A 54,709-nucleotide genomic window follows, 5' to 3' on the forward strand; every position below is an offset into this window, starting at 1 on the left:
GCGACTCCCCCTCCCCCGGCTTCGGCCTGGGGGGGAGGAGGAGGAGGAGGAGAGAGGCCCTAGGCCGGCGGCGTCGAGACGCAGGAAGGCCCGGCAACCATCCGGAGTGGATTGGTTGCCGGGCCTGCTGTTGCCCTGGCGTGCTCCCAGATTGCTCGCCGGGGCGGTGCTGCGCGTGCTCCCAGATTGCTCGCGCTGCGTCTGTGGTGGTGGTTACGAAGTGGCGCGGACTCCGAGGAGGTCGCGGATCTCGTCCTCGGTCGTGGCGACCCCGCCGCCTAGAAGGGTCTCGGCCTCGGAGAGGAGCAGGTCGACGGCGACGCGGATCAAGGTGTTGTCGGTGAACCGCTCCCCCGCTCCCCCGCGGCGCTTGTTGAGCCGGCGGGTCAGGACGGTGAGTCCGTCGAGCTGCTCTTCGGTGAACCGGGCCTCCTTGCGGGTCAGCTGGAGGTAGCGCGGGCCGCCGTCCTCGACGACCGGGGCGGCTTTCGCGGGCTTGGTCTTGGTGGCGGCGGTCTTGGTGGCCGCGGTCTTGGTGGTCGCGGGCTTCGCGGCGCTCTGCTTCTTCGGTGCCGGCGCAGGGTTCGGCTCGGCCGTCTCCACGACGACCGGCGTCTCGACGGGTGCCTCCACGGGTGCGGAGGGGACGCTCTGCAGCGCCGGCGCTGAGCCGGCGTCCTCTGCCGGCGTCTCCTCACGCGGTTCGGACGCCTCGACGGGCTCGGGGGCGGTGCCCTCGAGGTTGGAGATGAGGTTGGTGAGCTTGGGTCGTGCCATCAGTTGACCGCCTTCAGGCTGGAGTCCCTCGTGACGTCAGCTGGGTTGTTGGCCCAGTGGGTCATCAGCTCGAGGGCGACCTTGCGGAAGTCCTCGGCGGCCCGCACGGCTTCGCGGTTGCTGCCGTACTGGGTGACGACCTTGCCCTCGATGGGGGCGTACTTGTGGATCTTGTATTCCTTGATGAAGTTGCGGAAGTGCGGGATGCCCGCGGACTTGAGCAGCTCGGCGGCGTCCTCGGCGTCCTGGAGCTCGCGCGGGGGCACCTTGTTGATCACCACGCGGTAGTCGACGCCTGCGGGAACGACGAGGTCCTTGATGGTGCGGATGAGCGGAGGGATCGCGAGGGGCGCGGGCTCGCTCGGCAGGATGGCGAAGTCGACCTGGCTCAGGACGGTGCTGAGCACGTCCTTGCCGTCGAGCGAGCCTGGGGTGTCGACGACGACGACGTCGTAGTCGGCCAGCCGGCGCAGGTGGGAGAGGTTCTTGGGGTCGGTGTCGTCGGCAACGTCGAAGGGCAGGTTGTCGCCTGCCTGGTCGGCCCAGTAGGCGGCCGACTTCTGGTTGTCGACGTCGACAAGGAGCACGCGGGCGCTCTGCTGAAGTACGGCGGCGAGGTTCATCGCCGTCGTGGTCTTGCCGATGCCGCCCTTCTGGCCGGCTATCGCGACGATCCACATATCGAGGCTCCTGTGAGTTTGGGACTCTGTAAGTCCGGTAGTTCCAAGCGCGACGTCAGCCGCGCTCGAAGTGCGGGGGTCTGTTACTTCGGTACTTCCGGAGTTTGCGGACTTCCGAAGTTTGGTCGTCCGGTTCTTCGGTAGTTCGGGACTACCGATGTTCGTTAGTGCCGGAGTTCCGGAACTCCGGAGGTCCTGTATCTTCCGGATCTTTCGGAGTCCGGGAGGTCCGGACTCCCAAGGTTCGTGACTCCGGTTGTACCGGAGTTCAGGCACTCTGTCTGTCCGACACTCCGAATGTCTGCAAGTTCGGCAGTTCGTAACTTCCAGAGTTTGTGATTCTGTTACTTCGTAACATCGGAAGTTCCGTACTCCGTTACTTCCGATGTTCGGTTCTCTGTTTCTTTGGTAGTTCCGGACTCTGTTAGTTCGGTATCGAGAGGCCATATTCCAGAGGTCCGGAGTCTGTGACTTACAGACTCCGGAAGAGCCTGATTCTGGAGTGAAGATGCCGAGGGTATGTCAGACAGAGTCCGATAGTTCGGGACTTACAGACTTCCGACTCTGAATTGAGAGTTGGTGACTCGTTCGGTCGTCGGGCGTGGTTCGTTGATGCCTGTCGGCGTCGCGAGGGGCGTTCTGAGGCGATCTCAGGCCCCTCGGTGGGCCCTAGGAGCCGCTTGCGGCTCCCAGGGCCTCAGATCGAGGATTTCGGATCAGGCGGTTTCGGCTGAGATTGCGTACTTCTCGACCTCGGAGAGGCCGTATCCGGCGCTGGCGATGAACCGGAGGTAGCGGCCGACGGCGTTCTTGGTGCCGTCGTGACGCCAGGAGTTGTCACGGATGTCGACCTCGTGGGCGGCCAGGACCTGGATCAGGACGGCCATGTAGGCGCGCTGGTCGGTGGCGGACTTGGCGGGGGAGAGGTCGGCGCGGGCGTACCCTTCGGGCTCCTTCTTGCCGAGCCAGGTGGCGGCGAGCCGGTTGGCGTCGCGCTCGTGGAGGATCTCGGCGTCGTGGCAGAGCGCCGTGGCGAGGAACGCTGCGGTGCCCTTCGGCGTGGTCTTGGACTTGGCGAAGGTGGCCAGCCAGTCGCGGCGTACGGGCTGCGTCGCGGCCCAGGCCTTGTTGTTCTCGATCACGAGCTTGCGACTGGCCGCTGCCTTGGCACGCTCCTCCTCGCTCATGTCCGAGGCCTTCACCTTGGTGCTGGTGCTGCTGCCCCAGGAGTAGGAGTCGTGGTGACCGTGCTTGCGCCAGCCGCTGCATCCGAACACCGGGGCAGGCAGCGACATCCTGCGGGCGTCGGCCTTGAGGTCCGCGACCTGGCTGTCGTAGGTGCTCCATGCCTCGTCGTCGGCGTCCTCGTCGGGCTCCTCCGGCAGGACGACCGGGTCACCGTCTCGGTCGACCCACACCTGGGCCTGGCTGAGCCAGGCGACGTGTCCGGGGCAGGTGGCGTGCGTCTCGACCGTGAGGGTGGTGGTGTCCTCGGAGGAGATCTGCAGCCGGGTCAGGGCCTTGGCGCTGTTGTCGTCGTATCCGGGCTGCTCGATGACGGTCACGGACGCGGCGGCGAGGTCGGCGAGGACCTTGGCCTTGGCACGAGCCATGATGCGCTCGTCGCGGGCACGCTGGGCGGCGTGCTCGAACTGGCCGTCGTGGGCGGCGAGCACGAGCGTCTTGACGGTCTCGGCGTCGTCCTCGAACTCGGCCACGGTTGCCGCCTGGTCGAGGGTGAGCGTGTCGTAACGCGCTGCAGCCTTGCGGGCGATCTCCGAGCCGGACACGGCCAGGGCGGTGTCGACGGTGTCGCGCTTGATGCGGGTGCGCTTGGCGATCTGGGCGGGGGAGAGGCCGAAGGCAGCCAGCTGCTCGACGACTCCTACCTCTTCGGAGGTGGTCAGACCGGCGCGGTGGGTGTTCTCGTCGCGCTGGGCGATCACGCGGGCGACCTCGTCGGCGGTCTCGGTGGAGTCGGCTCCGGCGATGTAGACCGGCACGGTCTCGCGCTTGGCCTCGATCGCGGCCAGGGTGCGGCGCTCGCCGAACCGGACCAGCAGGTCACCGGTGGCGGTGGTGACGGCCACGATGGGCTCGAGGACTCCGACCTCGGTGATCGACCGCGTGAGGTCCGCGAAGGCCTCGTCACGGGGGACGGTGCGGATGTTGCGCTCCAGGAGGAGGGTGCTGGGGGCCACGTGCACGGTGGTCCCTGCCTCGTACGCCTCAGGCGTGGCCTGGATCTTGCTGGTGTTCTTCTGAGTGGTGGTCATGACTGACCCTTCCTGCGCCGGGACAGGGTGGGTGGCTTCTGGGTTGCCGACCCTTTTTTCGCCCTCCCCGGGCAAGGAGAAGCAGGACGGCCGGTGGAGCGACGGAGCGCAACCACCGGCACCGGCTGGAGGCCAGGAACATCGGGGAGGAAATAAGCGGAGCTTGCGGAGCGCCGGACCGATGTTCCTGGGTGGAGGCCGGCGCCGTAGGCGCGGTGGTTGCGTGGAGGAGCGCGGCCGTCATGATTGGACGTCCGGGGAGGGAGAAAAAGACAAGGGCTGTGCCGGCGTACGCCGGCTCGATCCCGGCGGAGCCGGGCCGTGGGCCTTTCCCGCTCTTGATCTGGAGCGCAAGCTGGCCGTTCGTCGCCGGTTGATCTCGGTGAGCTAGAGGCTGGGCAGTTACAGGTTCAGCCTGTAAAGTTGAAGGCGTAGCCTCCCCCGGCGCGGGTGTGAGGAAGTGAGCCTGGGATACCGCCGTAGGGCGGGACCCAGGTTTCGCGCTTTTAGAGGTAGACGTCGAGTTCGTCGATGGGTGCCCTGAGACTGCTCTTGTACGAGGGGTCGCCCCGGCGTGCTGCTCCGACAGCGCCGGCGATGACATCGGGGATCCAGAGCATCGGCTCGACGTTCGGGTTGGCGAAGTCGACCCGAAGTGCGCCGGTGAGCGTTCCGCTGCTTCGCATTGCGTCGACCATCTTCAAGTCCTGACGGTTGAGTCGTGCGGTGCGGGTCTCGAACCATGCTTGGGTGATCCCGGTGTGCTCGAGCTCTGGGAGGAGTCGTTCGAGGCACTTGCGGCGCGCTCGCTCTTGCCGGCGGGGATCGATCGGGCTGGCGACGACGATCGTGTGAGCGAGATCGAGCTGGCCGAAGGCCTCCGCGATGCGGGCCTTGGCCTTGGGGAGCTCGTGATGCCAGTGGAGGCGACCGCCGACTCGGCGAACCAGGCCTCGCGCGGTGTCACGGTGCTGGTCGCAGTCGGTGGGGTCGGCTATGGCGGCCGCGATGAGGTAGAAGCCGGCGTCGAGGTGGATCGACTCGTCGACCCAGGCGTGGAGGGTGAAGTCGGCTTGCTCGTTGCTCACCGGGTGATTGTCTCGGATGGCACCGACAGATTCTGGGGTCACGCGGCGAACCTTGGGGCTTGTCGGCGGCTAGTGTCGCGGGGTCACGCGACACCGCATGAGGCTGGCCGGTGTGGTCGAGGTTGAAAAGCTCTCCCGGCGGGGAGCCTGAGCGTGGGAGGATGGAGCGGCAACGGCCTTGTAGGCCCGCGAAGTAGACCCGGCAGCCCTCCGGACGGTGGGCCAGCCGGGTCCGCGCTATTTCCGGCCTGCCTGCCCGGCCTTGGAGTCGTCGGCGCCGTCGATCGCGCCGAGGACTTCGGTGGGGGAGGGGAGCAGGTCGCGTACGTCGTCGGGGAGCGTGTCGTAGGTGTAGCGGGCGATCGCGACAGGTTGGTCGATGGTCTTCAGCGCGTACTCGACCACTCCGTCGTGCTTGTCGGCGCACAGGAGGATGCCGACGGTTTCGGCATGGGTGTCGGTGTCTCGGAGTCGGTCGTCGACGAGGGCGACGTAGAAGCCGAGTTGGCCGGCGTCTCGTGGTGTGAACCTGCCGCTCTTGAGCTCGATGACGACGTAGCGCAGCTGGGTGACGTGGAAGAAGAGCAGGTCGATGTAGAAGTCGTCGCCGTCGACCTCGAAGTGGACCTGGCGGCCTACGAAGGCGAAGCCGCTGCCGAGCTCGGCCAGGGTCTGCTGCATCCGGTCCATGAGGGCCTGCTCGAGGTCGCGCTCGAGCCGGGGCCGAGTCTGGGCGAGGAAGTCGAAGACGTACGGGTCTTTGGTCAGCTCGCGGGCGAGATCGGTCTGGGTGGCGGGGAGCGCCTCGGTGAAGTTCGAGGGAGCCGCGCCGATCCGGCGGTGGAGCTGGCCCATGATCATGTTGAGGAGCACGTTGCGCGACCAGCCCTCCGCGGCGGCCGCGGCGGCGTACCAGTCACGGGTCGGTTGGTCGTCGAGCTTGTCCAGGAGCACGGTGACGTGGCCCCACGGAAGTTCCCCAACAGGTTGTTGGGGAAATGCGTCGCCCGGGTAGGCGCGGGCGAATCTGCGCATGTACTCGAGGCTGCTGCGTGAGAACCCGCGCATGTCAGGGAACTCGTGGCGTAGATCCGCGGCGAGCTGGGTGATGACCCCGGTGCCCCAGCCGTCGCGGGCCTGGCGCTCCAGGATCGTGTGGCCGATCTCCCAGTAGAGGCTGAGGAGCTCGGTGTTGACCTTGCGGACGGCGCTCAGCCGCGCGGATCGGACGCGGTCCTTGAGCCGGGCGAGGACCTCGGCGTATCCGTCGGGAACGGCGGGCGTGCTCACGAGCGTTGCTCCTTCACGTCAGGTGGGTGAGTCTCTCAGACGGCGACGGCACCGAGTTCGCGCTCGAGGAGCTCCAGGAGGCTAGTGGTGTCATCGAACCATCGTGGCGGGGGATCGGCTGGTTGATCGGGTCCTCTGTCGAGGCGTGAGGGAGGGTCAGGGTTCTGGGCTGGCTGCTCGCCGGCGGCGAGCAGCTGCGGGTCGAGGCGGCCGCGAGTGGTGAGCCAGTGGCGCCAGATGGCGCGCTCGGCTCGGTAGCGGGCCATCTGGGCGCGGATGGCGTCGGTGATGCCCCAGGCTTCGGCGAGCTGAGCGAGCGAGGCGTCTCCGAGACACCACCCACCGCCCTGATCTGGGGGAACGCGTTCGGCCAGGCCGTGGGTGGCGAGGGTCTGGAGAGCGTCGTAGGTGCTGGTGACCCCGACGCGGGCGAGCCTGGCGAGCTCGCGCCCGCCGATGGAGGCCTCGCCACGGTGGCGAACCTGCTCGAGAGCGGCGTAGACGAACGCGGCCGGCAGGCCGAGGTCGCGGAAGACGGGTCGGATCGCGTGGATCCGGCCGGCTCGCCACGGCTTCTCCGCACACTTAGCGGCCAGGAGAGGCGGGATGCGGAGTTCGTACGCGTGGGCGTGGACGCCCTTGGCCCGACGGACGATCTGCAGGAGGAGCCGGTCGGAGGGCTGGTCTTCCAGCAGCCGCAGTACCCGGCCGACCGTGCTGTGATCCAGGCCGGTGGCAATCGCGAGGGAGCGGTTGCCGTGCTCGACGACGCGGCTCTGGGTGAGGGCGGCGGCTTCGGCCAGCGCGTAGAGCACCGCGCGTACGCCGAGATGGGTCTCGGGTCCGTGGAGGAAGTCGACGGCAGCCAGCCATTCCCGGACCCATTGGGAGATCGCAGCGGGACGTTGCACTATCGCAGACCCTGGTCGCTGCCCCCGCTGTGTCTTATGCGGGCTTGTGGTGCGTAGGCGAACGGAGTTATCCCGGTGTGATTCGCGACGTCGCTTTTCGAAGGACAGGGCGCGTTGCCAGTCGCGGCTCAGCGCCTTGTGCCGGTGGCCGGCCGAGTAGCGGGCGTAGAAGGAGGCGAGGCCCGGCCAGGTCCCGTCCTCGATGCGGCGGGCGACGTCGACGAGCCGCCAGCCCGCGGCCGCGGACGCCCACAGGACGGCCTGGCGCGCCTCAGACGGGCTGGCGTACCGGGTGGAGTCGTAGTCGCCGGTGCGGGCGACGGCCTGGAAGTTGTCCGAGGGCGCTGCGGTGTATCCGGGCAGCGGGTCGAGCTGGGTCTCGTCGTCGACCAGCTCGATCGGTGATGCGGCCGGAGCCGGCAGCGGGCCGTGGTGACGCTGCAGCTCGGCGGTGAACCGATCCCAGGCCTCAGAGGCGTTGGGGCTCTCCAGGACGGCGACGGCGTGCTCGAGCGTGCAGTCGAGGACCTGGTGACCGCCGCTGCGGTGGACCGAGCCCGGCGGGCGGATGCAGCCCTCGGAGATCCCGGACATGGGCAGCTTGTCGGCACTGGTCAGCCGGTGCTCGAGCATCCGGGAGGCGTCGCGGGCCTCGGTGAACGGGATGCCGCCAGCGACGGGCACGTACAGGTGCCGGCCGCCGCTGGGGGAGTGGTCGGAGAACCACGAGGTCAGTCCAGCGGCCTCCAGGAGCCCGATGAGCGCGACAAAGTCGCGCTCGACGGTGGGCTCGGGGCCTTTGGCGTCGAGGTCGACCACGAACACTGGGGCGCAGCCGTTGTCGTCGTAGAGGAGCACCGCGGCAGGCTGAGACGGCAGGGTGCCGGTGATCGTGCGCTCGTGCTTGCGCCGGTAGTTGCGGCCGTCGCGAGCGACTCGGACGCGACCCCGGGCTGCGAGGCGGGGCGCCAACGTCGCCCACACCTGCTCCGCGCGATTGGGGACGCCCGGTACGCCACTGCCGACACGACGCGCCGGGACTTGTGGCGCATTCAGTGCGCGGCTTGTTAGAGTAGGTAGCACAAAGCCACCTCGATCTCCTCTGGGAAAAGGGAACGGGTTGTCATAAGTCGGAATCCCTGAGTTGGTAGCTCAGTCCGAACTCTTCGAAGGTCCTCTGTTGGTAGCAGACGGGCCTTCGGGCGTTTTCGGGGTCTTGCCCCGATCAAGTCAGCCGGTCATGCGGAGCTCCAACTCCGGGTCGCGGCCCAGTTTGCTGCCCCAGAGGGGCTTTCCGGTGGCGTCGACCTGGTCTTGGTCGATGAGTGCGTCGAGGTACGCGGACACAGAGATCCCGAGTGCATCGGCGGCAGCGTTGGCCTTCTCGCGGGTGGACGTACGGATCGTCCCCTTGATCTGGGCCGTACGGCGATGTTCGCCGTGGCGGCGACCTTTAACAGCTGGCATCGGGCTTCACCTCCGGAATGTCGAGTAGTTCGTTGAACTCAGATCATTCCGGTATCGACGAAAAAACGGCCCAATTTGACGCGGCGTGTCGCCGATCTCGCCCCGCGTTAAAAACGGCGCAAATTCACTCAGGGATGCTGTATCGACGGAGCGCCTCGAGGAGATGGTGCACGCGGTCCTGATCAACCACGTACCGACCAGGCCTCCGGCCACGGGCCGGTGGGTCAGCGATCACCACGCCGGCGTCCAGGAGGAGCCGTGTGTTGGTCGAGACGAGCTGGTTCGGAATGTCGAGCGTCGTGGCGGCGTCCTGCTGGGATCCAGGGGAGGTCCAGTAGTAGCGGATCAGTGCCACCAAGGTCTCCGATCCGAACACCCGCACCGCGATTGTCACGCTCATGGGCGGAGGAGGATCGGGGCGGATGAGGCGGGGCACGACGCCATTGTGCCGCTGCCGACCGACGCCTGCGGCAGGGGCCGATCGGTTGGGGGCTTGCTCTTTCGCGTTTGTCCCGTGTTTAACACGGGACTATGTTAGCGTAGAGCCTGCAGGGGAGGGTGCTTCTACGGCTGACGTAAGAGGTTTTCGCCGAACCTGTCTCAAACGAAACAATTTTTGTTCCTTCATGTTTGAACTCGCGAATCCGGGGAATAACAAAGGGAGACTCACCAAATCTGGGAGGGAACGCATGACCAGCACCAGCTCGGGCTGCGGCCAGGGGCATGGAGAGACATCTGTTTGGCCGAAGGTGTCGGCGCTGCGCTTTACCGTGGCGGGGACGGATCGCGTCGTAGGCCACTCGCAGTCGCTCGGGAGGCGATGAAGATGGCGAATCAGGTGTTCGCCCCAGGCTGGGGTCTCAAGATGGGGATCAGCCATCTCGGCTACGGCCAGCTCCCGTCCGGGCGACCGGGCACCGGCGCCACCGGCGGCCTGTGGTGGCTCGGCGTCGGTGTCCCTGAAGCCCCGGTCGGCCTGGTGAAGGCCACCGTCGGACTTGGCGAGGACGCACAGAGCATCTGGCCGCCCTACGTCGGGCCGCCGAGCGCAGGTCCTCGCGCGACGGTCGTCATCGTTTGCTGGGCGACCGTAGGGGGAGCCGAGGCAGCAATGGCCGCTGCGACGCAGCACGCCCGCCAGGAGCTCTCGACCGACGCCGGCCTGGCCGGCGTCCTCGCCGTCGAGATGCCGGGGAAGCGGCAACCGCGGGACGCACGCCGCCGCCTTGCCCACGTGCAGAGCCTGGTTCCCCGGGTATGGACCCTCCCGTGGGAGCCGACTTGGTCGACTCGGACCTTCGATGGCGAGTGGGCACCCTCGGCGATCGCCGATGAGATCCGCACCGACCTGGAACTGCTGCCGATGGCGTCGACCACGGCCACAGCACCCGGTCCGCAGCTACCTCCGCCGGCCCCGCCGGTGGCGCGCCTCGAGGTGGGCGCCGGAGCCGGCGTCCAGCCGGGCGTTCAGGTCGTACAGATCGACCAGCCGTAGAGACCAGACCAAGTAGAGATCACCACGAAGGGGAAGTGATGTTCACCAGATTCATGTTCGAGGCCACCGAGGCGACAGCCTCGATCCAGACGTACGCCATGGGGCTCCCAAGCGGGACGGCACCCGACATCAGCCCGCGGCGACCTCCCGGGATGGAGAAGTTCGACACCATCGCCGGGTGGGTCTTGGTGCTCGCGATCCTCGCGCTAGTCGTGTTTGTCGTCATCGCCGGCGTCCGGATCGCCGCTGCGTACCGCGACGGCGAGCAGATCCCCGGTGGCGTCAAGGCACTCGGCTGGGCGTGCGTCGGCTGCATCGTGGTCGGCTCCGCCTCCGGCTTCGTCAGCGCTCTCATCTAACCCACCCAGTCTCCGAGAGGACGACAGACAGATGGCTAATCAGCCCGACAGAGATGACACCAAGCAGCGATCCATCTTCGTGACCGCCGCCATCGGTGGCCTGCTGGTCATCGTGATCGTCCTCGCTGCTGCCCTGGTGTTCAGCAACCGGGATGGCGCTCCGACAAGTGATCCCACCGGGGGAGGTGACCCGGCGACCAGCGGCTCACCCGCTTCCACGGCGCCCGCCGTGCCTGAGGGCTTTGTCACGCTGCCAGCGCCAGCGACCTCGGAGAACGGGTATCCGATCGGATACCCGCACAATGACGAAGGCGCCGCTGCGTTCGTGGCCGCGTACGAGGTGTCGCAGGTCGCCCTTCTGGACTATGACAAAGCCGAATCGTGGGCCCCGCTGTACATAGCTCCCACCGCGGAGATGAGCTACTCCGACGTAGCCGAGAACCTCGTCACGCTCCAGCGAAAGAATCTTGGGGTGGAGCTGAATGGGCCTGCGCCAGCGGGACCATCAGCAGCTGCCGAGCTTGAGGGAATCAAGTGGGAGGCAGTGGCGACGGATGTCTACCTCGTCAGCGTATCGATGAGTGTCGAACTCACGAAGGGAGACGGCTCCACCTCTGAAGTGCCCGTAGCCACCGGAGCGGTGGTCTATTGGGAAGGCGACCGCTGGTGGATCGACCTCACCGGCTCCCGGTTGCCCGATCTCGAGGAGTTGGAGGCGCCGCAGTACGCCAAGCCAGGAACGGCGGCCTATACGCAGGCTGGCTGGCAGGTGGTCAAGAACAGCGACTGGAAGGGCTCTCTCCTATGAGGACCCGCTTCCGTGCTCTCTTCGCGGCCATCGTCGTGGCACTCGTCCTGATCGCACCGGGCTGGAGCGATTCCGCGACGGCCGCGGACACCAAGTCGAGCAACCCGATGTGCAACCTCCCCGCGCCGATGCGGCCTCCGAGCTGCCTGATCGAGAGCGGCATCAACAAGGGCAAGGAAGAGGTCAAGGAAGCGGCGGTCGAGATCGCTGGTGACGCAGCGTCGAAGTGGCTGCAGAAACTGGCTGAGGAGTCGCAGGCGACGGCGGGCGCCTTCATGACTGAGACGTTGACGTGGTGGACACGCTATCCGTCGGCCTCACCGACCGAGCGCGGGTCCGCCGAGCCACGGGGGACCGTGGCCTGGATGCAGTCGCACCTCTCCTACCTGACGTCGTTGATCGCCGTATGCGGGGTCGTCGTGGCAGGGGTCATGGTGGCGATGTATCAAGCCCGCGGCCTGGAGATCCTCGCCGGCGGGATGGGCCGGTTCCTCGTCGGCTGGTGGATAGCGATCCCAGGGATGGGGCTGCTGATCGCCGGCGGCGACAGCCTCGGGCGGTGGTTCCTCGACAGCGTCGACAAGCAGGCACTCGGCAAGCAGCTGATCGAAGTCACGACATCGGACGAGGCCCTCGCAGGCAACTTCGCAACGGGTGGCAGCGGAACGATCCTGGCTGCTCTGTTGATCGGGATCGTCGCGACGATCGCTGCCCTGGTCCAGTTGTTTCTGTCGGTGCTCCGTGACGGGCTGGTGCTGATCGTCGCCGGCACCCTCTCCCTCGCCGCCGCGGTGTCGTTCTTCAAATGGGGCAAACCCTGGTTCGACAAGGCACTTGCCTGGGGAATCGCGCTGATCCTCTACAAGCCGATCGCCTGTTTGATCTACGCGGCCGCCCTCGTCCAGTTCGCAGGCGCTGAGGGGCTGCGAGGCGCCCTGTCGGGGCTCGCGCTCCTAGTGGCGTCAGTGCTCGCGCTGCCCGCGCTGCTGCGGCTCACCACGCCCGCGGCCGCCGCCGTCACCAGCGGCGGAGGCGGCATGGGTGGCGCCGGACTCCTCGCATCCGGGATGCGAGCTGGTGGACCGTCCGGGGCGGTGCCGGTGAGTTCGACCCCGTCCTACGCGCGGTCGACCGGCGCCGCGACCGGCCCGGCGACGATGACGCAGGGCCCCGGTCCTAACGGACGAACGCAGTCCTACGAGCCCTCCGGAGCAGCACGGGCGGGGGCGAAGACGGGCACCGGCCCGGCTGCGTCACGTGCCGCAACAGCCACTGGGACGAAGACCGCCGCCGGTGCTGCAGGAGGCCCGCTCGGGGCTGCAGCGGTCGTGGCCGCCGATGCGGGCCGCAAGACCGGTGCGGCGATCAAGCGTGGAGTCCAGCACGGCACCGAAGACGGTGGCGGGGCTGGGCCGTCCGGAGCAACCAAGTAAGCCCACCCCGTTCTCGGGGTACTCGACCTAGGGGATAGACACAGTGACCACGTCGACGGTTAACGAGCGTACGTACGGCAACTTCCAGGCTCCTCCGCGAGCGGGGCTGTGGGGCCAGGGCCTCGTGGCCACCATGCTGGGAGTAGTCGGGATCGGGATCTCGATCCTGGTGCTCGTACTCACCAGCACCTTCCTTGTTCCTTTGATCCTGCTCGGCTTGACTGCCGCGATCACGCTCCCGTTCGTGATACGAGTCAACGGCGACCCAGCGGCGGTACGCCTGCTCGCCGCGATCACGGGCTCTAGAGCGGCTGCGAAGAAGCACAACGCCTACCTCTCAGGGCCTCTCGGGGTCGTGCCTGGCGGCACCCACCGGCTCCCGGGCCTGCTGACAGCGACCGACGCGTTCGAATTCGCCGCGGGCGGGCGCCGCTTCGCGCTGTTGTGGCACACCCGCGCTCACCGCTGGACCGTAGTGATCGCCTGCTACCCCGAGGGACAGGACCTCGTCGACGACGACGTCCTCGATCGCCGCGTGGCCCGCCACGGCTCGTTCCTCGCAGGCTTCGCCACCGACAGGGACGTGGTCGGGATCCAGCAGCTGGTCGAGCTGGTCCCGGACCCGGGCGGCCGAGCGAGAGACGCGATCGTCAAGCAGATCACCCCATCGGCGCCCGAGGCCGCCCAGGCAGCAATGTGGGCCGCCGCCGCGAAGCAGGGCACCGGTCAGACGAGGGTCGGGTCACGGACGTCGGTGACCTGGCGTACGCCGGAGACGATCAAGGCGCGGCCGCGGGAGGAGCGGCCCGAGCTGATGGCGACCTGGGTCGCGGCCAAGCTGAACTCGATCTGCACTGACCTGCAGACCGCGGGGGCTGGGGTGGCGCGGCCGATGGAGCTCCTGGAGCTGGCCGAGGAACTGCACCTCGCCTACGACCCCGCCGCGGCGCGCGATGTGGACGAGCAGCGGATCAGCCGGCACCGGACTACCGAGTGGGAGGACGCAGGCCCCGCCGCGATGATCGAGCGACCGGGGGATCTGCTGCACGACTCAGGTCGGTCTGTTTCGTGGTCGATGGTGAAGGCACCCTCGAGCGATGTCGACCGCAACGCACTCCTGCCGCTGCTGGCAGCCGAATCGGGTGTGCTGCGCAAGCGGCTGTGCATCACCTGGCGGCCTGAGCCAGCCGATAAGGCGCAGGCGAGGGTGAAGCGCTCGATCCGGGCCTCGATCTTCAAGGCCTCCGCCGACAAGATCGGCGACGCCGGTGACGACCTCGACATGTCGGCGCACCGCTCGACGCAGCGGGAGCTGCGCAAGGGCGCGGCGCTGCTGAACTTCTCGATGCACCTGACCATCACGATGCCCGCCGAGGTCGACGAGTCCGCGGTCTCCTCGACGGTGGAAGCGATGGAGGCCTCCGGCCGGCAGGCCGACGTCGCGCTGCGCCGCTGCTGGAGGCACCAACAGGTCGGGTTCACCGCAGCGCTCGGTGTCGGGGTCATCCCGGCCGAGCTCTCGGTGATGCCCCGCGTGATCCGGGAGAACCTCTGATGGCGCGCCGTACGACCCAGCAGGGGAGTGGGCAGCAGTCGACCCGCTCGGAATCGAGCACTCTCGTGGGTGCGCTTCCGGGGATGCACCCCGACCGCGAGGCCGTCGAGGACCGTCACGAGCCGCTGCGCCCTGGCCGCGGCTGGGCTAAGCCAGGCGGCGGTCTAGTGCCGTGGGTCTCCGCACCGGTGGAGTACCACGCCTCCAGCGTGCAGGCGTGCGGCCTATGGCCGCACGTTGTCGGCGCTTCCACCGGTGGCGTCGGTGCGCCGCTGGGGGAGCATCTGCACTCCGGTGAGGCCGTGTTCGGTGACCCGCTCGCGATGTTCCGGGCGGGCATGATCCAGAACCCGGGCTGCGCAGTGCTCGCGCTGACCGGGCGCGGCAAGTCGACGATGATCGCCCTGATGGCCACCGGCGCCCTGGCGCGTGGTGACCAGGTCTTCTTCCCGGCCGACCTGAAGCCCGACTACTCCCAGTTCGTCACCGCGATGGCCGGCCCGCAGGCCGTGACCAAGTTCGGCCGCGGGGCGGGATCGATGAACATGCTGGACCCCGGCGACGCGTTCAAGGCCGCCGACACCTACAAGCACCGCGACCCGCAGCTGGCCGAGAAGCTCCGCGCTGAGGCGATCGGCCGGGCCCAGGACATCACGGTGGCGATGTTCGAGGTCTACCGCCGTGCGCCGCTCGACCAGAACGACGACGAGCTGCTGCGCGAGGCGATCAAGATCGTCCTCTCTGGCTACGAGTCGGGTTCGACCCCGACGTTGCCGGACCTGATCCGGTTGATCCGGACCGGTAACCCGACGCTGCGGGATCTGACCTTGACCGAGACGCAGGAGGCGTACGCGGAGGCGATCCACGATCTCCTCCGCACCATGGTTTCCTTCGACCGAGGTGACTTCGGCGCCGCGTTCGGCCGGGCGTCGACGGCGCACGTGTCGATGGACTACCCGACGATGTCGATCGACGTCTCGGCGGTGCAGGGCGCCTCGGACAAGCTCCTGGCCGGCGTCCTGTACTCGTCCTGGGCACACACCTTCGGGGCGATCGAGGTCCACCACCTCATCGCCGATGCCGGTCATCACCCCCGCCGTCACCAGATGGTGGTGCTCGACGAGCTGTGGTCGGTCATCGGCGCCTCGGCCGGTATGGCCGCTCGCGTCGACGCGCTCACGCGGACGAACCGGACCCAGGCGGTCGCCAACGTGCTGTGCACGCACACCTTCCGTGACCTGGAGGCTGTGCGAGACGAGTCAGCCCGAGAGAAGGCGCGAGGGTTCGTGGAGCGCTCGGGCATGGTCGTGGTCGGCGAGGTCCGCTCCCACGACCTGCAGGCGTTGCGGGACTCGCTCGGCAAGGTCTCCGCACGCGAGGTCGAGGAGATCGAGTCGTGGGGCGAGGGAGAGTCGATCGACCCGGCCACCGGTCGGATGGTCGCCGCCTCGCTGGGCAAGTTCTTGATGAAGTACGGCTCCAAGCCCGGCGTCCCGTTCAGGACCGACCACTCTGCGATCGCGCACCTCATGGACACCTCCTCGAGGTGGCGGGAGCCCGAGAGCAAGCTGCAGGCGACGCGGGTGCCACCGCGCACGACCTCGCCGGCACCGGTGGGTCTGCGCGATGAAGACACGGCGCCCTCGGCTCCGGCGACGGCTTCGGCTGCCGGCGACCCGGCGGCTGCCTCGATCGCCGGCGAGACCGCGCGGGGCACCGCATGAGCCGCCGCGAATCGGTCGAGCACCGGCACCGGACCGGCGACTGGGTGACCTGGGTCGGGCCGCTAGTCGGGTTCGGCGTCCTGACGCTGCTGCTGGCCTACTGGGCCGCAGCGCTGCTCACCGGTGCCGCTCAGGGGCGTACGCCGTTCTCGTTGCCGATCGAGCAGGTCACCGGCTCCATGCCGGCACCGGGTCTGGCGACCTGGATCGTCTTCGCACTGCTCGTGCTGATCCCGGCGACCCTCGTGTGGGTCGCGCTGGTCCGCTGGGGTGGCGGCGTACGACGTGGGCGTTCTCGCCTCGACGACGCCGCCGGCCGGATGGGTCGCGGCAAGGAGGACCTCGAGGAGTTCCTGCCGGCCGGCGCCCGGGCGAAGGCTGAGCGACTTCGTCCCGGAGGCCTCGGGAAGGGCGATGGCGAGGTTGGTCCCGCGATCGGCCGGACCCTGACCGGTCCGCGTCGTGTGATGCTGCGTCAGTCCTGGGAGGACTGCTCCATCGACATCTACGGCCCCCGACGCGGCAAGAGCTCCGCGCGGGCGATCCCTGCCATCCTGGACGCGCCCGGCCCGGTGGTCGCGACGGCGAACAAGGTCGAGCTCTACCCCGAGACCTGGCAGCACCGCGCGACCAAGGGTCGCGTCGACCTCTACGACCCCCAGCACCTGATCGTCAACAAGAACACGCCGGCGGCGTGCTGGTACAACCCGCTGACGCAGGTCGACGGGCCGGTCGCGGCCGCCGAGCTGGCCGAGATCTGGCGCGTCGCCGCAGTAGACCCCGAGGCGCGCACCGACGAGTACTTCTCCCCAGCCGGCAAGGAGCTGGCCGCGAACCTGATGCTCGCGGCCGCGGTCCGCGGCGGCACCCTGATGGACGTCTACAAGTGGCTGCTTGACCCCGAGACCGAGGAGCCCGAGCGCACGCTGGCCGATCACGGGTTCGAGCTGCCGGCCTTCTCCATGCGCGAGCTGCGTACGACAACGGTCAAGCAGCGCGACGGTGTCTACGGTGGTCCTCGGATCTGGCTGAGGCCTCTGGTCGACGCACACACGGCGCGGTGGGTGACCCCGGGCAACGGACGCCAGTTCGACCCGGTCGAGTTCGTCGAAAACCCCAACACGCTCTACCTGCACTCCCAGAAGGGTGCCGGCTCTGCGGCGGCCCTGGTGGGGTCGCTGGTCAAGGGGATCTTCGACGCGGCGAAGGCCAAGGCCGGCACCATGGGTCGACTCGATCCGTCCCTGCTGGCGGTGCTCGACGAGGTGGCCAACGTGTGCCGTCTCCCAGACCTGCCGGAGTACTACTCCCACTTCGGGTCCCGCGGGATCAACATCATGGCGTTTCTCCAGTCCTACAAGCAGGGCCGCAACCTGTGGGGCGAGCACGGCATGGACGCCCTGTGGGGTTCCGCGACCGTCCGCGTCTATGGCGGGGGAGAGGGCGACACTCAGTTCCTGCGGTCACTGGCCGAGCTCATCGGCCGCCACACCGTTATCGATCGCACCCGATCGGTTGGGCAAGGCCCGCGCGGGGTGACGCTCTCGGAGCACCACGCCCGCGAGTTCACCCTCGACGTCGACGACCTCGGCTCCCTGCCGAAGTGGCGCGCCGTCATGTTCACCCAGGCCGGTCGACCGGCCATGTTCGAGCTGGCCCCCTACTTCCGTGACCCCGAGCTTGCACGCGTCGTCACCGCCTCGAAGGAAGCCTTCACCGAGGCGCTGGGGACGCGGACTCTGCCCCACCTGGTCCACAGCCTTGACGGGCTGGCCCCGAAGGAGCTTCCGTGGTGACCGATCCTTTCGGCGTCGACGAGCTGGCCGTCGACGACGTCGCCGACGGCCAGCTCGTCGACCGTGACGCCCCCAGCGAACCGGACACCGGCGCTGCCCCTGCCCCCGCGGAGACCGCAGCGGAGGAGCCTCAGCCGCGGTTCTCCTCGGTGGTCGAGTTCGTCGAGCAGTGGCTCGCCCCGATGCTGCGGCGTCGGGTGAACACCAAGCTCGGCGGTGCCGATGACCTGCACTGGTGCCCCCGCTGGTGGGCGCACGAGGAGGTCGTCGACCGCCTTAGCGCGACCTGGCGCGCGTGGGAGGGTGCCAGGATCGCCCCGGACCCCGGTGCGATGGCGGGCTGGTGGCTCAGCGTGCTCGACCCGATGATGGCCGCGATCACGGACCGCTACACCGGACCGTTCGCCGTGTGCCGCGACGGGCACGCCGACGTGATCGCACCGCTGCCGCTGGAGCCGTACACCGCCGAGGCCGCGGCGCAGATCGCCAACGCCTACGAGACCGCAGACGTGGAGGTCGCCTACGACCCCGAGACCGGCGAGATCCGCAACGAGGAGCAGTCATGATGAGGCCTACGTCGATCCGACGCGCCCTGGCCGGGGCGTTCGCTGTCTCAGCGCTGCTGCTCAGCGGCTGCGGGAGCGACCCCGCGCCGGCACCGTCCCCCTCCGCTGGTGCCTCGTCCGCTCCGGCGACCATGGCGCCGCACGACGAGCTCGAGGCGCCTCCGACCACGGCGTCGGCCGCCGAGCAGGACGCCGTGACGGCGGCCCGCCGGTTTCTGACGACCTGGGCCGCCCCGGATCTGTCCTATGGACAGTGGTGGCCGCGTGTGAAGCCGCTGCTGTCCCCGCAGGGGCAGCAGGACTACGCCGCCGTCGACCCGGCGAACCTTCCTGCGCTCACCTTCACGGGCAAGTCGCGTGTGGAGGCCTCGAGCGTGGCCACCGCGGTCACGGTCTGGCAGCCGACCGACCTGGGCGAGTTCGGGGTTCGGATGTCGCGCACATCCGAGACTGCAGCCTGGCTGGTCGCCGAGGTCACCTTCCCCGAGGGGGTGCACTGATCCATGGCGCAGCTCGGGGCAAAGCCGATCATCGGGGCCGGCACGGCGGGGCTCGTGCTGGTCGTGTTCGTGGTGGTCATGCTGCTGACACCGGCCGGCCAGGAGGCCGCTGCCTGCGGTCCCGGCGTGAACACCGCGTTGGGCACGCTGCCGGCGTCCTCGGCCTCGGGGAAGGTGCGGGTCGCGCAGGCCAACATCCCGCAGCGCTCCGGGATGGGCGGCTACCGCACCTCGATGAGCCGGTTGCTCAGCGTGGAGCCGGACTTCATCACGCTCAACGAGCAGGCCGGCCGCAGCATGGACCAGATCCTGTCGGCGGCGCCGGGGTACGCGGGCTTCCGCTCGGACGACGCCGGTCCCCGGGGCCAGCAGGGCCAAGCGCTCGACACGGCGGTGCTGTGGCGCGCCGACACCTGGGAGCAGGTCTCGGCGGGCCGCGTGCAGGTCGTCGAGGGCGATCGGGTCAGCTACAACGGCGCGGTACGGACCTGGAACCGCTACGCCACCTGGGCGCTGCTGGCCAACGACGCCGGCGAGATGGTCTCGGTCGTCTCGGTTCACCACATGACGAACCCGGCGAAGTACGGGCCCGACCGGCCTCGCCGCGCTCAGCTCTACGGGCAGGGCATGGATGCCTTGGCCGGGCTGATCACGACCCTCGGGGCGAAGGGACCGGTCCTGGTAGGTGGAGACTTCAACGTCTCGGCGAACCAGCGCGAGTCGTGGGCTGCGCCGGCGAAGATGAGCGCGCTCGGTTACAAGAGCTACGCGAAGGCGGTCGACTTCGTCTTCTACCCGGCCGCTCAGGGTGCGACCTCGACCAGGTCGTGGTCCGGCCCGATGATCTCGGACCACCCCTGGATCGCGGCCGAGATCGACCTCGCCGAGCCCGGCGAGCAGCCGAGCGCCGCGCCCGCGGCCGACACCGCCGCGGGCCTGCCGAAGGTCTCGGGGCTCGATGGTGAGCAGCTGCGCAACGCGGCCGCGATCATCGCTGCCGCCCAGGCCAAGAACGTCTACGCCGGCTATCCCGACGGACTGCCGGCACGCGCCTGGGCGATCGGGGTGATGACCGCGATCGGTGAGTCCGGGCTGCGGGTCCTCGACTACGGTGACGCGGTCGGCCCGGACAGCCGCGGGCTGTTCCAGCAGCGCGGCAACGGATCGTGGGGTTCCTACAACGATCGGATGGATCCGACGACGTCGGCGACGAACTTCTTCAAGGCGATGGTCAAGGTCGACCAGTGGGAGACGATGACCCCGACCCAGGTCGCGCACAGCACGCAGCGCAACGCCGACCCCAACCACTACACGAAGTACTGGGACCAGGCCGTGGCGGTCACCGCCGCGCTGAAGGGGTCCTCGGTCGTCGCAGCACTCGGTACCCTGAACTCGCCGATGTGCACCGAACCGGTGATGGGATTGGCTGGCGACGGAACCTACGTCTACCCCGTCCCGGCGTCGTTGATCGGCTCCGACCGTCGCAACTACGGGCAGTCTGGCTCCAACTGGGCACACGTCCACACCGGCACCGACTTCTCGGTCGCCTGCGGCACCCCGGTCTACGCCGTCAACGCCGGCCGAGTGATCCACAAGCCGACCTCGTGGGGTGGCCCCAACATGATCGGCGTCACCGATGGCCAGGTCACCACCTGGTATGCGCACATGCAGGCCGCCGACGTCGGCAATGGACAGAGCGTCGCGGCTGGCCAGCAGATCGGGCGCGTCGGCTCGGAGGGCAACTCCACCGGCTGCCACCTGCACCTGGAGGTCCGTACCCCGGCATCCAGCCCCGGCGTCATCGACGGGGCCCAGAATCCGACCACCTGGCTCGCCAAGAACGCCGGCTCCAACGCCGCCTGACCAACGTCCCCCGCACTCGGAGAGGTAATCCCGATGACCAGCACCACCGCACAGCCCGCAGCACCGGCGCAGCAGCGATCGCGCGGCCTCATCCTCTTCGGCGCCGTCTCGGTCGCGCTCATCTCGACCGCGGCGGCCTACCAGGCGATGGTCGGATTCGGCCTCGACGTGCTCGCGATGGGCACCATCACCGCCTTCGCCTTCGCGGGCGTCTTCGAGCTCTCGCTCGTCACCGTCGCGCTGATGGCTCGCGAGGCCAGCCAGCACGGCCGCCCCGCAGGCACCTTGCTGACCCTCACGTGGATCATGTCTCTGGCGTCCGGGTTCTTCGCCGGCTGGCACGAGATCCACCTCGGTCACCCCGTCGCGGCCGCCGCGTTCCGGTTCATCGTGCCGCTCCTCGCCGCGCTGATGTGGCACCTGGCCCTCATCGGCGATCGGCACCTCGCCAGCGGCCGCACCTTCGCGCAGCTCCGCGCCGACGCCCGCCTGGCCGTGATGTTCCGCGCTACCCGCATCGCTGAGCGGGCCTACCACCGGCACCAGCTCGCCAACACCACGCGCACCAGTCGGCAACTCGAGCGCGCCCAGGCCCGCCAGGACCGCGCCGAGGATCGAGTCCTCGACACCGTGCCGCCGGCCGACGTCCGCGCCGCCGTCACCGAGTGGCGCGCCGCCGTCGTCGACGTCGCCGACGCCACCACCGACATCCGCCTCCACGAGAGCCGGCGCCTGATCGCGCTGCGCGCGCCCCGCGACCTGGCCCACAACACCGGGACCGTGCACGTCGAGCAGCTCTTCCCTGCGGCCGAGGCCCCGACGATCGCCGGGGAGCTCAACGGTGCCGAGGGCGACCACGAGCCCGCAGAAACCGAAGTCGAGCGGGCACAGTCCGCCCAGGCCTCCACCCGACCGCACCTGGTCACGGTGAAGGTGCCCGCTGAGGGGACGAGCAAGGCCACCTCGACCGCGGCCACGGCACCGACCCAGCGCGCCCGCAGCGCCAGAGCAGCCACGGTCCGACAGCGGGTCGCCGAGCTCCGCGAGGAGGACCCGGAGCTGACGAACAAGGACATCGCCAAGCGACTGGCCATGAGCGAGCGGACTCTGTACCGCTTCCTCGGTGACCGCGCGAACTGAGCGTGCTCACACCAACGGGAAACTCGGGAGGAACCACGATGGGTAAAGGTGCCAGGAACAGGGCACGTCGCCAGGCGGCCGCCACAGCACGTGGAGCGATGGTCCGCGACCGCCGCACCGTGAACCTGTGGCCCGGTCTCGTCGACGGGGTCACTCTCAGCACTCAGACTCGCGTGCGGCTCGCGCGCCCCGAGGATGAGCCGGCGCTGCGCCGCTACATCATGGAGGCGACCGAGGACCCCGAGGTCGCCGATCCGGCCAAGACGATCCCGATCGCCTGCCCCTCGATCACCGCGGGGATGCGTGAGGGCAAGGACGGCTTCATCACGGGTCTCGCGCAGGAGTGGACTCAGGTCGGAACCGGGACGGGTGATGGCCGGATCGTCGCGGGCTTCTCCCTGGTGGCCGTCGACGACGACGATGACGATGACGTCCTCGGTTCGGTGACGGTGTGCCCGCCCTACAGCTTCTTGAGCAATATCCTCGACGGGTTCCCCCTCGAGGAGCAGAGGAAGCTCGTGTTGCAGGCTCAACTGGGGATCTCGAAGATCGTCGCGGTGGCCGTGCGCGAGGATCTCCGTGGCGAGGGGATCGGCGCCGACCTGGTCAGCACCGCACTGCAGGTCATCCGGCGCTGCAACCTCGGCATGATCACCTTCGGCAGCTGCGAACCGAGCCGAGCAGCGTTCTACCGCCGCCTCGGGTTCGCGATCGCATCGGTCGCGCAGCCCATCGACCTGTATATGGCCCTCGGGATCCACGCCATGGTGTCCACCCCCGACCACCACATCTTCAGCATGCGACAGGAGCCGCGATGACCAAGGACATCCACCGCGCCGAGGACGCCGACGATCTCACCGAGGTGACCGGAGCCGATCTGCTCAAACCGCTCAAGGAGCTCGAGCCGACAGACGATCTGATGGATGCTCTGAGCCAAGCAGGTCGGATCACCGACGTCAGCGTGCTCGACCTGGCGCGGTGCCGCGCCGAGCTGGCTGACGCCGGCCTGGTGGTGCCGGACTTGAACGCCCTCGCGAATGAGCTGGCCGAGGGCCGCGAGCTGCGCGGTACGACGGCGTCAGTAGGCGCCGTCACCGCCGTCCTGACCCTCGCAGCGGCCCTCCTCCTGGGCGTCGTGTGGTCAGGGGCCGAGCTCATTGATCTGGACTTCCTCGACAGCCTCGCCTCCGGCACGACCGTCGTCATCGCCACCCTGGCCGCGATGGCGGCCGCCTTGGGTGTCTGGTGCGTCAAGGTCGCCGAGGTCAGCGTCAGCGACCTCTTCACTCACCAGACGACGCTCCCAGCCCTGACCAGCCATCGCCGCGCGCTGGGCATCATCACGGGGTGCGTGAGCCAGGAGCCACTCTCCTGGGAAGGGCGGCCCCTGCTGCAACGGGCGAGCGCTGCGGCGTCGTCGATCGCCCGCAGTGAGGTCTGGTCCTCGGAGATGTTCGACACGCATCGCGTACGGGTCGACCTGGTCGAGGAGGTCCGACTGGTCGCTGAGCGTGTCCGGGTGCTGACCTCGGGCACGAGCGGCGGCAACGTCACCAGCGCGGAGATGCGCAAGGCCCTTCTCGATTCGACCACGGCACGGCTGGCCGCGCTCCAGCAGTACCGCGACCAGGTGATGGCCGTGCAGCGAGCGGCCGACCGACTCCACCGGGCAGAGCTCGAAGAGATCGGCTCGGACAGGTTGGTCGACTGGCTCGCCAAGACGGGCGCCGACGAAGGTCAGGTCGCTGAGCTGAACAGCATGGCGGCTGAGTCACGCGCGGCCGCCCAGGCGATCGCCGACACGCTCGCCGCGATGCAGCCCACGTCAGCCATCTTGACGCATCGGCGCACCGATGAGAGCGGCACCTAGGAAGACACACAACGGCACTTGGATGGGGCCCCGCGAGCGTCTCTCGCGGGGCCCATCGGCTTCCAGGGCCCGGCTGCATCGTGCAGGGTTGCGTCTGGTCGAGGCGTGGCGGGCGCGGGCGACCAGGTCGTATCCCTCGGACCTGGCCGCCGCAGCGCGGCCGGTGCGGCTGACGTTGTTGGCGGCGTTGTGTTGGACCCGGCAGGCTGAGATCACTGATGCGCTGGTCGATCAGCTGCTCGCGCCGATCTTGAAGATCAACACCCGCGCAGACCCGAAGGTCGAGCGTGAGCTGACCGAGGATCTGCGCCGGGTGCGAGGCAAGGAGGGCATCTCGTCCGGGTGCTCGCCCAAGCGGCGGTCGAGCACCCGGACGAGATGGTGCGTACGGCGTCGTTCCCGGTGGTCGGCGAGGGCACCCTGCGCGACCTGGTGCGTGAGGCCAAGGCCAACCAGCGGGCCTTCCCAGGCCCGTGTCCGTACGGTGCTGCACTCCGGCTACGCCCACCACTACCGGCGGATGCTGCCCCGCTGCTCGCGGCGCTGGAATTCCAGTGCAACAACACCGTCTACCGGCCCGTCATGGACGCCCTCGATCTGCTGGCCCGTTACGACGGCGTCGACGGGAAGCACCGCTTCTACGCCCCAGCCGACCAGCCGCCAATCGACGGGGTGGTCCCGGCCGCGTGGCGCGAAGCGGTGGTCGACGAGCAGGGCCGCATGGAGCGGGTCCCCTACGAGCTGTGCGTGTTGGTCGCGCTGCGTGACGCGGTCCGCCGCCGCGAGGTATACGTCGCCGGCGGCCTGCGGTGGCGCAACCCCGAAGACGACCTGCGCGGCGTCGGCGCCTTGTTCTCGGACGAGCATCCCGCCATCAACGCGTGGAGCAACATCGGCACAAGCGGCGCGGTGGCCTTCCGGAAGAATCCGATTCCCTCGATCTTTCGCATCGATGATCAGGTCTCAATCGTGGTTGGACCAGCCGCGCTGCTCAACTGGCGGGCTGGATGTCGGTCGAGTCCAGCGCTCGGCGGAGCGCCTTGGCCAGTGTGATGCCGTCACCGGTCGCCCAGAAGTGGGCGTAGAACAACCGGGGTTCCTCGGTGAAGGAGTGGTTGTGGACCTCGACGAGGGCGATGCCACCTTCGCGGAGCGCACGGATGACCTGCTGTACCTCCGGTGCGGTCATGGCGAAGTCGCCGTTGACCGCTGCGCGACCGCCGCCGAGGGGCTGGAAGTTGATCGCAGTGGTGAGTCCGAGCGTCGGGGGCAGGACGTGACCCTCTGCGGTCATGGTCTCGGCGCGGGCGACGCTGAACTTGTAGATCCCGCCATCGGCGGTGCCCGTGCGGCCTATCGCCTTGTCAATGCCGGCAGTGTCGAGGTCGACCGGCGGCTGCGGCGCGGGCTGCGCGGGTGCAGGGATCCCGGTGGCACCCAGCGCCGCCTTGAGCCCGCGGGCGAGCTCGGCGGGGTCATCGCCCATGGCGTGGATGTGGGTCCACCAGATCGCCGGGTTCTGCCGCAGGAGGTGCTTGTGTACTGCGGTCTGCTCGATCCCGTGGGCTTGCAGCGCGTCGGTGACCTTGGGCAGTTCGGTCTCGGTGACCACCAGGTCGCCCATGAGCATGACGCCGTCGCGGTACTTGGCGAAGGCGGCGTAACCGCCCAGCGACAGGCCGGGCTTGATTGCCACGCCGTGCGAGGTGACGTGCAGGTCGGTGCGAGGCAGGCCGATCCGGTAGACGGTGTTGTTGTCGCCGAACGTCCCGGTCCGCCCCAGCGCGTCGGTTACAGGCTTCCAGTCCGCGTCCGTTGTGGGAATCGGCTCGTGGCGCCCGTGACCCGGACTGGAGTGGGTCGCTGCCGCCGGTTCAACTGTGTCTGTGGACGTCCCGCAAGCTGCGAGCCCGACCAGCAGCAGTGCTGCCAGCGGTATGGCTCCCCGACGAACCGTGCGGGCGATCATGAACGACATGGTGCTTTCCTTCCCGAGGGACTCCAACGGAGCCAGAGTATTTTTTAGGTTGCACAACTTCTCCATCGTCGTACCCCGGATGTCCACCGCTGATCAGAGCCCGTTCGTGAAGGCGTAGGTACTGGGTACATCGGGTGTCTGGTCCGCCGGGCGGCGGCCGGCCGAGGGGTCGCTGGGAAGGTCCCAACGGGTGGATGCGGTCAGCGCAGCGGGTGTTGGGGCCGCACCGCCATCAGCGCTGTCTTGTCCGTTATCCGCGTAGGACCCGCAGCCGCTCGTCAGGGCCAGCGCGAGGACGCCGGCGCCGAGGGAACTGAGCCGTCGGTGAGGTGTTGAGCGGGTCATGATTCAGTCTCCGCCCTCAGGCGCTGGCCGCAGTGGGTGTAGAGCGCGTCGTAGATGTAGGACGCGCGCCCCAGGAGCACCTGGTCGTCGGCCTCGACGAAGGGCCCGGCCGCTCCGAGTGCGGCCAGGGCGGCGCCGAACGGGTGGGTGTCGACGTCAGTGCTGACGTCGGCGGCGTGCACGATATGGGCCATCGTCGTCAGTGCCGGGTCGGTCAGGCCATAGGCGTCGATGAGCGTTTCGAAGGTGCACCACTCGCCACCGGCGGGGTTCGGCTGGTGGGTGTATGTCGCGCCGGGGGCGTCGAAGCTGATTGCACCGATCTCCTGTGCCGTGGCAAGGACATCCGCTGCGGGGACGTAGATGATCTCGGCCTCGGGGTCGATGAATCTGCGGATCAGCCACGGGCAGGCGATCCGGTCGGTCTTGGGGCGTTCACGGGTGATCCACTTCATCGAGTTCTCCTAGAAGACGGACTAGAAGACGGACTGGACACCGAAGACGCCAAGCCCGATCAGGGCACACAGGCCGATGGTTCGCATCGACTTCCAGTTGCGAGCGAACATCAGGTAGCAGGCCAGCGCGGTGATCGCGAACGCCACCGGATCCCACGACGACACCACCGGCAGGTCGAAGTGGAGCGGGCCAGCGTCGACGGAGCGAGACCGGTCGAAGAGCGTGTGCAGCGCGAAGTAGACGGCGAGGTTCCCGATCACGCCGACGACGGCGGCCGTGATTCCGGTCAGGGCGCCCGCGATGCTCTTGTTGCCCCGCAGCCGCTCGACGTACGGCGCCCCGAGGATCACGAACAGGAAGCAGGGCACGAACGTCACCCAGGTCACCAGCAGCGAGGCGAGCACCGCGGCGACCCAGGGGTTGAGGTCGCCGGGGTGGCGGTAGGCGCCGACAAAGGCGACGAACTGGACGACCATGATCAGCGGCCCTGGCGTGGTCTCGGCGAGCGCGAGGCCCCGGACCATCTCCCCCGGCGCGAGCCAGTGGTAGACGGAGACGGCCTGCTGGGCGACGTAGGCGAGCACGGCGTACGCGCCGCCGAAGGTGACCACCGCGGCGCCGGAGAAGAACAGCCCCTGGTCGACGAAGACGGGGGTCGAGCGCACGAACAGGGCGAAGAGTGCCACCGGAACGAACCACAGCGTGAGCCCGATCGCCAGAACTGCGAAGGACTTGCGCTTCGAGGGCAACTCGTGGTGCAGGTGGTCGTCGGAGATCAGCGGCGCGGGCCCGTCGTCGGCCGGCCCGTGGCTGCCGCCTTCGGCGAACTCCTTGATGCGTCGGGACAGCAGCCAGCCGAGGAACCCGGATGCGAAGACCACGGCCGGAAAGGGAACGCCGAACAGCGTGAGCGCGATGAAAGACCCGACGGCCAGCGCGATCAGTGCGGGATGGGTCAGGGACCGCTTGCCGACGCGGTGGACGGCCTGGGCGACAATGGCGATGACCGAGGGGGCGACTCCCGCGAAGAGGGCGGTGACGGTCCCGGAGTTACCGAAGGCGACGTAGATCGTCGAGAGCACCAATAGAGCCAGCATGCCAGGCAGGACGAACAGTCCGCCCGCGATCAGCCCCCCGCGGGTGCCGTTGAGCAGCCACCCGACGTAGGTGGCGAGTTGCTGGGCCTCGGGGCCGGGGAGCAGGGTGCAGAAGTTCAGGGCGTGCAGAAACCGCTTCTGGCCGATCCATCGCTTCTCGTCGACCAGGGTGTGCTGCATGACGGCGATCTGGCCGGCAGGTCCGCCAAAGGTCTGCAAGGAGATCCCAAACCAGGCCTTCGTGGCCTCGCCGAGCGGGATGACGTCGTCGGGGCGGGTCTTCAGGAGAGTCAAGGGGTGTCCGTTCCGGTGAGTAGGGACCGTCGGAGGTGGTCGTGGACGGCGTCGAAGATCGGGGCGGTGAGCTCAAGGACTTCGGGGTCGGCATGGGCTATCGAGAGGGCACGGAGGATCAGGTCGAAGCCGGGGGGCTTCGGGGGCGTCGTAGACGTCGTCTTCGATGTCGGCCTCGTGCACGATCGCGGCGATCCGCCACAGCACCGGGTCGGCCAGGTCGTAGCGGCGCAGGATCGTCTCGAACGAGCAGTCGTTGCCGTGATGGCCGAGGTCGATGCCGCGCATGTCGAACGGCGTGGAGTCGTCGGGTACGTCGTCGGGGTCGGTGACGAACACGAATTCGGCGTCAGGGTCGATGTGGCGGCGGATCAGCCAGGCACAGGCGGCCCGGTCGATGTGCACTCCGGCGCGGGTGGCCCATTTCATCGGACCACGTCCTTCCAGTTCTGGTCGGCACTGTCGGAACCGACAAGCGTGGATGCGAGCACTGCGAGCGCCTGGCGGGCCTGCTCGCGTTGGGCGGGTCGGAAGAAGTCGCGCCGGCGGATGCGGTTGTTCTCCGCGCGGAGGCGCCGCAGGATGCGGGCGCGCTCGACGCCGGTCGCGGTGAGTGCACCGGTCGCCTGGTCGATCAGTGCGTCGTATTCCGCGGCGCGCGCTTCGTTCATCGATCGTGCCAGCTCGCGCTCCTGCGCTCTGGTGGTGGGTCGTGCGAGCCAGACCCCGGCAGATCCTCCGGCGCGGATCGCCTCGTCCGCGGCCCACTCGAGTTGCTCTCGGGTGCGGGCGTCGGCGGGCAGCGCGACCAGGCCGTCGGCGAGTTGGGCGACGCCAAGCCGCTTGAGCTTGCGCCACAACGCCAGTCGCGGTGCGGACCCCATTGTAACCACGGTTACATCGGCGTGGAACTGGGGTACCGTGCCAGCGAGCGATCTCGTCGGAGTGCACCGAGGCCGAGGCCCAGCGTCCCGCGGTGCGCTCGGAGTCCCCGGCGCGGGTGTAGCGAGCGAGCATGTCGCTGCTGGTCCACCTGGCGAAGGACCCTTCTCCAAGGCCGCGCTCCCGAGCCCGATGAGCAGGTGGGACTTGCCGGTGCCGGAGTCCCCGATCAGGCAGAGCGGCTGGCCCTTGCGGACCCGCTCGCCGGTAGCGAGGGCGAAGATGATGGCGGGGTTGACGTTGGGGTTTGCCTCGAAGTCGAAGACTGCGATGAACTTCTGCCGCGACCTCGAACCTCGACCTCGAACCTCGACCTCGGGCGTCGACATCGGTCACGGACCCGACCGGACTGGGTTCAGATTGAGGGACTGAGCTGTGCTGTGAAGCGATGACTCGACGGCACGGTCATCCCATCTTGTCCACTGGCCGGGCACGGCCCGGGTCAGCGTGCCCCGCCACTCGGCCACATAGCACTGAGGGAACCATCGTTTGAGCAGGTCCAGCATGATCGGTACGGCAGTGGATGCCCCCGGGGAGGCTCCCACCAGTCCAGCGACGGTGCCGTCTGCGCCCACGACAAGCTCGGTGCCTTGCTGTAGAACGCCGATCCGGTGCTTGTTCGGAGTGACGAGCTGAGCTCGCTGTCCCGCGGGAACGAGGTCCCACTCGCTGGGGTCAACATCTGGGTAGAATCGTCGAAGCTGGTCGAACTTGGTGCGAGGACGAGCGAGAAGTTCCCCGATCAAGTACCCGACCAGCGACAGGTTCTGAACAAGCGCCGCGGCGATCACGTGCAGGTTGTGCCAGCGCAGCGTGCGGAAGACGTCGCTCAAACGGCCGTGCTTGAGCAGTTTCGTGCTGAACGTCGCGTACGGGCCGAACATGAGGTAGCCCTTGCCGTCGACGATGCGCTTGTCCAGATGTGGCACTGACATGGGCGGTGCACCCACTCGGGCCTGGCTGTAGACCTTGCCGTCGTGCTGACCTACGACCGCAGGAGTCTCGGAGCGTAGAAAGGCCGCCCCGACCGGGAGGACCGCGTAGCCTCGAACTTCTGGGACCTTGGCCTTCTGGAGCAGGTTGAGCGCGTATCCCCCAGCACCGATGAAGACCCGTCGGCTTCGCATCGTCCACGGTTTGCCCCCGCGAATGCCGCCGACGAGCCATCGCCCGTCGGCCTCGCGGGTCAATGTGCGTACGTCGTGGCCCATCCTGACTTCTCCGCCGGCTTGATCGATGATCTGCACCATGGCCCGCGTCAACGCACCGAAGTCGACGTCGGTGCCGTCAGCGACGCGAGTGGCCGCGATGCGATCGCCTGGCTCCCTGCCCGCCATCAACAACGGTGCCCAGGCAGCAATGGTCGCCGGATCCTCGCTGAACTCCATGCGCGAGAAGAGCGGATTCTTGGTGAGGGTCTCGAACCGCTGGCGCAGGTAGGTGACATCGTGCTCGCCGAAGACCACGTTCATGTGCGGTGTCGAGTGGATGAATAAGTCCGGGTCGAGCAGTCCAAGGTCTGCGAGGTAGGCCCACCACTCCCGCGTCACCAAGAACTGCTGAGCGATGGTCGTCGGCTTCGTGTCGTCTGTGGCCTCAGGCATGTAGTTCAGCTCGCAGTAGCCGCTGTGGCCGGTCCCAGCGTTGTTCCACGGACCGCTGCTCTCGGTCGCCAGAGCGTCAGCCCTCTCGACCAGGATCACTTTCCAATCAGGTTCAAGCACCGCGAGCATGGAGCCCAGCGTTGCTGACATGATTCCGCCTCCCACAAGCACGATGTCGGCGTCGATGTCGGCGTCGATCGCCTCTTGCCCCGCTGCCGCTCGGTTGAGTTCGTGTGTCATCTGGCGTCCTCCTGGACGTTGCCTGCAACCGTCCTCGTGGACGCGTGTTTCCAGCCTGACTCTCCAACCATCGTTCCGTCCAATGAACTTTTTCCGTCATACAATCCAGTTATGCATCAATGGTCAGAGCGGCTCGCTCCCCACCTGGCAGCCTTGGTCGCGTTGGCCGAATACGACGGCCACATGACCCGAGCAGCCGAAGCGCTCGGTGTCCCTCAGTCGTCGATGAGTCGCCGCGTCCACGCACTGGAGCAGGCACTGCGAGTGCCCCTGCTGATCCACGACGGCAGGATCGTCCGGCTCACCCCCGCAGCCCAGGACCTCGCACGCGCCGCACTTGACCCTCTGCGTCAACTCGACCTGGCTGTCGGGGTCATCACAGGCGAAGCAGACCCCGACCATGGCACCGTCAGCCTCGGCTCTCCCCTCACCATGGGATCAGTACTCATTGCCGACCTGCTCGCCGCTTTCAGGCGACGCCACCCCGGCATCCGAGTGGCGCTGAAACAGGCCCACGGCGCTGAGCTCTCGACCGACCTGCTCGCGGGACGCCTCGACCTGGCGATCGCGATCCCGCCACCCCAGCGCCTTCGACACCAGATCATCGGAACACAGCAGATCTATGCGGTACTCCCAGTCGAACACCGCTTCGCCGATCGCACCAGCGTCCAGATCCACGATCTGAAAGACGAGGTCTTCATCGCCAACCCGGCTAGCTACAACCTTCGCCAACTCACCGAAGCATGGTGCCAAGAGGCAGGATTCGTCCCCACCATCACCCTCGAAGTCACCGAGTTCACCACCGTACGAGCACTCATCAGCCGCGGCCTCGGCATCGGCCTGCTTCCCCGCGACGAACAGCTCCCCGAAGGCGCCGTAGAGCGCCCATTAGCCGGGAACCGGTACCAACGAGACATCGCTCTCGCTTGGGGCGCGACGGTCGAAACCCCCGTCACACGGCAGCTCTCGACCTTCCTGCTGAACGAGTTCACGCCGCGCCGCTGAGCCAGCCCGGCACGATAACCGTTCCGGAGCAGACGATGACTTCGAACTCGTCCCAGCCACCGATCAACCTCCCTGGTCACGAGTACGTACGCACCTAGCGCCGGGCGTAGCACCACAGTCGCCCGCGAACGGTGGCACCAGCAGCGCCTCGAGCAGTGCTCCTCACGCAGTTCGACCGGGCATACCTCGGCGGCCAGCCAGTCGGCAAGCGTGTCCTCGTCGCCCTCGCTGAACTCGCGGAACCCGAACGCACCACGGATCTGGACCCGATGGCGCTTGAACGCCCGACCCTGCCAGTCGTAGTCAGCGAGCAGGTCGGGCTCAACCGCCAGCTGCTGCGCGACGTACGCCACGGCCGGAGGCGGCAGCTCCTCAGCCGAACGCGGAAACGTGCCTCTAACTCGAAGAACTTCAGCAGCAGGGCGAACCCGAGCCGTGTCGCCCCGGACTTGTTGCCGACAAGGAGCCAGTCCTCGTCGACCAAGGTCCACGAACCAGCCAGATCCTCGGCCGACCACTCGGTGCGCACAACGACGAACCGTAGGCACATCTGACGACGACACGCCAGAACCTGCGACCGCTACTTGTCACTCGGCGACAGCTTCGGGAGTACCGGGCTTTGAGGGGCACTCGGGGAGCAGCGGGCCGCGTGGCGAAGCCCTCGTGCTCGGTGGCCCGAGCTACGTGCTCCCCGAGGAGCTTGGGTGGGTCTTGAGTTGTCTGGGGTTGCGGGTGAGGCGGGGCTTCCGCCCCACCCGCAGTCGGCCTTCCCCGAGCCACGTGACCTGTTCCAGGCCGCATAGGTACGGCCGGTGGCAAGGCCAGCGCAGCTGGGCATCGCTTCCCTTGCCGCCGGCCCGGCGCGGCCTAAGGTCGATGAGCGGCCCGGGGACGGCCGACTGCGGGGGAGGAGCCGCAGCGTCGTGCGCTCCCACAGTTACTAGGCCGAGCCCGTTCCTCGGCTCGCATCTGCGGAGTCGTCAGTCAGTAGCCCACGGGAGCTGCAGGACGGCGACGCCGATCCACACGGTGGCCGCCCCGATGCTCGCGAGCACCGTCGCCGAGGGCAGCAGCAGCCGAGGATGCCCGAACTCGTGCCCCGCCCATTCCTGGGCGTACGTCATCCACCAAAGGAGCCCCGCACCAACGGTGCACACCATCGCGCAGATCACGAGCACGCTCATTGCCAGGGTCATCATCATTGATCGCGCTCCGATTCCTTGTCGGAATTGCGCCGCCGCCGGCCGCTGCGGGTCCGGTCGGCAGCGTTGCGGTCGTAGGCAGCGACCTGGTCCGGGGTGAGGGCGTCGTGGAGCTGGTCGCTGACCTTCACAGCGTAGGACTCCGCGGCGAGGCCGCCCGGGATCCCGGAGGCCGTCCCCGGCGACGGTGTCGTATCGAGGGTTGCGCGTAGGCCGTCCCGTGCAGTCCGACCTGGTGGCCGTGGAGCGTCTTCCCACTGTCGGGCCCTGGCCGCCTCGACGACCGAGGGGGGTCGCGGGATCTCGGTGAGCGCACGAGCGGCGCCGGCCGCCTGGCCGCGTCCGCGGCTCGAGGCGAGGGGGAAACCGCCGCGGCCTTGGAGCTGGGTGTCAGGGCGGTCGACCTCCTGGTTGGCGCGACGGCCGACCTGATGGCCAACCTCGTGGGCGGCCGCGATCAGGGCGCGCTGCTCGGCTGCAGCCAGGGTGATGTCGCTGGAGGTGGCCTTGGCTACGACAGCCAGGCCACGTACGATCTCGCTTTGCTGGGCGACGACGTCGCGGCTCGCCGCAGCGGCAGCCTTGGGGTCGGTGTCGACCATGGTCCGCATCGCGTTGTACAGCTTGCCGAGTGAGTCACGGTGGTTGTCGAACTGGTAACCCTCCCCGGCTGGCCCGGCCAGTCGCTCGACGTGTTCGAGGGCCTCGATCCATGAGGCGGCCAAGGGCCGCAGAAGGCGTACCCCCATCTGGGGCTCCTGGTCGGCCGCGGCCGAGCTCAGTCTGATCGGGGCTACGAGCCGGCTCAGCTGCTGCATCGCCGGCGCGATGTCGTGGACGCCGCGCACCAGCCGGACCTTTGGCCCTGCTGGTCCAGTCGGAAGGGAGTCGTCGACGGACTCGAAGGGCTGGGCGCGCAGGGTGTCGGCGGCCTCGCTGGTGGTCTGCCAGCGTGCGACCCGCACGGTGTGCCCTGCGATGAGGCGCGCCGTGAGGGCGTCCTGACGGGCGGCGCCCGGGCTGTGGGGATCGGTGGCCTGGAGGCCAGATCGGCGCAGCCCCTCATCGAGCACGACGACGGCCTCGGCAGCGGTGGCCGTGTCGGCCAGGACTGGCCACAGCGTTGCCGGCTGGTAGAACCAGTCCTGCTCACCGGTGGTGAGGACGTGGTTCGCGGCCGCGAGCTCGATGGCGGCCTGCCTCCACAGCTCCAGCTCTTCGTCGACACGGGCGCTCTCGCCTGGCGAGCTCTGCTCGCCGGCGGCCGGTCTCAGGACGTCGAGCGGGCTCTGCCGCTCTTCTCGGGGCAGCCGGCCGCGTTCCTCGATCACGCCCATGAGCAGCGGCAGGGTCTCATGGCCCAGATTGGAGACTTTCACCCTTGCTGCTGTCGTGGGTTGCGTGCCAGGAGTCGCCCAGAGCCGGATGCGGTCCGAGAGCGCGTCGAGGACGGCTTCTCTGCGCTGCAGCAGCAGTCGCCGCTGGGCGTCGGTGCCGAAGTCGTGGCTATCTCTCCCTGAGTGGCGACGTGCGCTCATGTGGCTGAGCAGCTCGTGGAGCGCCGCGGCCGCGGCCTCCTGGTGCTCTCCGTAGGTCCCGAGCATGCGACGAAGATCCTGCCTAGGCGCTCACGCCGGCGGCGGGGTGGTCACCGAAGACGGCGCGAGCCTCCTCCGCGAGGACCAGTGCGCGAAGCGCCCGCAACCGATGTGGCAGGTCGAGCGCGTCGAGCCCGACCGTCCGCAGGTGGTCGACCAGCTGGTCGAGCAGTTCGCCGGCCTCCTCACGGGTGGTCGGCTCGTCGATGGCGATCTCGCGGGCGGGAGGCGCGGCGCCGAAGTCGTCGAGCTCACCCCAGGCCTGCCCCAGCAGGGTCTGGGCCCTCAGCCCGATCAGCTCCAGTGGCAGAGCGGCGAGGATCGCATCAGCCGACGTCCGGGCGGCGCTGGTCGCGAGATGGGCTTGGAGATCGGCCTCGAGGTCGGGCTCGTTGCTGGGAGCGTTCATGTGCACCATCGTGCGCTGTTCTCCCCGCTGGATCGAGGCCAATCTTCGAACCTGTGGATAACTCAGTCGCGAACGATGCCTGTGGACAGTAACTGGCCCGTCTCGGTCACGGCGGATTCAGCGTTCGTCAGCGGGTACGTGCCTGCCCGCGCTGCTGGTCCCGGTTCTTCTGATGGATCAGGTTCTTCTTCGAGGTCTGGCGCCCGCCGGATGCCTGCCACGCCGACAGCTGGCGCTCGACCGGCTGCGGGTGTGACTCATCGGCCAGCCGTGAGGCATGAGCTGGCTCGCCCGCGCCCTCGGCGGCCGGCTCGGCGTGCTCGGCCTCGGCCGGGCTCTGGACCGACTCCTCGGCCTGCTCCCGCTCGTCGACCGCGGCCGCCCGGGCCTCCTCGGCGAGCTCCTGGTGCCGCTCCTGCTCATCCGTGCTCGCCTCAGGATCGGTTGAGCGTGCCTCTTCGTCCCGGGCACGCTCCTCGTGGGTCTCCGCGTCCTCGCGGTGAGCAGCGCGCTCGCCGAGATCCTCGGCGTAGCCGGCCTCGAGCGCAGCCTTGTTGGCCTCGCTGATCCGGCTGGTGTCCGGCACGTCGATGCCCCGGGCGCGCAGCTGCTCCTCGATCTGGGCGGCCGCCTGCGCGGCCCGTGGGTCCAGCTCGCGGTGAGCGACTGCGGATGCGTACCCGTCGATCCAGTCGGGGCCCGCCTTGGCGGCCGCCGCCCACGCGCCGGCGGCGAGCTCCGCCTCGGCCTGGAGCTGACGGCGGACCTGCTCGGTGCGGGTCTCGGACTCGGCCTGGGCCGTGGCCAGTGCGCGAGCTCGGCGGATCGCGATCTGCTCGGCCGCGGCGAGCGCGACCTGCAGCGCGGCGGCTGTCTTGCCGCCCATCTCCCTGGTGACCTCTTCCATGGATCTTTCCCCCTGAATCGTGTTGGTCGGGTGATCTCTACTGCTCTATGCGGCTCTCTATGCCGCAGTTGCTCCGGGTGGCTGGCGGCATCGTGAAACGACCCCGCTATCGCTCGTGACCGCGTTCGCCGTCGCGCTGTCGCTGGCCTGGGCGCGGTGGCGTCTTCGGGACGCCCGTACCCGTGTTCCCTCGCGCGGCCTGCTCCTTCTGCCAGGCGAGCTGCTCCGCGATCGTCGGCGGCCGCTGCGGCGCCGAGCCGCTCTGCGTGTTCGCCTGTTCGGCCGGTCGTTGCGCCTCGGCCACCGCAACCAGGCCGCGGGACTCGCCGTCGCGGTAGGCAGACAGGAGCTGGTCGGCGGCCGCTTGGGCGCGTCGGGCGTGCTGCAGTCGACCCGCCTGCTCGTGCGCCGCCTGGATGGCCATCGCGGTGCGCCCCAGCTGGGCGATCAAGATGAACACCGCGGCGTAGCCACCCCGCGACGCCAGGTAGGCACCACCGATGGCTCGTGCCGCGGTGGCGAAGGGCGCCGGCCCAATCAGGGACTGCTTCAGCGCGGGCTGCCCGGCACCCATCTGGTGCTGCGCCGAGGCCGCGAGCGACCGGCTGGCCCGGTGCAGCGGACCCCGCCCATCCGGCTCGAGCCGGTCCGCGAGCACCGAGAGAGTGCCGGCTGCATCCGACGCGATCCGTGACCACGTCGCGGCGTCGCCGGCGGGTACCTGCTCGAGGTTCTTGCGAGTGCCGGCGATCACCTTGGCGCTCGAGCGCCACAGCTCAGCCTCCACCGCCTCATCCGGGGTGGCTGCTTCCGCGTCACGGCCGAGCGACTTCGTCGACCGGGCAGGCGCACCCGCCTCGGAGGCATCCTGAGCGCTTCGCCAGGCGGCCGCGTTCTCCGCGGCCTGGTCCTCGGTGGGCTGTTCCCACCGCTTCCGCAGCTGCACCAGGGACAGGTCTTTGGCGACGTTGCGACCAGAGATCCGCACCAGGGTGCCGTCGGTCTCGGCCGGGCCCAGCGCCACCGAGTAGCCCTTGGCCTCGGTCCTGGCCCCGCGACCCCAGTTCGGGAAGACCAGCACGCCCGCGTCACCAAGGGCCTCGACGAACTCAGCCTCGTTCGTGGCTTGGGCCCCCGCCGAGCGCAGCAGGCTTTCGAGGCGCTCACGGGTCGGCGCGTACGACGCTGCCGACCGGGCCGCGGGGATCTCGATCCCGGGCTCGCGTGGCTCAGCCTGACCTCGGGTGGCCGTCTCCTCGGCCGCGCGCCCGGCTCGCTCGTACTCACCGCGCGACAGCCCGCGGGTGCCCGCCCCGCGGCCCGTGCGGTACAGGTCGAACTCGTCCTCGAACCGCTCGGCGATCGCGCGCAGTCGCTTCCCGGGACCGACACCCTTCGAGGTCCACAGCTCACCCTCGTTGACCCGGGTGCCGTCCTCCCGGGTCAACGTCAGCATCAGGTGCACGTGGTTGTCCGAGTGCCGAACCAGCGCCCACGGCACCCCCGCCTTGTCGGGGGTCTCGGCCAGGCCGAGCTCGGCCAGCGAGGCACGGGCGACCTTGTGCCACTCCTCATCGGAGAGCAGCCGGTCGGAGCCTCGCTCACCCTCCACGCCCTTGTCGACGGCCATCACCAGGTGCATCACGTCGCCCTTGTTGCGACGGTGGCCTGCCAGCCGACGAGGTGCGTCGAGCTCCTGGCCGAGCTGGTAGAGCTCGGCCTTCGACAGCTGCTCACCGGTCTTCCAGGACTCATCCCAAGCAGCCACGAGGTGCGAGTTCTCGTGGGCGTGGGTGAAGCCCTTCTCGTCGAACGCGTAGTAGACGAGGCCCTGGATCCGCGACCCTCGCGGGGCCTCCTTGATGATCACTCGCCGGCCCTCTCGGGGGCGGCCGCCGGCGACTCCTCGACGGGGTCGGTGTGCTCGTCCTTCGGGCGTCGCGGGTCGAGCAGATTCGCCACCTGAACGGCTCGACGGATCAGCTGCAGGGTCTCGGCCAGGACCTGCTCGGTCTCCGCGTGCAGGTGTCGCTCGCTGTGGGTGTAGTGGGTCAGCTGGTTCAGGTTGCGGGCGACACCACGGGCCTGACGGACTACTGCCAGCAGCTCTGCCGCGGCCGCGTTCCGCCACTCCAGTGACACTGCCATCGACACGCCCCTGCCACCTGACACCGCACCCGCGCCGCCGGCGCGGGGTGCCATGTCAGGGGCCTCCTCTGCCATCCCGACAACCGCCAGGTACGACGCCGCTGTCAGGCCGGCCGCGTCGGCGCGCCGACCGATCTCGCCAGCCTCTGCCTCGGTCAGACGGACCAAGACTTGGACCGGGCGGCCGCCCGGGACGCGCTCACGACGATGCATCGGCGGCCTCCTTCCTGACGTCTCTCAGGCCTAGCGCAGCGTTGAATCCTGAGACCCATGGTCTCAGGCCGCGGCGACAGCCGCAAGGATCAGATATCTGTTCCTCTACTTGCTCACGGAGTGCCTTGAGACGCGCAGCGTTCGGTTCGCCGCAGAGCTGGTTCGCGACGGACTGCCGGCACCCTTCGGGCGCCGACAACGATGGCCCGCTCCGCGGGCCGCCCTTGCGGGCGCGGGAACGGGGGAGGGCTGCCCCCGGCGAGACATCATCCGGACCCGACAGACTGCGTCAAGGGCTGCGCCCCGCGACCCCGAAACTTCTGACACGCGCTCGCTCGCGCTCGCTTATTTCGCGTCAGAACTTTCGTGCCCGCGCCCTTCGGGTTGACGCACTCCGCCGCGCCCTGGTCCTAGCCGGTATCGGGGGCAGCGGGGAGGTGTGCGACAGCTCCGAGATGGCAGAGGTCCGTCACCGACAGGTGGCAGACGATCGGCCCCGAAACGGAGCCGAGGGAAGACCCGAGATCCGGGTCGGACCGAGCCATCGAACCGACACCCCGGAGGAACCATGACCGTCCTGCTGTTCGCTCTGACCGCCATCGGAGTCGGCGGACTCCTGCTCATCGAGAGCACCCCGAACCAGCGCAGCTACGACTGGGGCTGGCTCATCCTGATCATCGGGATCGGCGGATTCGGGCTCTGGTTCCTGGATGGGCTCGTCGGGGTGTCACTGACCATCTAGCCGGTCAGTAAGGACGCTCTTGATGCGCCGATCGCCGGCGCTCCTCGATCGCTTCGGCCAGGTCGCGATGGGCCTGCTCGCGTCCGAACTTCTCGAGCTTCTGCAGGCGCACGTACGCGGCCGTGACTCCGTCGCGGTAGCCGCGCTGCTCCGGCGAGCCGGGCGTCAGGCCGGCGTCGTACCTGAGGACGTCTGGGCCGCTGATGGTGCCCAGGTGCTTCATGCCGAGGTCGTACGCCGTCCGATACGCGTCAGTCGCCGTGGAGTGCGGCGGGTACGGCGTCGGCGGGTAGCGGCGTTCGCGGTGGTGCGGGTATGGCAAGGGGTCGCCTCCAGTAGTTGGATCGACCCCTAGGCGACCGAGTCTACGCTTCGAGGCCTCGGGGATCACCGAGGCTTGTCACGGCCGCCGCGCCGGCGCGCGTGAGCTCGCTGCGGAGGTGCTCGTCTTTGGCGAACGCCAGGACGCCGACGCCGGCGGCCGCGCCGGCCCGTACGTCGCTGGTGGTGTCGCCGAGGAACAGCGCCTCGCCAGGGTCGACCCGGAGCGAGCGCAGCGCTTGCTGCACCAGGAACGGATCCGGCTTCAGCCGGCCGACATCGTCGGGGCGACGACACGAGAGCACGGCGACGTGTCGGGTCCAGCCGTGGCGCTCGAGGAAGGCGATGACCGCCTGGTCGGAGTTGTTGCTCACGACCGCGGCCGGCATGCGTCGGCGGCTGATGAGCTCGAAGAGGTTCGTGGCGTGGACGCTCGGGGCACAGGTGCGAGCCGCGGCGACCTCGGCCCGGGTGCAGGCCTCTTCGACCTCAGCGACCTGCTCGGGATGGTGCTCGAGGACGTGCCGCAGGACTGCCAGGTGGTCGGTGGTCGTGGCGATCGCCGGCGGAAGGTCCAGCTGGCCGATGACTTCGCGAGCCGCGTCCGCGGCGCGCGCGTTGACCGGCGTCGGCATCAGCCGAGCAAGGGGCCCGTCGAAGTCGAGCAGGAGCGCCTCGGCGTCGGCGAGGAGCTTGGCCGCGGTGGTCACTGGTGCGCGGCAGATGGCGCGCCTGTCTCCCGAACTCGGCGAGCTCCTTCGCCGTGCGCACGATCCTCAGGTCGTCGGTGTCGTAGTGACCTCTGTTCCTCGGTCGCGACCGTGGTCCAGATGCTGTCGAACCAGCGCCGAGTCTGGTCGACGAACTGCGTATCGGCGGCCTCTGGGTCGCCGTCATCAGTGTGCTGGAACATCGCGGCATCCTTGCCCATCGGGTCGAGGATGGCAACGGTCTCACCGTCGATGCGTACGTCGTGAGCGACCACGGGGTAGAAGCCGAAGAAGACGTCGGTGCCGTTGATGATGAACGCCTTGACAAGGGTGCCGTGCCATGGAGGCGGGTCTCGATGCTCGCCTCGGGGATGAGCTCGAGGTCGGCGAGCTCCAGGACGCTCTCGTGCAGCGCGCCGGCGTAGCGAGCGCTGATGTCGGCCATCCGGGCACGGACCGCGGCTGAGTCCTCGGGCCGGTTGTTGGCGAGCACGGGAAGCGACAGCGGCCGGCTCATGTCCGAGAGCAGCAGCCGGATCTGCAGCGACTTCGGCGTCAGCCGGCCGGCGCGGACCTTGTCCAGCGGTTCGGCGAGCACGCCGTACAACGTCTCCGACGTGTAGCCCACGAAGTCGATGGTGACGTGCTCGGCCTCGAAGGCCGCCTCGATGTGCGGCCGCAGGCCGACGGGTCGCTCGGTACGTACGCGAGCGAACACGCCGCTGCCCTGGCGCGAGACGGTGAGGCCCTCGTCCTTCAAGACTCGCAGCGCCTGCTGGATGGTCATCCGAGCAACGCCGTAGGTCTGGCTCAGCTCGTGCTGGCTCGGCAGCTTCTCGCCCGGCCCGATCTTGCGGGTCAGGATCGCGGCGCGCAGCGCCGAGGCGATCTGCTGATACGGCGGTCGAGGGTCGTCGGGGTCAAGGCTCACCGCACCAGCGTAACAACTTGCCTAGGTTGAATAGACCAATCGTTATTGACTTGGCTAGCCAGGCTAGGCAAGATGAAGTAAGGACAACCGGATAGCCCGAGTTCGAGGTGTAGACCCATGAGAGTTCTGAGCACCAACCAGCGCACTTCTGATGTCACGGCGGCCAGCTGATGTGGGCCGCAGACGCCGGCGCGGCACTCCGCGCGCGCCGCCAGGAGCAGACGGAGTCGGCGAGGCGAGCGCGGGCTGCGCTTGCGCTCACGCTGGCGAACCAGCTCGATCGTGGCGCCGCTCCCGAGGAGCTGGTCCTCGACGAGTATCGGACCGTCACCCGCGAGCACCGCGAGGTGGCCAGCAAGAGCCACGACTACAGCGTGGCTTCCGATGGTCACGAGGATGAGCGCGACGGTGTCGTCGACCTGGCGCTGCAGGGAGGTGCCCGATGACGCCGCGGCGTGGTCGACCTGGTCGGCCGCGACACATCGCGTACGGCGGCGACGCACCGCCCCGGGAGCAGATCCTCCACGCTGCAGCGCGGCTGTTTGTCGGGCGTGGCTTCGCGGCCACCTCGACGCGCGAGATCGCGGACGCTGTCGGGATCCGGCAGGCCTCGCTCTACTACCACTTCGCGAACAAGGACGAGATCCTCGCCGAGCTGCTGGAGCGGTCGGTGCGACCTACGGTCGACAAGATCGACAAGATCGAGCAGCTGGTCCCACCCGAGACCCACGAGACGGCGCTCTACCTCCTCGCCCTGGTCGACGTACGCACCCTGGCCACCGCGCCCAACAACATCGGCGTGCTCTCCCGCCTCCCCGACGTCACCAGCAGCGCGGCCTTCGAGCAGTTCCGCAACGACCGGTCCGAACTCGTCGATGCCTACGGTCGCCTTGGCGCCTCGATCGCGCGAGCCACGATCGTCGACCTCGTCGGTCGACGCAGCCTGGGCGAGATGCTCGTCCAGGTCGTCGACACCGTAATCAACGTGCGTTGCGCTGGCGAGCCCGCCGGCCCCCGGATGGCCGAGGCGGTGGCGACCACCTGCCTTCGGATGTGCGGCAGCGACGACCAGCAGATCATGGCCGCCTCGTCGGCCGCGACGCAGTTGCTCGAGGCCTTCCATGACGAGCCGCTGCACTGAGCGGGCCGGGACCGAACAGACGTACGATCTACTCGTGGCTTCCGAATCCGACCTGGTGACGCTCTACGCCAAGGCACGACCTAAGCCCGTCGACGGCGTCGACGACGGCCAGCGCCAGGAGATCACCGTTACCCGCGCGACCTACGCCGAAGCGCGCGAGGCCGTGGACGCCCGGGTCCCCGAAGGCTGGCAACTGCTCGGGCTCAGCACCTGGCCCTGCTAGAGCCGGGGTGCAAACGGACGTACAGCGTGAGACGATTTTCGCGAGTCGCACTCGGGTACGTCCGCATCCTTGGGGGATCGATCTTGGAACCGTTTGAGAACGTCGAGCAGCTGCACAGCGAAGTCGTCGAGATGATCGACGTCGTCACGAAGCTCCGGCAGGACGTGGAAGACCTGGTCGCGTTCCTGACCCACCTCGCCGACCAGCTCGACGGACTGTCGCCGGCGATGGATGTCGCCGTTGGCGAGTTGCGAGCTGCGATCCATCTCGCGCCCAGCGATGAGTTCGTGCCCGCGGCCCAGGCCGCGATCGCCTCGGTCCAAGCGGTGACACCGACGATCGTCACTCCTCTTGCCAAGCGCCGTGCGCGGCTGCGGAAGCTCGCCGCGCTCCATATCCGCGGCAGCCGCTGCACCTGCTGCGGAGAGATGCGAGTGGACTTGCTCCACCTCGTCGACCCCTACGACGACTGCAAGCTGGTGCCCTACCGCGAGGTTATCGAGGACGGTGATGACATCGTCTTGGTCCGCTGCAAGACGTGCATCTCCCTCGGCCGCGGCACCCTGGACTGCCCGTGCCAGACGATGAAGACGGTCTACGAAGAGCGACCTAACATCGAGGACGCGACGAGGCGCATCATCTCGGCACCCGACGGGTTCTACGGGAAGCAGCTCGCGCGGCAGCGGCGAGCGGCACACGGAGCATGACGGCCCGGAACTCCCGAACGTGTCCCCAGGGGCAAAGTACGGGGTCGAGAAGGATCGGACCAGGATTGAAACGCTAACTGAGGCTGGCCGGGCCTCTGGTCAGCAGCAGCGCCCTCCCTGCTGCGGGCCGGGCGCAGGCCCTTCGGTGCCTGCCTGTGGCGCCGTGAGTGGTCCGCAGGGCGTTCTCGGCGGCGGTGGCGGCTTCGCAGCTGCCAGGGCCGCGGCCATTGGGAGGGCCGTGCGGCGGATCTGGGTGACCTTCATCGGTTCTGGTCGTCCTTCGTGTCGGCGTCGTCGTTCCGGGTCGGCAGGGTGGGCGGAGCGGGCGGGCAGCAGTCGTGGTCGTCGGAGCGGCGGTGTCGTTTGGCGCTCGTGATCACGACGAGGACCAGCACCGCAATCCCGACGCCGACCACCCACGGGTTGCGGATGAAGCCGCCGAGGCCCGCGATGGCGCCACCGGCGATCAGGAGGGGCAAGAGCGCGCAGCAGGCGATCATAAGGATCGCGGCGCCCACACCCAGGAGCACGCCGCCGCCTCCAGACCGGTGGCCACGGTTGTCTTTCATCGGTGTTTCGGTCCTGTCCAATGGCGATTGGTGTCAGCAGTCGCAGGCGGGGGAGCCGGTGTTGTTGACGGACTCGGCCTGAGCTCGGTCATGGAAGCTCGCGTTGAGAGCGATGCCGATCTGGTATGCCTCAGCGACGGAGACGATCTCGGCGCCCGGGTGGCCAGCCAGCCAGTCGGCGGCGTCCTCAGGAGAGGTGAAGTAATGCACCTGGTTGCAGAACATGGAGCGGATCGAGGTGATCTGGCGGGGGTTGACCAGGGACACCACCGCGGTTGCTGGCTCGACCACGGTGGTGCCGGCGGTCGGGTCGATGGTGACTCGGATCGTCTCGCCGCTGACGGGCGAAACCGACTCGACGCGAGCCGGTCGCCCGATGAGGGCGGGGAAGATCAGGGTGTCCAGGGCACACCAGGTGTAGAGCTCCTCACCGGCCACGGTGAACCGGTGGCGGGTCGGGCGCAGGGTGAGGCCCTGACCGACGATGTGGCCCTGGTCGTCGTACTCGGTGTCCGGCACGGCGCCCAGGCCACTGCGTACGTCGCCAACGGTTCGGCCCGATGCGGTGGCGAGCTGCTCGACGGTGACGGGGTTGCCGTCGACGAGCAGCCGCAGCAGCGGGATCAACAGGCCGGCGTCGAGGCCGGTTTCCTCGGTATTGGCCAGCCGGTCAGTCAGGTCGATGCTGAGGTTCGACATTGCAATTCCTTCACTTCTCGTAAGTGGGTGGCGTGGGCTGTCTGGTGCGCGGGGTCAGGCGCAGCAGGACAGCTTCGAGACGTCGGTGGTGAAGGCCTTGGCGACGATCCGGATGCCTTCGGCCATGGTCAGGTACGGGGCCCACGAGTCGGCGACCTCTGTGATGGTCTTACCGAGCACGTGGACGCCGGCCGCAGCGAGCTCGCCGCCGTCCTTAGCGACCGCGGTGAGGCCGAGGATCTCGCCGGTATCGGCGTTGGCGACCATCTTGATGAACCCACGAGTGTCGCGATTGACCAGCGCCCGGGGCACGTAGCCCAGCGGCAGGACCCGGCAGTCGCAGCGGATCCCGGCCCCGAGCACCTGGGCCTCGGTCATCCCGACTGCGCCGATCGCGGGGCTGGTGAACGTCACCCGCGGTAGGCGGGTGTAGTCCACCGACCGTTCGGCGCTGGCGAAAGCGTTTTCGGCCACCATCGTGCCGTGGTAGGCCGCGACGTAGACGAACTCGGGGTGCCCGGTGACATCTCCGGCAGCCCAGATCCGCGGGTTGGAGGACTGCAACTGGTCGGTGACCACGATCTCCCCTGACTCGCCGGTCTTCAGCTCCACCGCCTCGAGGTTGAGCCCGTCGGTGACCGGACGGCGGCCCAGCGCCACCAGAACCTGGTCGGCGCTGAACTCCTGCACGCCCCCGGACACGGTCGCGGTCACGACTACCTGGCCGGTCGAGTCATCGCGTGTGACCTTCGTTGGCTGGGCCCGGCGCACAACCCGGATCCCCTCGTCAGCGAAGACCTCGGCCAGTGCCTTGGAGACCTCCGGTTCCTCCTTCGATGCCAGCCGGGACCGCACCAGGAGAGTCACCTTCGACCCCAGACGGGCGAACAGCTGGGCCTGCTCGAGGGCCACGTACCCGCCGCCGAGTACCAGCAGCGACTCCGGCACCTCGGTCAGCTCCATCGCCGTGGTGGAGGTCAGGTAGCCGACCTCCTCCAGATCCTCTATCGGCGGGGTCCACGGCTTCGCGCCGGTGGCGACCAGGTAGTGGGCGGCCTCGATGACCTCGACGCTGCCGTCGGCTGCGGTGACCTGAAGCAGCGGCGCCTCCGGGGTCCCAGTGAACGAGGCTTCGCCCTGCGCGACGCGCCACCCGTAAGCGTCGGCGACGTCGACGTACTTCTCATCGCGCAGCGCCTCGACCAGGTCCTGCTTGCCGCCGATCAGCGCCGGCATGTCTACCGCGGAGGCGGTGGCAGCGATGCCCGGGAACCGGGTACCCGCGTCCGTTGCGACGTGGCGTGCTTCGGCGGCAGCGATCAGGGCCTTCGACGGCACGCACCCGGTGTTCACACACGTGCCGCCGAACGTGCCGCGCTCGACCATCACCACCGACTTGCCCAGCCCGCTCGCGCGGATCGCTGCGGCGAACGCTGCGCCACCTGACCCGATCACTGCAAGGTCGTACGTCGGACTCATCGCGATACCTCTCCGGTTGGTTGGGAAATTCATCTGATGCGGCAATACTGGACCTTCCAGTACAGGGGAAGGTCAAGAGCGACCTGCGACACATGGGAGAACGGGATGCGGATCGGGGAGCTCGCCGAGAAGACCGGCACCACCACCAAGACCCTTCGGTTCTACGAAGACCAGAGCCTGCTGCCGCCGACCGAACGCACCCCGACCGGCTACCGCGACTACACGTCCGGGGCCGTTGCCCGTATCGACTTCATCCACCGCGGCCAGGCGGCCGGGCTCACACTGGCCCAGATCCGGCAGATCCTCGACATCCGCGACCACGGCCAGGCCCCCTGCGGCCACGTCCGTGACCTGCTCGACGCACGCCTTGCAGACATCGAAAAACAGATCGCCCAGCTGACCGCGCTGCACGACAACCTCGCCACCCTTCGCGACGAAGCCTCAGACCCCGAGCCCGACACCTGCACCGCCGACCAGGTCTGCCGCTACCTGTAGGCCCGGAGCTCCACGGCTGGCGGCGAACGACTGGGCCTCAGATCGACGCAGAAGATCGACGCTGAGTGAATTTCGAGGCGACCAGGGTCGTCCCGAAATGCTTGTCAGTTCGCTGGGAGCGGTTCCGAGGCGGTTTCAGGCGGCTCGGAGTGGTTCTGGGTCTCATGCTCAGTGGTGACGCGGTGCACGACGGCGAGGCTGATTCCGGTGCCTCTGGCGATGGTCCGCAGGCTCTGGGCCTTCGGCGCGGCGGGCGATGATCGCGCGGTGTTTGTCGTCGTCGACGACGGTTGGTCGGCCGCCGACGCGTCCTCGGCGGCGTGCAGCGTCAAGGCCTTTCTTGGTCTTGCGGGAGATGTTGCGGCGTCGGTCCTCAGCCAGGGCGAGGGCGGGGCCGGCGCAACCATCGGTGGGGTTTCATCACAGGACCAGCTGATGAAAGCCCCTGCGAGAACTGCGGCCTAATCCAGTTCTACGATCACGATCGTTGGTACCGGAGTGACGTCAGGCGAGCGATGGTCAACGTCATCGAGTGGCGTTCGCCGGGAGGCAGGACTCTCCGAATCCGGCCGGTTAGCAGCGTGAACGCTCCTCGGTACGATCCCGCAGCTCCTACCGTCGACGAGGCCTTTCCGGAGCTCGAGGTAGGCGGCGTGCCCGAGTGCCCCAAGGAGCAGGGGCACTGGGACTGAACGGTCCTGCGTGAAGATCCGCGTACGTCGCGACGGCGCGCCCAGGGACCAGACCGCCCTTTCGGTGGTCATCTCAGTCGGCGAGGAAGGCCGCCAGGGTGTAAGCCGGGTGCCTGTCGAGGTTGTGTCGGCCCCGGTCGTAGCGCCGGGTGGTGCGCGGGTCGGCATGGCCGGCCGCGTCTTGGACGTCCTCGAGCGGGACGCCGGCCTCGCGGGCGAGGGTCACGAAGGTGTGCCGCAGGCTGTGCGGGGAGATCCGGTCGGCGTGCTCGATCCCGGCCGCCCTCGCGATCCGCCGGATCAGCCGGAAGGCCCCGGGCTGGTCGAGCCGGTTGCCGCTCTTGGTGGTGAACACCGGGCCGGGCCCCCGGTCTCCGACGTAGGCGTCGACGACCGCTGCGGTCGCCGGCGCGAGCACGACGTCGCGACGCGCGCCGCCCTTGCGGGTGATGCTGAGCGTACGGTGACCGCGGACCGACCCCAGATCCTCGACGTCGGCGTTGAGCGCCTCGGAGATCCGCAGACCGTCGTGCAGCAGGAGGGCCACCAGCGCGAGTGCGCGCGAGGAGTGCTCCCCGGCCTCAGCCAGGAGCGCCTTGGCCTCGACGCGGTCCAGACCCAAGGTCGGCGAGTCGGCCGGCATGCCGGGCCGCTTCACGTGCTCGAGCGGGGAACTAGCGAGCACTCCCTCGGCGACGGCGTACTTGTAGAAGCCGGCGAGGGTCGAGAGCCGGCGCGCGATCGTCGCCGGTGCCGCACTGGTCTCCAGGTGCTGGCGGTAGCCGTCGACGGCGGCTCGGTTCGCGTCGAGCGGGTCGATGCCGAGGCTGGCGCACCAGCTGAACCAGTCGATCAGATCGAGCCCGTACGCCCGGCGGGTGTGCCCGGAGTAGCTCAGCAGGAAGCGCTGGCTCAGCGCTCCCGCGCGCTGCTCGCGCGGGAGCTGCCACAGCGGCTCAAGGAACGTCGCGCGTACGTCGTCGAGCGTGGCCTCGACGATCTCGCCGGCGACCGGCTCGACCTCCGCCTCGGGGACGTTCGCGGCCGTCACGGCCTCCGCCTCACGGTCGCCCTGGTCGATGTCCTCGTTCATGGCCGCACCTCCGTGCCCGCGGCGAGGATCTCCAGGAGCACGTCGACGTGACACGGCAGGTCGGGCTCGCAGTAGCAGGCCAGGTCGTAGCCGGCGAGCTCCTCACGGGCCTGGTCGACGAGCTCGGGGTGCTCGGACAGGTGGTCGCGGTAGGCCGCGACCGCGGCCGCGTTGGCCTCGGGCGATCGGTGGCCGCTGGTCGGCCGGTACGGGTTGGCCCACCGGCTTGTGCCGGCGACGCTCTTCGCGCCTGCGGGGAGCTGCCCACCGCGTCGACGAGACTGCTGCAGTCGCTTGCCGGCCACCTCGGAACCCCTCTCGGTCGCGCCAGATCAGTCACCAAATCATGACATGATAATGACACTTATCATGTCATCCGCGAACGTCGAGGTCACCACGACCGGGAACAGATGTTCTGGTTGAAGTAGCCGCGCCGGTGGACTACTGGTGTTGGGGCCGCGGGTTCCCGGCGCCAGACAGACCCCGCTCACGAGCTCGGCACTCACACATCCTCGGCGTGCACCTGCTCGGTCACGGGATCCGCGCCGGCGCGGATAAGGAGCTGCGCGGCCGCGGCGTGGTGGCTGGTAGGGCTCGGTGGCGATCTCGAGCAGCTCGGCGATCGCGGCGGCGATCTCGTCTTCGGTGAGCTCGGGGTGGGCGCGGGCGTGACGTTGGGCGGTTGGCCCTACAGCCTTTCTCGAGGACGGTAGATGCCACGCAGCGACCCCACGGACAAGATGATCGTACGCGCCGGCGATGGTCTGGGAGCAGGTGTTCTGGTTGAAGTAGCCGCGCCGGGTGGACCACCCGGGCGGCGGGTTCTCGCTGCTCAGCCAGACCCCGCTCATGGTCTTAAGCCATTGCGTTTTGCCTGATGACAGGGCGGTACGACGTGCCACGGGTTGACACGAAGTCGGCGTGCCACCAGGCAAAACGCATCAAACCCCGCGGCACCTGATGCGCATACGCGTGAGATGAAAGACCATGGTCCAAATGCGAGACGCGGTCATGAGCTGCAACTCATGACCGCAAATGTCTCGCAGGCTCCAGCCCTTCACGAGGTAGGAACTGTGATGACAAACAATGATAAGCACGTCGGCCGGTCTGGCAGCCCAGAGTGCCGCAGAGAGGACCGCGCGGGCCGAATCCGTACAGGCTTGGCCTTCGCGAACTTCGTGGTCGGGGTGGGTCGTTTGGTCCTGGCGCTGACCCACTTCTGGCACGACAGCTGAGCGGGCGGTCCGGCCGCACTCAGCACTGCGACGATGAACTGGCGGGCGCCATGGAGTCTGTCGGGAGTCATGACCGTCAGGCGCCACCCGCGCGGCCAGCACGCCCGGTCGTGAGCCCCGTACAGGTGCGCTCGACGATGAAGTAGCCGCGCTGGTTGGGCTACCGGTGTGGGGGCTGTGGGTTCCCGATGCCAGACAGACCCTGCTCACGGTCTCGGCGCTCACACACGTCCTCGGCGTACGCCTGCACGGTCTTGGGATCCGCGCCGGCGCGGATCAGGAGTTGCGCGGCTGCGCGGCCGTCCCAGCCGGAGACGTCGCTGTGAAGCCAGCCTCCGAGGAGGCCGCCGGCGGCGTGCTCGAGCGGGTCGAGGCGTAGCCGGCGACGTCGGCCAGGTCGGCCGCGCCGCGGTGGCTGGTAGGGCTCGGTGGCGATCCCGAGCAGCTCGGCGATCGCGGTGGCGATCTGGTCTTCGGTGAGCTCGCGGCCGGCACGGGCATGACGTTGGGCGGTGCCGGTCAGCCGAGCGGCGGTGATGCCGTCCGTTCGTGAGAGCTCGGGACGCGGGCGCGGTGTGGTCATTGGGCTTCCTCCAGGCCCTACAGCCCTCTCAAGGACGGTAGGAGCCAGCGCAGCGACCCCACGGGCAAGTTTACTTCTCGGGCAGCGTCCAGATCGGGTCGTAGTCCGGGTGGTCGCTATCCCTCATCGCTGCTTTGCGGAACACGTCGATGGCCGCCGAGATCGCGGCATTGGTCCCGTCCCACTTGGTCTTGGCGTACGCGGTCTGGAGGTACCGCAGGTCGGAGGTCGCGAACTGGCGAGCTTGGAGATCCATGCCCTTCCGCTGGGTGCGCTCGACGGCGCGGGCGCGGGCGAAGGCGTAGATCTCCTCCATGAGGTCCGGATCAGCAGGCATGTCCGGCTCAGTTCGCCCGATCGTCGGGGTCGCCCCTGAACCCGATGCTCCAGCCAGCTACAGCGCCGATCCGGCCACGCCACCACGGCATCGTCGTTCCGCGGTTGCCTTTCGAGTCGCAGAACACTGCGTCACGCAGGTGAACGCAGCGCGTGTTCACCCACTCGTCGGGATGTTCGTCCTCGTCGCGCGCGGCCTCGTGCTCCTCCACCATCGAATCGAAGTATCCCGCCAACGCGTCGCCGATAGGCGAATCAGGGTTCGCAGCTCGCATTGTCTCTGCGACCCCTGCTGCGTACGTCCTCAGCGAGACAAGACTCCCCGTCACGATGCCGCCGCCCACGTGAAGAGTGAACGGGACCTCCAGGCCGGGGCTCTTGTTGATCGCCGCGACCAACTGCCGCAGCTGGTGATCGCCGTTGTCCGGAGGCAGAAACTCGATCTCGTCGGCCTCTGCCGGCTCCTCGACCTGGTCGGCCGCCGGCTCCTCGAGTTGACCAGCCTCTGCGATCTCATCGAACTCGTCAGCTGCTTCCAGCCCTGTCAGATTCGTCATACCCCGCACCCTATTGACGAGCACCGACAGTTTTGGCCGGCTCCTTGGGGGTCCAGTTGCCAAGTCGGCCCAGCCCACTCGAACACCAGCGGCCGCTGGGTGCGGGGAACGCAGGATCTGTCAGTCGGCGAACAGCGGCAAAAGGATCTCGGCGACCTCGGACATGTTGCATTTTGTGGCGAGCAGCTCGAGCAGCTCCGCTGGCGAGCGTGGAGGGTTCTTCAGCCGCGTAGAGATCGCCAGGACCGCCCGGGCGCCGGCCTCAGGGTGGGCGGCGACCGTGTTTGCGGCGAAGTCATGGGCAGACAGGACGTCGACAGCGGCCTCAGCCAGCACCGACGAAGTCTCCATCCCAGCTCGCTGGTCGCTGGTCACGATGACGTCGGCCTTGCCGATGATCGCTGCATGGACGACGTGCCCGTCGTCGGGGTCGGCGATGTCGTAGTGGTACTCGCGCGTCTTCGGGGCCTCGATCGTCGAGCCAGGGAAGTAGCGCGTCATCTGCTCGAGCAGGTGCTGGCGGTACTTCGCGCTCTCCTCTGGGTCACGGCCCTTTGCCTGGTCGAGGCGCTCCAGGACGTAGTCGAGCTCGGTGATGATGCCGCTCCCCCACAGCGGCGAGTAGGCACCCTCGGTGGCCAACTGGAGCAGGAAATCGCGCTGCATGCTGGGGATGAGCACACAGGTATCGAGAACAGCGCGGAACACCGGTCGAGTGTCGCAGACACCTGCGACACTCGACCGGGCTTTCAGTGGTTCTTACGCGCCTCGTTGAGGAGATCGTCGACGTCGACCAGGTCCTCGTCGACCTCGTAGGCGGCCGAGGACTCAGCAATGAATTCGTTGCGCTGCTTGTAGAGCAGGTCCTTGTAGGCCAGGACGTCGGCGAGCCGCAGCTTGCGGCGGTTCACCCCGGGGACGTGTGCCGGGATCTCGCCCGACTTGATGAGCTTGACCACGGTGGGTCGGCTCAGGCCGAGGAGCTCGGCTGCCTGCTGGGTGGTGAGCTCCTGGTCGAGCGCAAGGATCTGAACCGACTTCCGCTCGGCCAGCGCGCCGATGAGGTCCTTGAACATCTCGTAGATGCCCTCAGTCAGCTCGACTCGGTCGTGCTCATCGGCGCCGCAGAGGAAGTAGGTCGGCTCCGGCTTCTTCCCGTGCCGAGACTCGTGGGCCTTGATGAAACTAAGAACCTCGGCGCTCTGCTCGGCAAGCTCCTCGCTCGGGAGGGCGTTCTCGTGCGCAACTGCGGTCATCTTGTTCACCTCTGACTCAACGGGGAAGAGAGCTAGGAACTAAACGAGAACCTTCTCCCAAACGTTCTCGCGTACCTTCTCGTAGAAGTAGAGGCTAGGCTAATTGCGAAACTTACGAAACCCAAGTTCCGAAACTTACGAAAAAGTAACTACTCTTCGTCGCTAAGGGTTGGGACCAAGGTCCCGGCTTCTATCGAACCCCTTCCCTGCCCGTAAGGAGTAGCTCTCGATGACCGACGACACGCTCAAGCTCTACGTAACGCTCGGGCATCCTGGCGACGGCTCGCTCAACCTCCGCATGTCTCCGTCGATCGCCGATGAGGTGCGAGCGCTGCTCGACGAGCACGATCTCGCTCACGGCGAGCTGCTGGAGTTCTCCTCGGGGCCGCAGTTGGCCATTGAGGCGGTCGTGGCCCTGGGCGCGGGCGGTGGGCTCGCGGCGCTCGCATCGGTCATTAACACCATGATCAAGCGCCACGACTCGAAGCGTTTCGTCATCGAGCGAGACGGCGAGAGGATCGAGGCCTCCGGCTACTCAGAGGAGGCTGTTGACCGGCTCCTGGAGAAGCGTGCGCAAGAGCAGGCAGACCAGGACAAGGAGTGGGAGCGAATCAAGGCCGAGCTGCCTGCTCCGGAAACTCCTCGGGACCACCAGTAGCCCGTCTCACGCGCGGGTGCCACCACCCGCGCGTACGCGCGGGTGGTGCTCCTTCAGTAGTCGACCGCGATCAGCCGGGTGGCCGCCTCGAGGTGGTCGGTGCGTGGACCGGTGTAGACCATGGTGGTGTTGACGTCGTTGTGGCCCATCAGCGTGGCCACCGTGGGGAGGTCGACGCCCTTGTCGACCAGGCCGCGGCCGAAGGTGTGCCGCAGGGTGTGCGGGCTCAGTTCGACGCCGGCCGCGGTGCCGACCTTGGTCACGACGTCGCGGATCGAGCGCTCGGCGAGGCGCTCGCCGCGGCGGGAGACGAACAGCGGGCCGGCGTCGTCGGGCATGCCGAGCTGGTCGCGCCGGTGGGCGCACCAGGCCGCGAGCGCGCGCAGCGCCGACGACGGGCCGGCGAGCGGGATGCTGCGCGGCTTCTCGCCCTTCCCCAGACGGACATGGACGATGCCCTTGCGCTCGCCGAACGGGACGTCGTCGACGTCGAGCTCGACAGCCTCGGAGATGCGTACGCCGGAGGCGTGGAGCAGGTTGACCAGGGCGTGGTCGCGGATCCCGCGGCGCTCGGCCGCGCGCAGCACGTCGCGCACCTGGTCCTCCTCGAGCGACTGCGGCGCCGGCCGGCGGCTCGGGGCCGCGGAACGTACGTCAGGGCGCGGCATCCCGAACCACAGGTAGAGGTTCGCGATGCCGGTCATCGCCGCGTCGACCGACTTCGGCGCCAGCCGGCGCTGGGTGAGCAGGTAGCGGCGGTAGTCGCGCACCGCGTGGGTGGCCGCGATCGGGTCGGCCACCACCTGGTCGTAGTCGTGCTTGAGCTGAAACGGCAGCCAGTCGACGAACCCAGTGACCGCCTGGCCGTAGCTGCGCCGGGTGTGCTCCGAGATCGGCAGGCGCTCCAGGTGGGCGGCGTACGCACTGGGGAGCTTCTGCAGCGTGGGCCGGCTGGAGGTCGCGGTCACTGCTCGTCCTCAGCGGCGAGAGGCTGCACCGCGGCTGGCCCATCGACGGCTTCGCGGAGTCGAGCCAGTAGCTCGTGCCCGAACACGGTGACGCCGTAGCGATACGGAAGCTGGGCGTGGTCCATGTGCGTGACTCGCCATGCGAGGTTCTTCAGCGGCTCTCCGTCGGTCCGGATAATCCCGTGGCGTTCAAGGGTCGCCACGATGGCCGAGATCGAAGATCCGTAGCCCGGGTTGGCCTCGAGGAAGTCGACGACGGACACCGCCCTCTTCGGACCGTGTGGACCAGCCTCGCCGGCGAGGTAGTCGAGCACACGGATGTGCGCTACCTCGAGGTCACCGAAGGCGAGTGCGAGCATCGTGGCGGTGTCGACCTTGGCGTCGTCGTTGGACAGTCCCTCTGCCAGCACCTTGCCCAACGCAACAACCTTCGCCGGCATCGTCGAGTTCGCACCAGCACGTAGGGCGGTCGCCACCAGGAACTCCTTCGACGGATTGTCGGCCAGGTCTGCAAGCTGGTCTGGATCCACCTGGCGTCTGTCGGCCGCGATGCTCAGAACCGCGCCGGCCTTCGCGAACTGCGTCTTGGTGTGGTGACTGAGGATCGCATTCAGCGCCTCGGTCGCGACCGGGGTGACGAACAGCGCCACAGCTGAGGCCGTAGCCGGATCGAGACCAGCCCCGAGAGCCATGGAGGCCGTTCCGGCGAAAACACCGCTTGCTGCCCTGTCGACCCAGGTGAGCTCACCGGTCAGGCTGCAGTTCTCCAGGTCGCCTTGGTGGGCGGTCATGGCGGTTCCCCTCTGCGATCGACGGCGGATCGCACTATCGGCGGTAGGTCGCCGGCGACGCTACCGCTGAGCACCGACAGTCTCGGGCCGCTCTATCGGCGGTCCCGGCGGGGTGGTTCCGCCGATAGAGGTAACTATCGGCGGAAGCGGCCCTGGGGACGTGATGATTCAGACCGCTCTGCGGAGCCGCCGCTCAGGTGTCGTCGGAATGGCGCCACACCTTGGTAGCCGAGACGAGCAAGATGAGGGCCAGTGCCCCGATCAGGGCAGGTCCAGCGACGTACTGCAGCAGCACACCGCCGGCCACGGCACCGGCGACGGAGCCTGCTCCCATGAGGGCCACGAACCGCAGGTTCGGCCGGAGCACGGTGAACCCACCATCGCGGCTGTAGCGCGTGAAGGCAACGAGCATGGTGGGGAGCGACACCAGCAGCGAGAGACTGCCGGCGAGCCTGATGTCGGCTCCGAAGAGCAGGACGATGGTGGG

General features: G+C 68.4%; 59 protein-coding genes and 3 pseudogenes (1 of these 62 cut by a window edge). 24 read left to right on the forward strand and 38 right to left on the reverse strand.

What is annotated here, in order from left to right:
* Positions 1-213: 213 nt before the first annotated feature.
* The 8 genes from ACZ6WN_RS29515 to ACZ6WN_RS29550 form a co-directional block, all read right to left on the reverse strand.
* Positions 214-777, reverse strand: coding sequence for a hypothetical protein (locus ACZ6WN_RS29515; protein WP_218861832.1), 564 nt, complete (start codon positions 775-777; stop codon positions 214-216).
* On the reverse strand, positions 777-1,457 hold the full coding sequence (locus ACZ6WN_RS29520) for a nucleotide-binding protein (protein WP_179661779.1): 681 nt from the start codon (positions 1,455-1,457) through the stop codon (positions 777-779). Before ACZ6WN_RS29520 ends, ACZ6WN_RS29515 begins: the two co-directional genes overlap by 1 nt.
* Before the next feature lie 716 nt (positions 1,458-2,173).
* The gene (locus ACZ6WN_RS29525; protein ID WP_179661780.1) at positions 2,174-3,733 is read right to left on the reverse strand and encodes a ParB/RepB/Spo0J family partition protein; all 1,560 of its coding nucleotides are present in this window, start codon (positions 3,731-3,733) and stop codon (positions 2,174-2,176) included.
* Between the two features lie 506 nt (positions 3,734-4,239).
* Positions 4,240-4,821, reverse strand: a complete 582-nt coding sequence (locus ACZ6WN_RS29530) for a Rossmann-fold NAD(P)-binding domain-containing protein (protein WP_179661781.1) — start codon at positions 4,819-4,821, stop codon at positions 4,240-4,242.
* 237 nt (positions 4,822-5,058) lie between these two features.
* On the reverse strand, positions 5,059-6,111 hold the full coding sequence (locus ACZ6WN_RS29535) for a PDDEXK nuclease domain-containing protein (RefSeq protein WP_465869859.1): 1,053 nt from the start codon (positions 6,109-6,111) through the stop codon (positions 5,059-5,061).
* A 35-nt stretch (positions 6,112-6,146) separates the two neighbouring features.
* Positions 6,147-7,994, reverse strand: coding sequence for a MarR family transcriptional regulator (locus ACZ6WN_RS29540; protein ID WP_179661782.1), 1,848 nt, complete (start codon positions 7,992-7,994; stop codon positions 6,147-6,149).
* Positions 7,995-8,252: 258 nt separating this feature from the next.
* Entirely contained in the window at positions 8,253-8,489 is a 237-nt protein-coding gene (locus ACZ6WN_RS29545; RefSeq protein WP_179661783.1) for a hypothetical protein, read from the reverse strand.
* A gap of 124 nt (positions 8,490-8,613) precedes the next feature.
* The gene (locus ACZ6WN_RS29550; RefSeq protein WP_465869861.1) at positions 8,614-8,925 is read right to left on the reverse strand and encodes a hypothetical protein; all 312 of its coding nucleotides are present in this window, start codon (positions 8,923-8,925) and stop codon (positions 8,614-8,616) included.
* A 390-nt stretch (positions 8,926-9,315) separates the two neighbouring features.
* Between ACZ6WN_RS29550 and ACZ6WN_RS29555 the strand changes: the two genes are divergently transcribed.
* The 14 genes from ACZ6WN_RS29555 (at position 9,316) to ACZ6WN_RS29620 (ending at position 24,651) form a co-directional block, all read left to right on the forward strand.
* Complete coding sequence (locus tag ACZ6WN_RS29555; RefSeq protein ID WP_179661785.1) at positions 9,316-9,984, forward strand: hypothetical protein; 669 nt, start codon at positions 9,316-9,318, stop codon at positions 9,982-9,984.
* Between the two features lie 38 nt (positions 9,985-10,022).
* Positions 10,023-10,343: a hypothetical protein gene (locus ACZ6WN_RS29560; protein ID WP_179661786.1), complete on the forward strand. Its 321-nt coding sequence runs from the start codon at positions 10,023-10,025 to the stop codon at positions 10,341-10,343.
* A gap of 31 nt (positions 10,344-10,374) precedes the next feature.
* A complete protein-coding gene (locus ACZ6WN_RS29565) occupies positions 10,375-11,151 on the forward strand; it encodes a hypothetical protein (RefSeq protein WP_179661787.1) in 777 nt (258 codons plus the stop codon).
* 35 nt (positions 11,152-11,186) lie between these two features.
* Positions 11,187-12,584, forward strand: a complete 1,398-nt coding sequence (locus ACZ6WN_RS29570; RefSeq protein WP_465869863.1) for a hypothetical protein — start codon at positions 11,187-11,189, stop codon at positions 12,582-12,584.
* Between the two features lie 43 nt (positions 12,585-12,627).
* Complete coding sequence (locus ACZ6WN_RS29575) at positions 12,628-14,139, forward strand: SCO6880 family protein (protein ID WP_179661789.1); 1,512 nt, start codon at positions 12,628-12,630, stop codon at positions 14,137-14,139.
* 65 nt (positions 14,140-14,204) lie between these two features.
* Positions 14,205-15,863, forward strand: coding sequence for a hypothetical protein (locus ACZ6WN_RS29580; RefSeq protein WP_465869864.1), 1,659 nt, complete (start codon positions 14,205-14,207; stop codon positions 15,861-15,863).
* Complete coding sequence (locus ACZ6WN_RS29585) at positions 15,860-17,659, forward strand: type IV secretory system conjugative DNA transfer family protein (protein WP_179661791.1); 1,800 nt, start codon at positions 15,860-15,862, stop codon at positions 17,657-17,659. The genes ACZ6WN_RS29580 and ACZ6WN_RS29585 overlap by 4 nt, the downstream gene beginning before the upstream one ends.
* Entirely contained in the window at positions 17,653-18,225 is a 573-nt protein-coding gene (locus ACZ6WN_RS29590; protein ID WP_465869865.1) for a DUF4913 domain-containing protein, read from the forward strand. Before ACZ6WN_RS29585 ends, ACZ6WN_RS29590 begins: the two co-directional genes overlap by 7 nt.
* Entirely contained in the window at positions 18,222-18,725 is a 504-nt protein-coding gene (locus ACZ6WN_RS29595) for a hypothetical protein (RefSeq protein ID WP_465869866.1), read from the forward strand. The genes ACZ6WN_RS29590 and ACZ6WN_RS29595 overlap by 4 nt, the downstream gene beginning before the upstream one ends.
* Before the next feature lie 3 nt (positions 18,726-18,728).
* Positions 18,729-20,588: a peptidoglycan DD-metalloendopeptidase family protein gene (locus ACZ6WN_RS29600; protein ID WP_179661794.1), complete on the forward strand. Its 1,860-nt coding sequence runs from the start codon at positions 18,729-18,731 to the stop codon at positions 20,586-20,588.
* 33 nt (positions 20,589-20,621) lie between these two features.
* On the forward strand, positions 20,622-21,728 hold the full coding sequence (locus ACZ6WN_RS29605; RefSeq protein ID WP_179661795.1) for a DUF2637 domain-containing protein: 1,107 nt from the start codon (positions 20,622-20,624) through the stop codon (positions 21,726-21,728).
* Positions 21,729-21,826: 98 nt separating this feature from the next.
* The gene (locus ACZ6WN_RS29610) at positions 21,827-22,546 is read left to right on the forward strand and encodes a GNAT family N-acetyltransferase (protein WP_179661796.1); all 720 of its coding nucleotides are present in this window, start codon (positions 21,827-21,829) and stop codon (positions 22,544-22,546) included.
* Entirely contained in the window at positions 22,543-23,598 is a 1,056-nt protein-coding gene (locus ACZ6WN_RS29615; RefSeq protein WP_179661797.1) for a hypothetical protein, read from the forward strand. Before ACZ6WN_RS29610 ends, ACZ6WN_RS29615 begins: the two co-directional genes overlap by 4 nt.
* Before the next feature lie 342 nt (positions 23,599-23,940).
* Positions 23,941-24,651: a hypothetical protein gene (locus tag ACZ6WN_RS29620; protein WP_218861833.1), complete on the forward strand. Its 711-nt coding sequence runs from the start codon at positions 23,941-23,943 to the stop codon at positions 24,649-24,651.
* Here the strand turns inward: ACZ6WN_RS29620 and ACZ6WN_RS29625 are convergent.
* From ACZ6WN_RS29625 to mqo, 7 genes and pseudogenes are all read right to left on the reverse strand, one after another.
* Positions 24,590-25,567: a DUF1259 domain-containing protein gene (locus tag ACZ6WN_RS29625; RefSeq protein WP_179661834.1), complete on the reverse strand. Its 978-nt coding sequence runs from the start codon at positions 25,565-25,567 to the stop codon at positions 24,590-24,592. The genes ACZ6WN_RS29620 and ACZ6WN_RS29625 overlap by 62 nt on opposite strands.
* 350 nt (positions 25,568-25,917) lie before the next feature.
* Complete coding sequence (locus ACZ6WN_RS29630) at positions 25,918-26,376, reverse strand: chromate resistance protein ChrB domain-containing protein (RefSeq protein WP_179661798.1); 459 nt, start codon at positions 26,374-26,376, stop codon at positions 25,918-25,920.
* Positions 26,377-26,397: 21 nt separating this feature from the next.
* Complete coding sequence (gene chrA, locus ACZ6WN_RS29635; RefSeq protein WP_179661799.1) at positions 26,398-27,768, reverse strand: chromate efflux transporter; 1,371 nt, start codon at positions 27,766-27,768, stop codon at positions 26,398-26,400.
* A gap of 72 nt (positions 27,769-27,840) precedes the next feature.
* The gene (locus ACZ6WN_RS29640) at positions 27,841-28,197 is read right to left on the reverse strand and encodes a chromate resistance protein ChrB domain-containing protein (protein ID WP_246322215.1); all 357 of its coding nucleotides are present in this window, start codon (positions 28,195-28,197) and stop codon (positions 27,841-27,843) included.
* The gene (locus ACZ6WN_RS29645) at positions 28,194-28,652 is read right to left on the reverse strand and encodes a Chromate resistance protein ChrB (RefSeq protein ID WP_465869894.1); all 459 of its coding nucleotides are present in this window, start codon (positions 28,650-28,652) and stop codon (positions 28,194-28,196) included. The genes ACZ6WN_RS29640 and ACZ6WN_RS29645 overlap by 4 nt, the downstream gene beginning before the upstream one ends.
* 171 nt (positions 28,653-28,823) lie before the next feature.
* Positions 28,824-29,039, reverse strand: a pseudogene (locus tag ACZ6WN_RS29650) (ATP-binding protein); the annotation flags it as partial.
* A gap of 3 nt (positions 29,040-29,042) precedes the next feature.
* Positions 29,043-30,554 (reverse strand): malate dehydrogenase (quinone), encoded by a 1,512-nt coding sequence (gene mqo / locus ACZ6WN_RS29655; protein WP_179661800.1) that lies wholly within the window; start codon positions 30,552-30,554, stop codon positions 29,043-29,045.
* Positions 30,555-30,665: 111 nt separating this feature from the next.
* Between mqo and ACZ6WN_RS29660 the strand changes: the two genes are divergently transcribed.
* A complete protein-coding gene (locus ACZ6WN_RS29660) occupies positions 30,666-31,559 on the forward strand; it encodes a LysR family transcriptional regulator (RefSeq protein ID WP_179661836.1) in 894 nt (297 codons plus the stop codon).
* Between the two features lie 245 nt (positions 31,560-31,804).
* Here ACZ6WN_RS29660 and ACZ6WN_RS29665 read toward each other — a convergent pair.
* The 7 genes and pseudogenes from ACZ6WN_RS29665 to ACZ6WN_RS29695 form a co-directional block, all read right to left on the reverse strand.
* Positions 31,805-32,122: pseudogene (locus ACZ6WN_RS29665) on the reverse strand (DUF4158 domain-containing protein); the annotation flags it as partial.
* Between the two features lie 417 nt (positions 32,123-32,539).
* Positions 32,540-32,743, reverse strand: coding sequence for a hypothetical protein (locus ACZ6WN_RS29670; RefSeq protein ID WP_465869869.1), 204 nt, complete (start codon positions 32,741-32,743; stop codon positions 32,540-32,542).
* 14 nt (positions 32,744-32,757) lie between these two features.
* Positions 32,758-34,365: a hypothetical protein gene (locus tag ACZ6WN_RS29675; protein ID WP_179661802.1), complete on the reverse strand. Its 1,608-nt coding sequence runs from the start codon at positions 34,363-34,365 to the stop codon at positions 32,758-32,760.
* Positions 34,366-34,381: 16 nt separating this feature from the next.
* Positions 34,382-34,768, reverse strand: coding sequence for a hypothetical protein (locus tag ACZ6WN_RS29680; protein ID WP_179661803.1), 387 nt, complete (start codon positions 34,766-34,768; stop codon positions 34,382-34,384).
* A 127-nt stretch (positions 34,769-34,895) separates the two neighbouring features.
* Complete coding sequence (locus tag ACZ6WN_RS29685; protein WP_465869872.1) at positions 34,896-35,675, reverse strand: hypothetical protein; 780 nt, start codon at positions 35,673-35,675, stop codon at positions 34,896-34,898.
* Positions 35,676-35,781: 106 nt separating this feature from the next.
* Entirely contained in the window at positions 35,782-37,545 is a 1,764-nt protein-coding gene (locus ACZ6WN_RS29690; RefSeq protein WP_179661805.1) for a hypothetical protein, read from the reverse strand.
* Positions 37,542-37,823 (reverse strand): MobC domain-containing protein, encoded by a 282-nt coding sequence (locus tag ACZ6WN_RS29695; protein WP_465869874.1) that lies wholly within the window; start codon positions 37,821-37,823, stop codon positions 37,542-37,544. Before ACZ6WN_RS29695 ends, ACZ6WN_RS29690 begins: the two co-directional genes overlap by 4 nt.
* A gap of 781 nt (positions 37,824-38,604) precedes the next feature.
* On the opposite strand from ACZ6WN_RS29695, the gene ACZ6WN_RS29700 reads away from it, so the two are divergent.
* A complete protein-coding gene (locus ACZ6WN_RS29700; protein WP_179661807.1) occupies positions 38,605-38,778 on the forward strand; it encodes a hypothetical protein in 174 nt (57 codons plus the stop codon).
* 4 nt (positions 38,779-38,782) lie between these two features.
* Here ACZ6WN_RS29700 and ACZ6WN_RS29705 read toward each other — a convergent pair whose 3' ends face one another.
* Both ACZ6WN_RS29705 and ACZ6WN_RS29710 read right to left on the reverse strand, forming a co-directional pair.
* On the reverse strand, positions 38,783-39,100 hold the full coding sequence (locus ACZ6WN_RS29705; RefSeq protein WP_179661808.1) for a hypothetical protein: 318 nt from the start codon (positions 39,098-39,100) through the stop codon (positions 38,783-38,785).
* Between the two features lie 43 nt (positions 39,101-39,143).
* Positions 39,144-39,809 carry an HAD family hydrolase gene (locus ACZ6WN_RS29710; protein WP_179661809.1) on the reverse strand — a complete coding sequence of 222 codons (666 nt, stop codon included), beginning with the start codon at positions 39,807-39,809 and terminating at the stop codon, positions 39,144-39,146.
* A gap of 340 nt (positions 39,810-40,149) precedes the next feature.
* Here ACZ6WN_RS29710 and ACZ6WN_RS29715 point away from each other — a divergent pair, with 340 nt between their 5' ends.
* A complete protein-coding gene (locus tag ACZ6WN_RS29715) occupies positions 40,150-40,275 on the forward strand; it encodes a hypothetical protein (RefSeq protein ID WP_465869896.1) in 126 nt (41 codons plus the stop codon).
* A 306-nt stretch (positions 40,276-40,581) separates the two neighbouring features.
* On the opposite strand, the pseudogene ACZ6WN_RS29720 reads toward ACZ6WN_RS29715, so the two are convergent.
* Positions 40,582-40,740 (reverse strand): annotated as a pseudogene (locus ACZ6WN_RS29720) (GntR family transcriptional regulator); the annotation flags it as partial.
* A 170-nt stretch (positions 40,741-40,910) separates the two neighbouring features.
* Here ACZ6WN_RS29720 and ACZ6WN_RS29725 point away from each other — a divergent pair.
* The 4 genes from ACZ6WN_RS29725 (at position 40,911) to ACZ6WN_RS29740 (ending at position 42,811) form a co-directional block, all read left to right on the forward strand.
* Positions 40,911-41,186 (forward strand): hypothetical protein, encoded by a 276-nt coding sequence (locus tag ACZ6WN_RS29725; protein WP_179661810.1) that lies wholly within the window; start codon positions 40,911-40,913, stop codon positions 41,184-41,186.
* Positions 41,183-41,881, forward strand: coding sequence for a TetR/AcrR family transcriptional regulator (locus ACZ6WN_RS29730; protein WP_179661811.1), 699 nt, complete (start codon positions 41,183-41,185; stop codon positions 41,879-41,881). The genes ACZ6WN_RS29725 and ACZ6WN_RS29730 overlap by 4 nt, the downstream gene beginning before the upstream one ends.
* Positions 41,882-41,915: 34 nt before the next feature.
* Positions 41,916-42,104 carry a hypothetical protein gene (locus tag ACZ6WN_RS29735; RefSeq protein WP_179661812.1) on the forward strand — a complete coding sequence of 63 codons (189 nt, stop codon included), beginning with the start codon at positions 41,916-41,918 and terminating at the stop codon, positions 42,102-42,104.
* A gap of 83 nt (positions 42,105-42,187) precedes the next feature.
* Entirely contained in the window at positions 42,188-42,811 is a 624-nt protein-coding gene (locus ACZ6WN_RS29740; protein WP_179661813.1) for a hypothetical protein, read from the forward strand.
* A gap of 260 nt (positions 42,812-43,071) precedes the next feature.
* On the opposite strand, the gene ACZ6WN_RS29745 is transcribed toward ACZ6WN_RS29740, so the two are convergent.
* The 3 genes from ACZ6WN_RS29745 to merA form a co-directional block, all read right to left on the reverse strand.
* A complete protein-coding gene (locus tag ACZ6WN_RS29745) occupies positions 43,072-43,341 on the reverse strand; it encodes a hypothetical protein (RefSeq protein ID WP_465869878.1) in 270 nt (89 codons plus the stop codon).
* A 72-nt stretch (positions 43,342-43,413) separates the two neighbouring features.
* Positions 43,414-44,079: an organomercurial lyase MerB gene (merB, locus tag ACZ6WN_RS29750; RefSeq protein WP_179661815.1), complete on the reverse strand. Its 666-nt coding sequence runs from the start codon at positions 44,077-44,079 to the stop codon at positions 43,414-43,416.
* A gap of 54 nt (positions 44,080-44,133) precedes the next feature.
* Positions 44,134-45,558 carry a mercury(II) reductase gene (gene merA, locus ACZ6WN_RS29755; RefSeq protein WP_179661816.1) on the reverse strand — a complete coding sequence of 475 codons (1,425 nt, stop codon included), beginning with the start codon at positions 45,556-45,558 and terminating at the stop codon, positions 44,134-44,136.
* A 105-nt stretch (positions 45,559-45,663) separates the two neighbouring features.
* On the opposite strand from merA, the gene ACZ6WN_RS29760 reads away from it, so the two are divergent.
* Together ACZ6WN_RS29760 and ACZ6WN_RS29765 are read left to right on the forward strand one after the other, a co-directional pair.
* Positions 45,664-46,053, forward strand: a complete 390-nt coding sequence (locus tag ACZ6WN_RS29760; protein WP_179661817.1) for a heavy metal-responsive transcriptional regulator — start codon at positions 45,664-45,666, stop codon at positions 46,051-46,053.
* A 207-nt stretch (positions 46,054-46,260) separates the two neighbouring features.
* Complete coding sequence (locus tag ACZ6WN_RS29765) at positions 46,261-46,518, forward strand: hypothetical protein (RefSeq protein ID WP_465869880.1); 258 nt, start codon at positions 46,261-46,263, stop codon at positions 46,516-46,518.
* A gap of 300 nt (positions 46,519-46,818) precedes the next feature.
* Here the strand turns inward: ACZ6WN_RS29765 and ACZ6WN_RS29770 are convergent, their stop codons facing one another.
* From ACZ6WN_RS29770 to ACZ6WN_RS29800, 7 genes are all read right to left on the reverse strand, one after another.
* Complete coding sequence (locus ACZ6WN_RS29770; RefSeq protein ID WP_179661818.1) at positions 46,819-47,838, reverse strand: tyrosine-type recombinase/integrase; 1,020 nt, start codon at positions 47,836-47,838, stop codon at positions 46,819-46,821.
* Positions 47,835-48,143 (reverse strand): DUF4326 domain-containing protein, encoded by a 309-nt coding sequence (locus tag ACZ6WN_RS29775; protein WP_179661819.1) that lies wholly within the window; start codon positions 48,141-48,143, stop codon positions 47,835-47,837. The genes ACZ6WN_RS29770 and ACZ6WN_RS29775 overlap by 4 nt, the downstream gene beginning before the upstream one ends.
* A 1,090-nt stretch (positions 48,144-49,233) precedes the next feature.
* Complete coding sequence (locus ACZ6WN_RS29780; protein WP_179661820.1) at positions 49,234-49,656, reverse strand: hypothetical protein; 423 nt, start codon at positions 49,654-49,656, stop codon at positions 49,234-49,236.
* Positions 49,657-49,726: 70 nt separating this feature from the next.
* Positions 49,727-49,993 (reverse strand): hypothetical protein, encoded by a 267-nt coding sequence (locus ACZ6WN_RS29785; RefSeq protein ID WP_179661821.1) that lies wholly within the window; start codon positions 49,991-49,993, stop codon positions 49,727-49,729.
* 7 nt (positions 49,994-50,000) lie between these two features.
* On the reverse strand, positions 50,001-50,549 hold the full coding sequence (locus ACZ6WN_RS29790) for a hypothetical protein (RefSeq protein ID WP_465869882.1): 549 nt from the start codon (positions 50,547-50,549) through the stop codon (positions 50,001-50,003).
* A 120-nt stretch (positions 50,550-50,669) separates the two neighbouring features.
* Positions 50,670-51,257, reverse strand: coding sequence for a PIN domain-containing protein (locus ACZ6WN_RS29795; protein WP_179661823.1), 588 nt, complete (start codon positions 51,255-51,257; stop codon positions 50,670-50,672).
* Positions 51,258-51,298: 41 nt separating this feature from the next.
* Complete coding sequence (locus tag ACZ6WN_RS29800; protein WP_465869883.1) at positions 51,299-51,805, reverse strand: excisionase family DNA-binding protein; 507 nt, start codon at positions 51,803-51,805, stop codon at positions 51,299-51,301.
* A gap of 229 nt (positions 51,806-52,034) precedes the next feature.
* Here ACZ6WN_RS29800 and ACZ6WN_RS29805 point away from each other — a divergent pair, with 229 nt between their 5' ends.
* Positions 52,035-52,463 (forward strand): hypothetical protein, encoded by a 429-nt coding sequence (locus ACZ6WN_RS29805; protein ID WP_179661825.1) that lies wholly within the window; start codon positions 52,035-52,037, stop codon positions 52,461-52,463.
* A 53-nt stretch (positions 52,464-52,516) separates the two neighbouring features.
* On the opposite strand, the gene ACZ6WN_RS29810 is transcribed toward ACZ6WN_RS29805, so the two are convergent.
* The 3 genes from ACZ6WN_RS29810 to ACZ6WN_RS29820 all read right to left on the reverse strand — a co-directional run.
* A complete protein-coding gene (locus ACZ6WN_RS29810) occupies positions 52,517-53,431 on the reverse strand; it encodes a tyrosine-type recombinase/integrase (RefSeq protein WP_465869885.1) in 915 nt (304 codons plus the stop codon).
* Positions 53,428-54,222, reverse strand: coding sequence for a hypothetical protein (locus tag ACZ6WN_RS29815; protein WP_179661828.1), 795 nt, complete (start codon positions 54,220-54,222; stop codon positions 53,428-53,430). Before ACZ6WN_RS29815 ends, ACZ6WN_RS29810 begins: the two co-directional genes overlap by 4 nt.
* Before the next feature lie 193 nt (positions 54,223-54,415).
* Positions 54,416-54,709 carry the end of a sulfite exporter TauE/SafE family protein gene (locus ACZ6WN_RS29820; protein ID WP_179661829.1) on the reverse strand. Its footprint extends 537 nt past the window's final position, so only the last 294 of its 831 coding nucleotides appear in the window; the start codon falls outside the window, past its right edge — the gene reads right to left on this strand; it ends in the stop codon at positions 54,416-54,418.

The sequence above is a fragment of the Nocardioides sp. NPDC054178 genome (assembly GCF_055585005.1).

What these genes read in the sequence shown, in the direction of transcription:
- ACZ6WN_RS29515 (WP_218861832.1), bottom strand. Translation starts at nt 777, where the DNA reads ATGGCACGACCCAAGCTCACCAACCTCATCTCCAACCTCGAGGGCACC.
- ACZ6WN_RS29520 (WP_179661779.1), bottom strand. Translation starts at nt 1,457, where the DNA reads ATGTGGATCGTCGCGATAGCCGGCCAGAAGGGCGGCATCGGCAAGACC.
- ACZ6WN_RS29525 (WP_179661780.1), bottom strand. Translation starts at nt 3,733, where the DNA reads ATGACCACCACTCAGAAGAACACCAGCAAGATCCAGGCCACGCCTGAG.
- ACZ6WN_RS29545 (WP_179661783.1), bottom strand. Translation starts at nt 8,489, where the DNA reads ATGCCAGCTGTTAAAGGTCGCCGCCACGGCGAACATCGCCGTACGGCC.
- ACZ6WN_RS29555 (WP_179661785.1), top strand. Translation starts at nt 9,316, where the DNA reads ATGGCGAATCAGGTGTTCGCCCCAGGCTGGGGTCTCAAGATGGGGATC.
- ACZ6WN_RS29560 (WP_179661786.1), top strand. Translation starts at nt 10,023, where the DNA reads ATGTTCACCAGATTCATGTTCGAGGCCACCGAGGCGACAGCCTCGATC.
- ACZ6WN_RS29565 (WP_179661787.1), top strand. Translation starts at nt 10,375, where the DNA reads ATGGCTAATCAGCCCGACAGAGATGACACCAAGCAGCGATCCATCTTC.
- ACZ6WN_RS29585 (WP_179661791.1), top strand. Translation starts at nt 15,860, where the DNA reads ATGAGCCGCCGCGAATCGGTCGAGCACCGGCACCGGACCGGCGACTGG.
- ACZ6WN_RS29595 (WP_465869866.1), top strand. Translation starts at nt 18,222, where the DNA reads ATGATGAGGCCTACGTCGATCCGACGCGCCCTGGCCGGGGCGTTCGCT.
- ACZ6WN_RS29600 (WP_179661794.1), top strand. Translation starts at nt 18,729, where the DNA reads ATGGCGCAGCTCGGGGCAAAGCCGATCATCGGGGCCGGCACGGCGGGG.
- ACZ6WN_RS29605 (WP_179661795.1), top strand. Translation starts at nt 20,622, where the DNA reads ATGACCAGCACCACCGCACAGCCCGCAGCACCGGCGCAGCAGCGATCG.
- ACZ6WN_RS29610 (WP_179661796.1), top strand. Translation starts at nt 21,827, where the DNA reads ATGGTCCGCGACCGCCGCACCGTGAACCTGTGGCCCGGTCTCGTCGAC.
- ACZ6WN_RS29615 (WP_179661797.1), top strand. Translation starts at nt 22,543, where the DNA reads ATGACCAAGGACATCCACCGCGCCGAGGACGCCGACGATCTCACCGAG.
- ACZ6WN_RS29625 (WP_179661834.1), bottom strand. Translation starts at nt 25,567, where the DNA reads ATGATCGCCCGCACGGTTCGTCGGGGAGCCATACCGCTGGCAGCACTG.
- ACZ6WN_RS29630 (WP_179661798.1), bottom strand. Translation starts at nt 26,376, where the DNA reads ATGAAGTGGATCACCCGTGAACGCCCCAAGACCGACCGGATCGCCTGC.
- ACZ6WN_RS29640 (WP_246322215.1), bottom strand. Translation starts at nt 28,197, where the DNA reads ATGAAATGGGCCACCCGCGCCGGAGTGCACATCGACCGGGCCGCCTGT.
- ACZ6WN_RS29645 (WP_465869894.1), bottom strand. Translation starts at nt 28,652, where the DNA reads ATGGGGTCCGCACCGCGACTGGCGTTGTGGCGCAAGCTCAAGCGGCTT.
- mqo (WP_179661800.1), bottom strand. Translation starts at nt 30,554, where the DNA reads ATGACACACGAACTCAACCGAGCGGCAGCGGGGCAAGAGGCGATCGAC.
- ACZ6WN_RS29660 (WP_179661836.1), top strand. Translation starts at nt 30,666, where the DNA reads ATGCATCAATGGTCAGAGCGGCTCGCTCCCCACCTGGCAGCCTTGGTC.
- ACZ6WN_RS29670 (WP_465869869.1), bottom strand. Translation starts at nt 32,743, where the DNA reads ATGAGCGTGCTCGTGATCTGCGCGATGGTGTGCACCGTTGGTGCGGGG.
- ACZ6WN_RS29675 (WP_179661802.1), bottom strand. Translation starts at nt 34,365, where the DNA reads ATGCTCGGGACCTACGGAGAGCACCAGGAGGCCGCGGCCGCGGCGCTC.
- ACZ6WN_RS29680 (WP_179661803.1), bottom strand. Translation starts at nt 34,768, where the DNA reads ATGAACGCTCCCAGCAACGAGCCCGACCTCGAGGCCGATCTCCAAGCC.
- ACZ6WN_RS29685 (WP_465869872.1), bottom strand. Translation starts at nt 35,675, where the DNA reads ATGGAAGAGGTCACCAGGGAGATGGGCGGCAAGACAGCCGCCGCGCTG.
- ACZ6WN_RS29695 (WP_465869874.1), bottom strand. Translation starts at nt 37,823, where the DNA reads ATGGCAGTGTCACTGGAGTGGCGGAACGCGGCCGCGGCAGAGCTGCTG.
- ACZ6WN_RS29700 (WP_179661807.1), top strand. Translation starts at nt 38,605, where the DNA reads ATGACCGTCCTGCTGTTCGCTCTGACCGCCATCGGAGTCGGCGGACTC.
- ACZ6WN_RS29715 (WP_465869896.1), top strand. Translation starts at nt 40,150, where the DNA reads ATGGAGGCGGGTCTCGATGCTCGCCTCGGGGATGAGCTCGAGGTCGGC.
- ACZ6WN_RS29725 (WP_179661810.1), top strand. Translation starts at nt 40,911, where the DNA reads ATGTGGGCCGCAGACGCCGGCGCGGCACTCCGCGCGCGCCGCCAGGAG.
- ACZ6WN_RS29730 (WP_179661811.1), top strand. Translation starts at nt 41,183, where the DNA reads ATGACGCCGCGGCGTGGTCGACCTGGTCGGCCGCGACACATCGCGTAC.
- merB (WP_179661815.1), bottom strand. Translation starts at nt 44,079, where the DNA reads ATGTCGAACCTCAGCATCGACCTGACTGACCGGCTGGCCAATACCGAG.
- merA (WP_179661816.1), bottom strand. Translation starts at nt 45,558, where the DNA reads ATGAGTCCGACGTACGACCTTGCAGTGATCGGGTCAGGTGGCGCAGCG.
- ACZ6WN_RS29760 (WP_179661817.1), top strand. Translation starts at nt 45,664, where the DNA reads ATGCGGATCGGGGAGCTCGCCGAGAAGACCGGCACCACCACCAAGACC.
- ACZ6WN_RS29770 (WP_179661818.1), bottom strand. Translation starts at nt 47,838, where the DNA reads ATGAACGAGGACATCGACCAGGGCGACCGTGAGGCGGAGGCCGTGACG.
- ACZ6WN_RS29780 (WP_179661820.1), bottom strand. Translation starts at nt 49,656, where the DNA reads ATGACCACACCGCGCCCGCGTCCCGAGCTCTCACGAACGGACGGCATC.
- ACZ6WN_RS29785 (WP_179661821.1), bottom strand. Translation starts at nt 49,993, where the DNA reads ATGCCTGCTGATCCGGACCTCATGGAGGAGATCTACGCCTTCGCCCGC.
- ACZ6WN_RS29790 (WP_465869882.1), bottom strand. Translation starts at nt 50,549, where the DNA reads ATGACGAATCTGACAGGGCTGGAAGCAGCTGACGAGTTCGATGAGATC.
- ACZ6WN_RS29800 (WP_465869883.1), bottom strand. Translation starts at nt 51,805, where the DNA reads ATGACCGCAGTTGCGCACGAGAACGCCCTCCCGAGCGAGGAGCTTGCC.
- ACZ6WN_RS29805 (WP_179661825.1), top strand. Translation starts at nt 52,035, where the DNA reads ATGACCGACGACACGCTCAAGCTCTACGTAACGCTCGGGCATCCTGGC.
- ACZ6WN_RS29815 (WP_179661828.1), bottom strand. Translation starts at nt 54,222, where the DNA reads ATGACCGCCCACCAAGGCGACCTGGAGAACTGCAGCCTGACCGGTGAG.